Raw genomic sequence first — 43668 nt, 5'->3', positions numbered from 1 at the left:
TGAGCTGATGCGTGAACTTGCAGGAAATCTGAAGATGGTGTGATCGATCGATCCGATACGTGGGACACCCCGTATGTGCCAATGGCCCGATGTGGCCGTCACCTTGTTTGGAACCAACGTCGCGGAAACTATCTTGGCCAGCGTTCATGTGCGAGCGCACCAACAGGCCGGACATATGAACGCAAGCGATCCGATCAAAATCATCAACGAGTTCTTGCAGGGAGGGGGCCGTCCACATATGGCACATCGATGCCGCCGGAGGGCGGTTACATCATCAGAGCCGCGTCCACCCCATCGCTTACCTTACAGAGCAGGTCGAGTTATCCATAGAGCGTGCGCCCCAAAGCGTTAATCTCTGCAACCTCTTTCTCACTAAGTACATCTTTGTACTTGCTAAGGGATTGTGGGCTTGGCTGTTCAACCAGGGAGAATTTTCCTAGCCTGGTGATTTCCTTAGCCGAAAACACGCGCGAGAATTCCTCTAGCGGATTGTTGACTAAGCTCACGTAATCAATGGAACGGAGAGCCCCGTTCATCATAGCAACTGACCCTTCATACGCCTTTTGATGTGCTATTACTCGATGTGCGCACAGGAGGTGGGGAGGCAAAGATTGAACATCGGAAAACTGTTCCAACCCAAGAAAGCGATTTGGATAGGGTATCCTGTTAATGGTTCGCTGGCGCCACCCTTTCGCGTAGCGGTACCAAGACATCACTCCTCTGTGGCGAAGCATTGAAGCTACAGTCTGGTAAATTGGTCGTTGAGGGTAAAGGAAGACAACTCCTTCGAATAAGGTGCTCCAGTGGTTAACAAAAAAAAGATTTGGGTGGTGCTGGTCTAGAAAAACACCGTCTTCATGCATTATCCTATGCCGATATACTCTCTCGGAATTTCTTGAAGGTAGACGATGGTGGATTGCTGCGTTAGCGATGTCCATTAGAAGATTGGGGTCTTCTTTTCCTTTCATGGGGTCATTGGTATGCTCGAAACCATTCAAGAGACGCGTCGTAAAATGTGTTCCTGAGCGGCCCGTTCCAACAATAAATATAGCCCGCATTCTTTTCTCCTGAAGAGAGGTTTCATCCACCTAACGCTTCCTTCTTATGATTCTGATGTATGTTTGGAGAGATACGTCACACAATTGGTTTGAAGCGCCTGTCACGAGACGTAGCCTCCCCTCATCCAGCCAAAGCTACACCACTGACTGGATCGAGAACCTTAAGCCAAGCGCGTTCGTAACCTTCATCACGGTTGCCAGAGTTGGGTTCCCTTCACCGGACAGCACTTTATTCAGTTCCGCTCGGCTCATGCCAACTTCATTTGCCAAGGCTGCCATGTTGCAAGCACGGGCTACCGCTCCCAGCGCGCGGGCTATGTAGGTTGGGTTATCTCCACCCTCCTCCTTGACCGCCTTAAGGTAGACTGCGGTATCAGCCTCGATTTCGAGGTAGTCTGCCGTGTCGTATCCGGCAAAAGTCACGTCTTCCATCGCTCAATCCTTCCAATAATCAGCCAGCGCCTTAGCTTGCTTAATGTCGGCTGCTTGGGCGGATCGTTCGCCACCACATAAAAGAACAATCAGCACCTTTCCACGCGTCATGTAAACTCGGTAGCCAAGTTCTTAGTTAAAATGCAACTCTGATATGCCGCCGCCAACCGGCATTACGTCACCGGAGTTTCTTATGGCCAGACGGTCCAGCCTTGCGGCGATACGCACTTTCCCTGCACTTGGCCTTTCATCACATCGGGGTACATATCTACCTTTTTTAAGCCTGAGACCGGGGCAGTGAAGACGCCGCGCGGTTGGCGGTGATTGGTTATGGTGAGCAGGCTGAACGATTATAGAACTCCATCAGAGGTTAGCGGGTCGGGGACACTACACCGGCACATGATGTCACCTCAGGTCGTTTTGTGGCGCAGGTGCCAAGATCTCGGCGTAAAGCGCGCGATAATCCCGCGTACCCGCTTCGAGGGAAAAGACCGCCTCGGCTGCTGCACGGCATCGGGCAGGCAGATCAGCGTCCGCCAGCAGGTGATCAAGTTCGTCGAGCGTTTGCGTCATAGTCTCCGGTCCGGTGGCCAGCACGCCGACGCGGTGGTCCTGAACAATCCGCGCGACATCGCCGACACCGGCATTGGCCACGACCGGGATCGCAGTGCCCAGAACCTCGGCCATCCGGGTGGGGGAGCGCCCCAATTCGGAAACTTCGCCTCCTGCATAGAACATCACCGATACATCATGCCCCGCCACCGCCGCTGGCATATCGGCGGGCGCACGCGGCCCGATGGTAAGCCTTGCACCCAGGGCGCCGTCCGGGTCCAGCGCTGCCCTCACCTGGACCGCATCGTCGCGCGTCACGATGTCGAACTGCGCCGTACCATCCCGCTCTGCCGCAGCCGCGATGAATGCCGCCAGCCAGTCCAGCCGAAACCACCCGCTGAGAACGGTGCCGATGCAACCATAGACGCGCGGAGCAGGCGGCACGGGCGCACGTGGCAGGAACCGCTCAAGATCGGCACAGGTTGGAATGACGGTCACGCGCTGGCTTGCCATTTCTGCCGGGTAAACCTTGTGCAAATGGGCAACTGCCGCTTGCGTCAGCGACACCACACCGGCCGCATCCCGCAGGCAGGCCCGCTCCACCGCCACGATGCGCCGGTATAGCCAGGATCCCCGTTGCAATCGCCCGGCTGTGATCAGCTCCTCCGGCCAAAGGGCGCGCATGTCAAAAATGAACGGCACCCCGGTCATCCGCCAAACGACCCAAGCCACCGCCGCCGGAATATAGGACCGCGCATGTACCAGTTGCGCCCGTCCATCACGCGCCGCGCGCCAGACCTCATGGGTCATGCTGATCAGATCAAGCGCGGGGGCAATGAAGCGCGGGCGGGGCCGGAATGGGCGGGGCCGCCAGTCGATCCCCAGCGCCAGACACTCGGCCCGAACCCTCGCCACCGACTCTGCATCGGCCCAATCCTCGTCTTTTTCGCGGGTAATCAGGGTGATGCGATGATCCCGCGACAGCCCGCGCAGATAGGCCAGAACCTGACTTTGGCCCAATGGCTCCAACAGGCCATTGCGGGTGAGATAGAGGGTGGGGGTCATGGCATCTCCAGCAGATCAAGATATCGCCGCGCGGCAATGGCGGGTGAAAACTCTGCCGCCCGTCGCTGAAGTGCTGCCCGGTCCGGAGTCTCGGCCAGGGCGGCTTGCATCGCTGTTGCCAGCGCGGCGGGGTCGTTTACGGGAACCAGCCGCCCATAGCGCCCGTTCTCCAGAATTTCGGCAGGCCCCGAGGGGCAATCGGTTGAGACAACGGGCGTTCCGCAGGCCATTGCTTCGACGATGACATTGCCAAAACCCTCATAGTCCGACGATAGAGCGAACAGATCGGCGGACCTGTAAAACGGCGTCGGATCGGGGCGAAACCCCGCGAAAATAACGCGCTCTGCAATTCCGAGTTCGACAGCCAGAGCGCGCAAATCGGCCTCTCTTTGCCCGGTGCCAACCAGCATCAGTCGCGCCTTTGGGTCAGTAATCCGAGCAAAGGCCCGCAACAAAAGTGGGTGGTTCTTTTGCTGCTTGAGACTGCCGACATGAACGATACGTCCGCCCGGAGGCACGGCCCACAGCGCCTCGGCCAACCGCATATCTTCCTGCGATGGGATCGGCCGAGGCGGGACCGGATTATGGATCACCTCGAAGGCCGCAGAAGGCATCCCTGCCAGCACAGCCACATCCTGTGCGACACCCCGAGACACCCCGACCCGGGCATCCGCCATGCGATATCCGAAGGCCATCGATGATCGCAAGGCGAGACGATGCGCCCGCCCCCAAGAGGCATACTGAACGGACAGCGTGTTGTGCTCCGACACCAGAACCTTGCAGCGATGGCCCGACATCTTCCGCGCGATCGGGGCGATGGTGGTGAGCGGCCACATTGCGACAAGGAGAGCATCAGGGCGCGTGCGGCGGAGGTACCGGGACAATGCCATCGGCAGATCACGTGCCCTGGGACAGTTCAGGTCGACGACTTCGAAATGCTCACGGGCTTCTTCGAGTAGCTCGCCTCTGGCTTGCATAAGCGCGAACTCGATCTGATACCCGCGTCGCGCGAATTCATGTGAAAGGACGAGCCGAATACGTTCAACGCCACCGCCGCGAAGATCGGGGAGGAGGATAACCAGTTTCTTACTGCCATTCATTTGCGGCTTAGTTCTTTCAGAATTCAAATCAGAGAAGGGATGTAATATCATCTATCTTGACACGGATATCCCCGTGCAGACTACCATATTTCTTTAAGACCTCACTTGACGTAGAGGCAGGATTGAAATCACCGAGTACAAATAGATGCTCAAGCCCCATCGAAGATGCGATCGCTTTAAAGCAAGGGTTCAGCAGATGGGTTTTCCTCCGAGTACCATATGTAAGCTGTGGATCTGGTTTCTGAAGTAGTTCTATAACCTTCATGCCCGGTCTCATGAAAACAATGTTTGACAAACCTGCACCATGAACAGAAACGACCACACTAGCTTGACTAAATAGTGAAACTTGATCAGGAAAGCTCATATTTTCCAATTCAACCACTGTGAAGCCGACATTTTCGAGTGAGGAGATGATCTCTGGCTCATTAAATATTCTTCTATGAGTGGCCGCCCGACGCGTGATGTAAATTTTCTTACCGCTTTGGGGCATTGGGGCAATATCAAAATATCCGTAAAAGTATTCTGAAATTGCGCGCAAGTCCCTTGGAGCAAAGTCAGTTATTAAGCGCGGATTTCTCTGACAAAAAACTCCACTTGAGTAAGTCACCCCTCTTTTCAGCTCTTGAAAATTTCCTTCACTGATCTCCTCAAGCCAACCGCGAAACCACTCGTTAGGTAGTCGTGCGGGGAGAAGCAATGGAAGCTTGCCCCAGTGCGCCCGAAGTGCCAGCAAGCGCGGCATGCTCTCAATAAGCCAATGATAGTATCCGGCCGACCATTGATTATGGAAAAGAAGCTGAGCGTCCCCAAGGTTAATAGACGCCCCATACTTGAAGAAGTGTTTTGCAGCAGTCCTCCATATTTCGCGATCGAGTTCGGGATAGCCGTAGTGGTAGGTTTCTTTTAAAGCGCCACTAATTCCAATGCAACTTCCAGATCTAGTCACTAGACAAGGACCTATCGAGACGACCTCAAGGTCTGATTCACTTATTCTATAAGGTTCGAAGACATTAATCGTAGACACTGAGAGTGTAGCTCCAAATATTTGTTCTGTCCTAACGTAAGTTACTAAATCTGAGGGCGCCTACGTTAAGATGTCATTCGACAGAGTCTCCAATAGTAGATCTAGTTATAATCCGGATGGTAATTTGTATTTTCTCCACCCTGTCCGACCTATGACGAACGTAGCACAGCATAAGGATAACAGTCTAGATTATTTACAGGAGTGGTTTGCCACTTGTTGATCCTGCGGCGGACTTGGCTTCAGCTGGAAACGCACTTAATAATTTTGAAAGAGAATATTTGAACGATCTGATTCTAGTCTCATCCATTGCCCTGGCAATATCACTAAATGAGCTTGCGGATTTAAAATATATAGGCTTTTTATCCTGATTTTTTACAGTAGAGTAGTAATCAAGAAACTTGAAATCTCCACCAATAAGTTCGTCGCTCACCTTGATCCATCTGTTCGGTATGCCATAAGCATCCGCTAGTATAAGACCATGCAGCGATGAAGATAGAACCCTTTCACATGTTAACATCTGGCGAACGAAACTTTCTGGATCCTGCTGCACGGAGATCAAGCGCACTTCTTTCAACTTGGCTTCCGAGAGCCATTTTCTTACAGCCTTTTCGTCGGAGAAATGTGGAATAATTCCATACTTTACTTCTTTTATTGGGACGGGATCGAAATACAATGGCATGAGAAGAGCTGGGTCGCCCATTGGACGGTCGTCCAGGCTTACGCCGGTAGCGTCTTCGATCACTCGTCGCGTCTTCAAGCCGCGAACCGCACTAACTCTTCTGGCAGAGGTAAGTCTGGAGGGGAGCTGCCCATCAATCGATCCGCTGCCCCAAATAAAGCTTCTATTGCTTGCGGACCCTACTAGACTGCCGATTGCCCGAAGATGGTTGAACGCTGATGTTCTAACCTTCACTATCTCTCGACCTGCAATCTTCGGTATGAGGTATTCATTGAGAAGGTCGCCGACATTTGGTCGGTCGTTGAAGTATACGGTAGGTAGCCTCCCCTGTTTAGACGCGATGACAAGCAAATCACTTGCAACTCTCTTAAGCCGACGAACGTGTTCATTCATTCTTGTTTCCATTCCTTTACCTGTCCTTGTAGCTATAGAGCACTTACCTATTGCATCTCGGGATGTGACAGAGATCGGTGTATGTCAATTTGCGCGACTATTTCAGGAGCGATCGGCCTAGCGAAGAGGCAACTAGATGTTTAAAGTGTTAGTTTTGGCTATCTGTTCTTCACTAAGAAACATCTCTCAATTAATTAGGGGGCTGTGGATCCGGATATTCAACAAAGGATAATTCTTCTAGTTTAGCGATTTCCTCTGTCAGGTTTTGTTCGGGACAGAGCTGTTCATCGACAGAAGCGTCGAATCGAGTCCCAAATTGTTTCTGACTGAAGACCAGCACAGGAAGTTTAAAAGTGTCGTGGAGATCAGCGTCGCGATCCCGGCCCCCACCACACCGAACTGGGGTATTAGCATTAAATTCAAGACAATATTGATTCCGATTGATATGGCGGATGCAGCGAGGGTCCGCTGCTCAAGGCCGGCCATATTGAGTACATTCATGTTCATTCCGAAGAACGCACTCACCAGTTGCGCGACCGTCAGGACAATCAGAACCGGATAGGCGCCAGTATAGTTCACGCCGAATATTAGACCAATCATTGGCTTTCCCATCAGGAGAAACCCTGCCAAGATCAGTGCCGTTGCCACCGTGCAGGCGAGCGCTGCTGCCGAGAGTATGCGCTGTAAGCGTGCGCGGTCTTTTTGCGCCAATGAGTGTGCAATATGCCCGTTAAGAACCATCCCCATCGCCGTTAGCCCGATCGCAGCGATGGAGGCCGACGATACTGCAATCCTGTAGAGTCCTACCTCCGCATCTGTGCGAAAAATGCCAAGCATGATGAGATCAGCGCTTTGGTTAACAACTTGCACCGCTGCCAGTGCTGACAGCGGCAGCAATGCCCGCGCCCAGTCCCGATGTTTCATCCGGTGCGGCCCTAACACACGCATAGGTGCCGGTCGCGCTTTGGCTAGCAGCGCTACCCCGGTTGAAAATGCCAGCATAGCAGCAACCGAATGAAACATCATTGCACGACTCGGATCGACTGCAATCCCGAGACCAAGCGCCGCGAGTAAAAGTACTGACAGGGCCACTGGACGCAGCACCTGATCTGTGAGGTGAGACCGAACAGGAAGGCGCAAGCCAGACAGCGCGCTTGCCCGGGCTGCCGAAAGTGCCATCAAGGGGATCAACGGCAGTCCCCACAACAGCGTGTTTCGCTCAGCGGCCCCCATTTCGCGTCCGACCGCAGCGAGCCAGACGATCACACCGCAAACTGCCAGTACGGCTCCACCAGAGATGGCACAACCCGACCATCGCCAGATTCCACGCAGAAGCGACCAGTCCTTCGCCGCATTCGCGCGCGCAGTTTCGCGCAAGATGAGCGTCGGTAATCCCAAACGAACGGGGATCATTATGACAGCAATTATAGCGAATGCGTAAGAGTAGGTGCCATATCCGGAAGGATCCAGAACGCGTGCCAGAATAACTGTCGAGAGCAGGCCCGACAGAATTGCCGCAACCCTCGCCGCCAAGCCAGCGAGCGAACCACGAATCAAAGTTGCCCGTGTTCCACGCGCAGACAGAAGCGACCTTAGGCTAATACCGAGCATCACAACTTCACCTCCCCCTCATCACGGTTAATGACACTCTTCAGTTCGCTGAACAGATGCTCGGCCGTGCCAAAGCTACGCAGGAGCTTTGGATGGCATAATGGCAACGCGCTGCACCGCCATTCGCCGAGGCGAATACGGTAAGGCACTGATATTCGTAGTGGTTACAAAATAGCTCATCAGTAATTCGGCTGCGTACTAACATGGGAGGATACAACTTGAAAGCTTGGATAAGCATGGCCGATGAGAACACCTTCAAGCCATCGGTCCCATGTTTTGTCACGCGCCAGACGGCGGACGCAATGTGCACCCGGCGGCATCATGAGACACCCCCACGGGCTGTGACAGACTTTGAGGATATCTGGATTCCGTTCGGACGTGGTCGCCGGATCAGGCTTATCTCTTACGCCGATGTCCGGGACCTGCTGACCGAGCGAGGGCGCGTTGTAGGCCGTGCGGTGCTGTACGGCTTGGACGGGCCGCCTAAATGGTGACCTGGCAAAGGACAGCGCGACCGTGAATGGTCAACGCAACTGTGTCCTCAAGAGGCCTTCTTAGGTGTTATATAGAGGTGCCCTGTTACATCCTTGATCTGAGTATCCTTTTGTAACGAATTCCCTCGTCCCATGACGCCGTCCCCCGGGTGCGTAGTTTTTTGCGACGGAGAGATGGTGACCGGCCCAGTGCAGATTTCGCGCCCGCTCCGCCCATAGACTGGGCCGCTCAGATCTCCCCCAAACAACGCATAGTTGCGACAAACACCTCAAAGTGGTAACAATAATACTCTCTGTATGGTACGCTCTGATCATACCAATGAAATTTTTACTGCCAAACCGCTTAGTTAAATGATTTTAAACGCAAAAGGTCTGACTGATGGCGCTGTTCTCGAAGCAGATATTTGCATTGTTGGAGCAGGACCTGCCGGCATTACAGCGGCGCTCGAACTTGCGAAAGCGTCCGGGCTGAAAATCCTGCTTCTTGAAAGCGGCGGCACCTACCTCGAGGACGAAACCCAGGATCTCTATGCTGGCCCCAATCTGGGTCGTCCCTATGAACCCCTGGATCAGGCGCGGCTTCGGTTTCTTGGCGGGTCGAGCAATCACTGGGCTGGAAATTGCATGCGTCTGACACCGGTCGATTTCGAGGAAAGAGACTGGATGCCGGGCTCTGGCTGGCCAATTTCCTATGATGACATCGCACCTTATTACGACTTAGCGGCGCCCTATGTTCAGATACAGGAAGACCGACCTTTCGATTTTTCGTATTGGGCCAGGAAAATCGAAGGGCAACCGGTAGACTGGAATCCGGATATCTTTGAAAATACTGTCTCCTGCTCCAGTCCGCCAACCCCTTTCGGAATTGAATACGAACAGGACCTGGAACGTGCTGCCAATATTTCAGTCGTATTATATGCGAATGTATTGGAAATCGAGACCAATGAAACGGCCTCGGAAGTTACCGGTTTGCGTGTCGTCTGTATCGACGGCCCGCGGTTCCGCGTTCGGGCGAAAAGCTATGTTCTTGCGCAGGGTGGCATAGAGGTTGCGCGTCTCCTGCTGTTGTCGGATCGTGTCATTCCGCAAGGCTTGGGCAACGCGCAGGATCAGGTGGGGCGTTACTTTACCGACCATGTCGGCATCAGGCCGGCCTTGTGGATCTGGCCCGACCAGAAAGTTGATCGCTTCAAGCTCTATGAAGGGCCAACCTACCTGGACGTCGGTGGGTTCTGGGGAACCGTAGCGTCATCGAACGATCTGCGTCGCCGTGAATCCATCGGCGGTTTCACGTTCTATTTTATGCAAACGTCCAACAGCCCTGGGTACCGATCCGCCCAGACAATTGTCCGTTCGCTTAAAAAGGGTGATTTCCCGCCCTATCTATCCTCCCATGTCATGAATATTTTCAGTGATCTCGATGGGATGACGAATAAAGTCTACGATGTGGTTACCGATAAAGGCGCGCTTATCGATCGCTCCTGGCTCGCTCCCTGGCTTAATATCGAATGCGTTCCGAACCCTGACAGTCGGGTTCGCTTGGTCGATGAGCAGGACCGTTTGGGTCAACGCCGGATCGGTATGGACTGGAAATTGACCGAGCAGGATCTGAATACGGTGAAACGGGCGACAGAGCTTATGGCCCAGGAGATTGGCCGCATGGGTCTGGGCCGGGTCTGGACAGAGGCTCTTCGCGACGATTATGACTGGCCCGGAAGTTTTGGATTGGGCAAACATGCTTGCAGCACGACGCGCATGTCAGAAACCCCGAAGACCGGTGTCGTGGATCGCAATTGCCGTGTGCATGGTGTGGCGAACCTCTTTGTCGCAAGCAGCTCGGTCTTCAGGACAAGCAGCTTCGCCCAGCCGACCCTGTCAATCGTTGCATTTTCCATCCGGCTTGCCGATCATCTCAAGCAACTGCACAAAGCGGGCCAGCCATGAGCGGAACGAGCAAGATCAGCCGACGTGATCTCATGTCAGGACTGGCTGCGCTTTCATTCGGGGCTTTGGCTGCTCCGGGCCGGGCCGCCAGCCACACCCTGACCAGTGCCGAGGAAGTTGGCAAATGGCTCATTACCCACAATGCTTTGCCTGCTCATCGAGGGATGCTTTTGGCTGGATTAACTCAGCCGGACACGGTCACTGGCTGGCAAGCCATCGTGCGGGCGGATTTTGCATCCGGCAGGATGGTATCTGTTGACGGCTGGCTTATCAGCGATACCGAAGCTCGGCTTTGCACGCTGGCGGCGCTGGATGTCGAACCCTGGGTGGGTGCATGAACCGGTTGCTGCGCATTGTCGCGATCATTGCGTTGATTTCGCTTGCGACCCGCTTTCTGGTGCCGGCAAGTTTCTTTACCGTAACCGCTCTGTCTATCCTTATCGGCCTGGCCGTTGCGATTTCAGGGCGTGGTAAAGACCTGCGCTAGGCGACGTTTTTTACGCGAACCATGCCTTGGACGTGTGTGGACGCTGCCATGGATGCAAGCAATTCTTTGCCACGTTTGGGCATGTGATCAGGTGCGGTCGTGTGTCCGGCATCTTGATCCATGCAGGCGGAATCGGCCGGATAGTGTGACCAAGATCTACCTTGGCACAGTCGATGCCGCCCGGGAGGGCATCCATCCCATCGCTTACCCAATCCGGGGCAGTCAGTATCCAAAGGCGTCCATGTCTTTTCGGTAGAATTCCTCGATCAGACGGGTGGTGGCCGGGCTGGGCTGCAGATCCGCTGTTTTCGATTGCAAGCGGCGCACCGGGCTGTCCACCAGAGGTGTCTGCAGCACGTCGTTCATCGTCGCCACCCAGGCTGAATCAAACCCGTCTTCCTGTCGGAAGATCCGGGCGCCCTGAACCAGAAATTCGGCCTGCGGTCGAATATGGTTGTCGAGCAGATACGGATTGCCTGCATACCGTTCCAGCATGGTTTCGATCCAGGCGTCGGGCAAGGTGCCGTCGGGGTTGCGCATCTTATATTCGCTGGTGATCCGCGCCACGGGGTGGCGCACAGTAATAAAGGTCAGGTCGAATTTCTGCGGATTGAAACAGGCCTGTAAAAGTGCGGCGTGATAATGTTGCGGCGGGCATTTCATCGTTTTCGTCATGGCGGAAAATCTTGTATGCAGAAAATAGTGTTCAAAGCCGCTGGCGATGAATATGGCCTCGACAGAGGAGCCACCGGTTTTCGGCACGTGGATATACAACACCGCCTCCTGGTCCTTGAAGAATACCGGCATCTAGACCTCCGTTTGTCTGGCAAAATCATCCAGAATATTCTGACAGACAAGCGGCATGTCGCGAAATCTGTATCGCTTGTTGCGGGGCACATCCCTTGGCATGTCCTGTACGTCCAGATCATCGATATTCTCGGCTGCGGGCGTGGCGGGCGATTGCGTGTCGCCTACTTGCCGCGCGATCCAGCGCGTGGAAACTGGCTTGGTTTCATGTGTGTTGCCATGCATAAATCCCGGGCGATTGAACAGCCATGCGATCTTGTGTTGATGGGTGCCGGAATGAGTGACGTAATAATGACATCCGGCGATAACCTTTAAAGCCTCGACCAGCTTAAGACCGGTGATATCGGTGATGTCGTTATAGGGCGACGGCAGGGCGGCGATGATTGTTTGAACATTCTTTGCCACATCTGCGGCGCGCTTCTCAAAGGACCGGCGGTGGCTCTGGTAGAGCGGCCGATGAAAATCTTGCGGAAAACTGAAACCATCCAGAACGAACGTCACGCCCGGATACCGGCTGCGAAACTCTGTGATAAGCCGGATGAGAAACGCTTCCTGATGCTCCAGCGTTCGTCCCGACGGACGCAGGCTAAGGTATATCCGGGGGGGGCCGCTTGCCGGGTCGGGGCTGCAACCAATCAGATTCAGCAGGCGTGATCGGGCGGCGGCCGGGCAGAAATGCGATGTGCCCATGAAAACAGGCTGTGGGTGCCAGCCTCTCAACGCTTCGATCCGGTCTTCGCTTGTCCAGCCGGCAGGCGTATCTGCGCGCCCGGTAATGCCGAATGGGTCGAACAGCACAGTGACATCCACCGCCGCGCCGCTGTGCGACACCTCATCCAGGGTTGGGAATTCATTCCAAAGAAAATGTGCGAAATTCGGATCGCCCAGGATCAGTCTGGATCGGTCCCTGTCTGTCACCGGCCGGATGTCTGATGGCGGATCCGCCAGGATCTTCAGCGCAAGATCTTCCAGCGTCTTGTTGCGAAGATCCGGTTTCGCAAAGGGCAGCACCTTGCCTGCGATCACAGCGGCAGTGATCGGGTGTCCCTTGTGCAGACAGGACGACAGCAGGCAAAAGTCGGTCTCATCCCGAAAGTAATAGATCACCCCTGCGCGCGGCAGAACATAATTGGCGTGCAGCGGCACTGATCGCCCCGACACCGGGGACACAACGCTAAAGGTCCGGGTGTTGGCAATCTGCCTTTGGAACGACTTTGTGCCGATGTCGGAAACAATCGCATTGCAGTCTTGCACAAGGCTCAAAAACGCATGAACCTGTTGCTCTTCGTTCAGTGGGTTCATTCTTTGGCCGTTCTTTCGGTTTGGGTCTCACCTGCCATTATTGAAGCGTCTCGTTGCAGGTCAAGCGACTGGCTACAAGTCGCATTCGCCCATTTGCTCCATCCCGGATGATCCCACAGACCCTTAATCATCTGTGATTTTCATGGCGAGATCGGTTGTGGGAAACATTCGGAACAGGGTACAATCGTGGTGCTCCACCTTCACAAAAAGCATGGGCGCCACCCCGAGAACAATCACCAGTTTGCGGTGATATCCCCCGCGCAGACGCAATCACTGGCGTCCCGGCGTCGGTGCAAGGACGAAGTGCGCCCGGCACAAAAGTCGATACAGTGACGTCGAGGTAACTGAGTCGCGCGTGCGGTCGCAATTCTGTCCGGGCGCGGGTCCGCAGGATTTTCAGGGCGTTTGCAGGGTGCGCGGGTTCGGGAGCAGGAGTGGGAAGATGATGATCGGGGTTTACCGAATAGGGTTCCTGGCGCTGCTGATGGTGCTCTGGGTGGTTGCGGCCGATCAGTTCGGGCGAAATATCGTGCCGACACCGCTTGCCACATTCGAGGCCGCACAGCGGTTGATTGCCGAGGGTCGGCTCCAGAGCGCCTTTCGTGCTTCGCTTACCGTCTATCTTTCCGGCTATGCGCTGGCGGTGATCTGCGCCATCCCTCTCGGGGTGCTGATGGGCGGTTTCCGGGTGTTGGGCAAGACGCTTGAAGTCTATGTTTTCGCTTTGTCGGCGACACCGCGTGTCGCTTTCATTCCGCTGATAATCGTCATTCTGGGGTTGGGCGCCGACGCAAAGATCTTCATCATCTTTCTGGGCACGCTGCTGCCGATCCTGATCAACACCTATTCCGGCGTGATGGCTGTCGACGAAGAGCTTGTCGAAATGGCCCGCTCGGCCGGGGCCAGCCAGCGGCGGATCTTTCTCAGCATCGTGCTGCCGAACGCGGCGCCGTTCGTTGTGACCGGCATGCGCCTTGGGGCGGCGATCGGGCTCATTAACACGGTGGTCGCTGAACTCTATACTGCGGTAAGCGGGCTGGGAGGGCTGCTTGCCATTTACGGCAACAGTTTCCGCATGGCCGAGTATTTTGTCGTCGTGATCTGTCTGGCGATCATCGGCGTGGTGGTCACCGAAGCACTGCGCCACGTCGAAGCGCGCCTTGTCCGCTGGCGCGGCGCAACTTGAACCATATGGCCGACTTGCCGACCGGGCCCGGCCAACCAATCAGAAGGAGGACTGAGGAATGAAGCGAACCAAGCGATTGACAGTGCTGCTGTCAGCGATCTCGGGTGCGATGCTGGTCTCGGCCAACATGGCGGCGGCAGAGCCCTTCCGCCTCATACTGACCCATCTGGAACCGCCTCTGGTTCCCAACTCGGTGATGGATCTCGCTCTCGAGCTTGGCTATTTCGAGCGTGAGGGCGTGGACGTCGAGCTGGTCCGGGTGCAGCAGACCCCTTCGGCGCTGGCCGCGCTTCTGGCGGGCGAGGGCGAGATGGCCAATGCCTCGGTCGACGGGGTTCTGCAACTGGTGGCCCGTGGCACCGATACGCTGCGCGCCGTGACCTCTCCCAACAAGTCGCTGCCGTTCCTGATTGCCGCCAGATCCGACATCGCCAGCCCTGCGGATCTCGTCGGCCACAGCTTTGGCATCGGGCGCATCGGCAGTCTCGATCATTCGCTGAGCGCGAAGGTGCTGGCCAGCGAAGGCGTCGATATAGAAACGCTGGACGTGGTCACGCTGGGCCAGCCCGCGGTGCGGGCACAGGCGCTGGCCGCAGGTCAGGTTGACGCGACCACGATGTCGATCGGCGTGTGGCTGTCGATCCCGGACAAATCCGGCCCCGACCAGATCGGATTGTCTGTGCTGATCCCGCAGAGCGCCTATTACGCAGCCGCGCCGGTCGTGAACAAGGTCAACGTGGTGCCTGCCGAGGTGCTGGCCAACCGGCGCGACGAGGTGGTGGCCGTGGTCCGCGCGCTGGTGAATATCTCCCGTGACTTCGCCGCGGATTCCGACGCCTGGGCGGATGCCATGGCATCCTATCGCGGAAACCTGACGCCCGAAGAGATGCAGATGCTGGCCAAGAGCTTTGATGGCGGCTGGAGCATCAACGGCGGCATCAACCGCGAGGAGCTGCAATACACTCAGGACTGGATCTATCAGACCGAGGATTTCAAGGATCTCACCCCGGTGGCGCTTGACGACTGGGTCGACTTTTCGGTGATCGACGAGGTGTTGACCGATCTCGGCACCGCTCCGGGAGTGGACCAGCCCTCCAGATGACGGGACCGCGCGGCAACAGCACCGGCGGGGCGTCAGACGCTTCGCCGGCCATCCTGTTCGACAACGTTAGCAGGACATTCACCACCGCTGGCAGGCGGGCCGCGGTCCCGGCGATCCGGGATCTTTCGTTCACCGTCGAACCGGCGACATTCGTGGCGCTTCTGGGGCCGTCTGGCTGCGGCAAGACCACGATCCTGAGGATCGTCGACGGCCTGCTCCAGGGTGATACCGGGCGCGTCGAGGTGTTTGGCGCCCCGCCGAAACCCGGCCCCGATATCGGCTTCGTGTTCCAGAATTTCCGGTTGATCCCCTGGGCCAATGTTCAGGATAACGTCGAATTCGGGCTGAAAAGCATGCCGCTCACACGGGCTGAACGGCGCGAACGCGCGGACCACCACCTTGAGCTTGTCGGGCTGAGTACGTTCCGCCACGCCTATCCGGGCGAGCTTTCGGGGGGTATGAAACAGCGCGTCGCGCTGGCCCGGGCGCTGGCAACCGAGCCGGGTATCCTTTTGATGGATGAACCTTTCGCAAGCATCGATGCGCACACCCGCGAGTTGATGCAGATCGAACTGATGCGAATCTGGACGGTCCGCCGGCCGGTGGTTCTGTTCGTCACCCACAGCGTCGACGAGGCGATCATTCTGGCCGACCGCATCATGCTGCTGAGCCCGCGTCCGGCGCGGGTGATCGAATCTTTCGATGTCGAACTCGAGCGGCCGAGATGGACCTATGATGCCCGCGCCGAACCCCGGTATGTCGAGTTGCGCAGCTATTTGTCGGATCGGATGCGCGAACTGGTGGTGTCAGACCCAGCCTCGGAATTCTTTGGCCGTGACCTCGTGCCACCGCGGGGACGGTAAGCGGGTTCGTCACGGGTTCAGCGGGTGCCATGGAAGACCGGCAGCCGACAATGAAAATGGTCCTTGCAATCGACTTCCTTGTCGGCTTCGCTGCAAGGCATACGTGTTTTCGCTGCGACCGCAGGCGCCAGACCGCTTGGCCCCGGTGGCGCGCAGCCTGTAATGGGAGAAATCCAATGTACCCCACCATTCACCGCCCCGCAGCGCGCCGCGCGCTGGCCCTGGGGCTTGTCGCCGGCGCCTGGCTGATCCCCTCGGCCTCGATGGCTGGCGCCGAAACCTACCTGCCGACAGGGGCCGCTGCCGTGACTGCCGAAACCAGCCATATCCAGCTTGTCCAAGCCGAAGTGGTTCCCGACGAGATGCCGGTTTCCTACACAGCCGAGCAGGCTGATCGCGGCCAGAAACAGTATGACAAAGAGTGTGTGGATTGCCACGGAAAGGATCTTGGCGGCGGGCTGAACGGGGGACCGCCCCTGCGCGGTCTCGCTTTCGAAGAAAAGTTCGGCGACGGAAATACCGCTTCGACGATGTTTTTGTTCATGTCCTCATTGATGCCGCCCAATTCACCGGGGCGTTATTCCGAGAGCACCTATGCCGACCTGATGGCCTATATCCTCAAGCGGAACGGCTATCAGCCGGGGGCGCCACTGCCTTCGGACGCCGAGGCGCTCGATTATCTGATCATGGAGAAGTGATCCTGAACCGGCAGGCGGGCGGCGGCAGGCATCTTGCCGGATCAGGCCCCTGATGCTGCCGGATATCACCCTGCAGATGCTTGGCTTTCGCGCCCTGGCGCTTTTGATCATTGCCGGGATCCATGGTGGCATCATCGCAGGGGTGGCGGTCTTGCTGGGCGACAAGGGGCCGAAATACGATGGCCGCCTGACCCTTCTGCCGGGCGGTCACATCGATCTGCTCGGCGCGATCGGCCTGATCATCTTTGGTCTGGGCTGGACCAAGCCGGTCCCTGTCGAGATCCGGAAGTTGCGCATCGGTCGGATCGGCATTGTGCTGGTCATTCTGGCGGGGTTTGTCGGCTTGCTGGTCACTGCGGCACTGTTCACGGCGCTGATCAAACCGGCCCTGACCACGCTGCCGCACACCGCTGCGCTGACGACAGCGGCCTTTCTCAGGACGGCTGGCAGCCTGTCGATCTGGGTGGCGCTGCTTGGTCTTGTCCCGATTCCGCCGCTTGCGGGCGGGATGTTTCTCAAGGCGTTCGGCCTGCGTGTTTCATCGCAGGTTCAGGGAATTCTTGCCCTGGGGCTGCTGTTGGCGATCGCGGCTGGCGTGGTGCGCCCGCTTCTTGCTCCGGCCTACGCGGTTCTGGCGCCGCTTATCCTTGGCGCGTGAAGACCATCACAGGGCAGGGATCGGGGCGCCCTGCCCCATCGGCACCACCCCGTAACGTTCGAGGATCGCCGCCAGCGTGCCATCGGATTCAAACTGGTGAAACGCCTGAACGATCTTGCGTTTCAACGTGATGTCACCCTTCCAGAGACCAAACACCACGTTATAGCGGCCAAGCTCATCAGGCATGGTGGCGACCCACCAGTCATGTTCCGCGGCCAGCTTGCCAGCCAGCAGCGCCTCGGTGACACCACCGGCAAGCGCACCCCCCGCGATCCCATCGACGAAATCCTGACTGTTGCGCACCACGCGGATCGTGACGTCCTGACCGCGCAGGAAGCTTGAGAGGCCGATGCGGTCGAGACCGGAGATCATGGTCAGCGCGCCAAGGGTAAGACCCTGGATATCCTCCAGCGGGGCCGGTGCCACGATCATCCAGCCGGTTTCGGCATAGGCCGGGCCGGTATCGAGAAACGACCGGGTGAGCGGTGAATCCACGACCCCCCCGGCAAGCACCTGACACTTGGCCCGGTTGATCGCCCAGTTGCGCGGGTTAAAGTCGCGGCCCATGGCATCGATGGGGCTGAGCAACAGATCGACGCCGATATATCCGGCCACGGCGCGCAGAAGCTCGATATCGATCCCCGGCTGGTCGGGGTCGCCGGTGACCAGCAGCGGATAGCTTGTCGGAACACAGGCGCGGAGGGCGCGGTTCGCCTCGACCTCACGCAGCGAGGTATCGGGCGGCAGGAACGTGATCAGCAGCATCAGGACCACGACAACGACAAGGCCACCAAGGTCGCGCGTCAGTCGCCGCAGCGTGAACATATCGACCCCCTCACGCCTTGCGGAAATCGAACAGCGCGATCGTGAACAGCACCACCCCGGCAATCGCCATGATCGCGATGCCGAGACGTGGATCGAACTGGTTGTAGTTGATCAGCACACCCCGCAGCGAATCCACCGCATAGGTCAACGGATTGTATTCAACGATCGTGACCAGCCATTCGGGATAGACGACGCGGGTCTGTGACCGGGACAGGGCCGGGTCGAGCGGAAAGATCGAACTGGAGGTGAAATACAGCGGCAGGATGACAGCGTTGGAAAAGACACCGAACCCCTCAAAGCTGCGGATGCGGTTGGCGATCACCACACCGAGCGAGGTCAGCGCGAAGGCCAGCATGGCCATCAGGCCAAGGGCCTTCAACACCGCAAGCCAGGTCAACGGCACATCGGCAAAGCGGGCCAGCAAAAGCACAAGGCAGCCATGCGCCATCGCCACCGTAGCCCCGCCCAGCACCTTGCCCAGCAGCACCATGCCCCGTGACATGGGCGAGACGAGAACCTCGCGCAGAAAGCCGAACTCGCGGTCCCAGATGACCGATATTGCCGACTGAACCGAGGTATACATCACGTTGAGCGCCACGACGGCGGGAAAGATGAACTGCAGATAGGTGAACGGCACGACAAAGGTCACCTCGCCGTAAACCTCGCCGCGAAAATAGGGATTAAGGCCGATGCCAAGGATCAGCACCCACAGAATGGGACGGCTGATGCCGCCGACAAGTTGCCCACGGTCACGGATGGCGCGTTTCACCTCGCGCAGCCAGATGCCATAAAGACCGCCGAGCTGGATAAAGAACGGTGAGCGGCGGGTCGCGGGCGCTCTGGAGGTGGGGCCAGTATCGGGGCCAATATCGCAGTCGGGGTCGGTCATCGGGTGTGTTCTCCTCCGCGCTTGCCGAAGGCGAGTGTGCGTTCGCGCGCGCCAGCGTCATGGTCGCGGATCTCCCGGCCGGTCAGCGTCAGGAACACTGTCTCAAGGCTCGGGACTTCGACGGCAAGCGAGCGGATGCGGTTGCCGAAATCAGCGAGCATCAGCTCGACGAAAGCATCGTCCGAGGTGAGCAGGATGGTGTCGCCCGCCTTCCCCGGATCCCCCGCCAGACGATCCCCAAAGCGCGTCAGGATGTCCTGACGGACCTCAGCGTCTTTGGGGACGATGCGCAGCAGTTGTTGGCCGTGATCGCGTTTCAGGGCCTCGGGCGTGTCGAGCGCCAGAACCTTGCCCTGATCGACGATGCACACCCGGTCACAGCCCTCAACCTCTTCGATGTAATGGGTGGTCACCAGCACGGTGATCTGCCGCTCGCGCTGGAGGCGGCGAATATAGGTCCAGATACGCTCGCGGGTCTGGGCGTCCAGCCCGACCGTGGGCTCGTCCAGCAGCATGATCTCGGAATCATGGATCATGGCGCGGGCGATTTCCAACCGGCGTTTCATGCCCGACGAAAGCGTTCGCGCCGTCTTGTCGGCCCAGTCGGTCAGCTCCACCAGATCCAGCATTTCCTCGATGCGCTGGCGTCGCAGCTTGCGCGGCACCCCGAAGACCAACCCATGCAGATTGAGATTCTCGCGGACGGTCAGCCGGTCATCAAGGCTCGGCTCCTGAAAGACGATGCCAAGCAGGCGGCGGGCGGCAAGCGGTTGTTTGACCACGTCAAAGCCGCGGATCTGCGCAACGCCGCTGTCAGGGCGCAGGAGGGTACACAGGATATGCAGCAGCGTCGTCTTGCCAGCGCCATTCGGGCCCAGCAGCGCGAACAGCTCCTTGTTGCGGATATCAAAGCTGATGCCGTCCAGCGCCAGGGTCCGCCCATAGCGTTTGGATATGTTGTCGATCCGGATCGCCGGTTCAGAATTCAAAGCGTTTGGCATCAAGGTCTGGCCTCGGCCGGGAAGCCGTATTTTGCAAGGATTTCGGCAATGGTCCCGTCCTGAATCAGCGCGGCGATCGCCTCGTCGATGGCGGTGCGCAAGAAGGTTTCGTTGGAAAGCATCAGCGCGCCCACACCAAGGGTGGTCGGCGGCAGGGGCGTCGGGTCGATCACGTGCAGGTCGGCAAAGGCCGGATCTGCACGCTGTTTCGCCCAAAGGCTTGGGGCCCAGACAAGGGCGACATCGACCGTGCCGTTGAGAAGCGACTCAAGAGCGATGTCGTTGGTGCCCATGGGAAAGGTCGGCCAGCGCTTTTCCGCGGGCAACGCCATGAGATAGGAGATCAGCCGGAGATGCGCCGAAGTCCCGCTCGTCGCGCCAATCGGACCCGGGGGCGCCAGATCGGCAAGCGAGTGGATATCGGGATCTGCCGAGACGAAGACATATTGCGTCTCGTAATAGGGGCGCGTCAGCGAGGCCCAGGCGGCATAACCACTGGGGATCAGCTTGAAGCCCATGTGAACGTCACAATGCTCCAGCAGGATCCCATAAACTTTCGTAATGTCCTCGATGATGATCCCGCTTTCGACCACATATCGCTGCGGTTCAAGCAGCAAAGCCTCGGCGATGGCGTCGGCGATGGCTGCGTCCGCCTCCCAGGCGGGGTCACGGCGATCAACGCAATAACGCAGCTGCGATTCATCCAACCGCCGACCAAAGGTCCATTGACCATAGGCATAGGGGATATCGAAGAATTCCGGCTCCTGAGCCGATGCCGGCGCGGGCAACAGCGGGGCCAGCAGAGCGGTCAGCGCCAAAGCCAGAAGCGGACCAGCCAGACGCCGCAGCGCGAAAGAAAAGGGCAAGATCCAACCTCCCAAACGCACCGGGTGGACTGGAAATCTCCAGTTCCACCCGGGCAAGGTTTCGGGATGTGCTCAGCCGATCAATCGGGAAGCGCGAAAACGTACAGAGCCGCCGGGTTGTTCGGCGGAAGTTTCACTTCCGGCGTCAGGGATTGCAGACGGCCAAGGCCAGAGGCCCAGTTCGCCACAATCGCAACGTATTGCTTGCCGTTGGCAGTATAGGTGACCGGGAAGGATTCGAGCGAATTGCTCAGCTTGCCACTGGTCCACAGCACGTCGCCGGTTTCGTCGTCGAAGGCCATGAATTTGCGGTCAAGAGTGCCGACAAACACAACGCCGCCAGCGGTCGGCAAGGTCGAACTGGTGATCGGCGCACGCTGCCGGTACATCCACATATCCGACTGGTCTTCCATGCTGACTGCACGGACCTGGCCGATGTTGCCGTCGCTGTCCGCAACCGGAACCCGATCAAAGGTCGCCCGGCCACCACCGGTATAGATCGTTCCCGGATCAAGCGGGTTCACCGAGGTGTTCGAGCAGAACTCCACCGTCGGCAAATAGAGCGCCTTGGTGCGCGGGCTATAGGCCGTGGCCTGCCAGGCGCGCCCGCCCGGGTCGGCAGGGCAGTTGAAGGTGGTCTTGCCGATTTCCGGGATCGTCTCGGGATTGATCGTCTTTTCGCCGGTCACCGGATCAATCGAAAGCACCACGTTCTGCGGCACTGTCTCTTTCGACCAGAGCCAATCGCCGTTGACCCGGTCGATTGCCTCGATGATGCCGATCTTGCCGGTCGTCACCACCATCTTGCGCTCTTCACCGTTGACCGGCAGGTCGATGAGCATCCGCTCATAGACATAGTCCAGATCAAGCGTGTCGGTCGCGAGGTACTGGTGATACCACTTCAGTTCGCCGCTCTTCGGCTCGATGGCGAGGGTGGAGTTGGTATAAAGCGCCTCGTTGGTAACGTCGGGGTCCGAACTTTTGGGAAGCAGGCCGTTCATCACGGCGGGCCAGGGATAGGGCTGACCAACGCCGGTGAAGATCAGGTTCTGATCGGGATCGTAAGAGCCGCTGAGCCAGGCCGACCCACCGTGCCGGCTCTCCAGCGGGATGCCGTTCCAGCTGTTGCCCTCAGGCGTATCGCCTCGGGCGATGGTATGTACCCGCCACAATTCCTCGCCGGTATTCGCGTCATGGCCGGTGATGAAGCAGCCGCCGGGCTGACCGTTGCCGCAGCTGGTCATGCCCTGGATGATGACGCCATTGGCCACAATCGGTCCGCTGGTATAGCCCCAGCCCTTCTGGAAATCGGCGACCTGCTGATCCCAGACCAGTTTGCCGGTCTTGGTGTCGAGCGCGATGATATGCGCGTCACGGGTCGCGAGGATCAGGGTGTCCCCATAGATCGCCTTGTTGCGCTCTCCGTTCGGGCTTACCTCATCGGGCAGAGCATATTGATACTCCCAGATCAGATCGCCGGTCGCGCCGTCGAGTGCCTGAATCAGGTGGGTGGAGTTCTGGATATATATGATCCCGTCATGTACCAGCGGGGTTTCCTGTGTGCGCCCCCCCGGTGTCATTGCCCAAGCCCAGGCCAGCTTGAGATCGCCGACGTTCTCCTTGTTGATCTGGTCAAGCGGGCTGTAGCCCCAACCGTTATAGGTGCGACGCCACATCAACCAGTCGCCGTCCGGCGGGTTCAACAGCATCTCGTCGGTGACCGTCGAAACCTTGTCGATTGGGTTGTCTTGGGCGACGGCGGCTTGCATCGCCAACAGCGATACCGATGATGCGGCAATCGCAAAAATCGCCGGAAGCTTCAGAATACTCATGGTAAATCTCCTGCCCAGTTCCAGAGGTAACTAGCGCTTGGGCCTGACGGAAGATAAGCTAGAGGATTCGTGCGGGCCGCGGAATCTTACGCTAGTAAGATTGAACCTAGGCCAGTGCAGCGCGAGCCGTCAACACCCACCATCGAATCTGGCACCCTGCGGGGACAATCTCGGTTCAGCGCCTTTGGTTGCCGTTCACGCCGCTGCCCTTTCATGCTGAAAAGCAGGTCGATCTGCCCTGCGCGCCCCGCCGACAATGGATAAAGATACGCGCCTTGCCGGGATGTGACGAGGAAGCAAACATAGCAGACACGGCGCAAGACCCGGCGTTCACCCTGCGGCGTCAGAGGGATCGGTTTGCAGTTCTGGCAGATCACGCAAGGACTCCAAACCAAAAACCGCCAGAAAATCTGCTGTCGTCACAAACGTATGCGGTGCGCCGGGGCGCGGGCTTTTCGGTCCGTTGGCGATCAAATTCTTATGGCGCAGCCGCGCGAGCAGATCACGGTTGGTCTCTTTGCCAAAGATATCGGCAAGCCCTGCCCTGTCGATCGGTTGATGATAGGCGACGGCACACAGCACAGCCATTTCCTCTTTCGAGAAATTATGTTGCTGCGCGCCGATGTCCGCGGCGGCCCTGATGACCGGCGCGTATTGCGGCCGCGACCGGAACATCCAGCCGCCCGCGACGGACACAACCGCATAGGGTTTGTCTTTCAGATCGGCCTGAATGTCTTCGATCAGCAAGTCGATATTGGCCTTTTGCCCGACCACCCGAAGAAGAATGTCACGATTCACCGGTGTGCCACTTGCGAATAGAACGGCTTCGATGCGGTTCATCCATTCCCGCCAGCGCAGTTCGTTCGGCATGTCGTCAAGCTCAAGATCCAGCGCTTCCGCTTTTGCTTTCTCTTGCTTGCCCAGCGATCCCATCATGCCACCCCATAGAGGCGAAACATTTTGCGTCCGGTCAGCTCGCGCACCGCACCGAGTTCGACCAGGCGGTCACAAAGCCGCCGTGCCGACCGGCCGGTCATCGACGTGTCAGAGCCGTGAATTTTTGGCGACAACATCACGGATGGCAACACCGCGTCCTCCGTCAGAAACAGTCGGATCGCATCGTCCGAGCCTTTGGAGCGAAGCTTGGTCGCGACAGCCTTCAGATGACCGGCCCGCCGCGCCAGATCATAGGAGAGGCGAACGATGTCTTGCGCCGCATGCGCCGCCGCCAGATGAACGGCGATGCGGGCGTCTTCTCCTGCCGCGATCTGGCGCATGTCGGATCGTTTGAGATGGAGCGCGAGCAAAGGCATCGGACGGCTCCAGCCAAGCGCATGGCTCAGCACCGCGTCGGCGCAGAGCAGGGCGACCGCCTCGTGACGTGGGGCCACCGCGAGGATCCGGGTCAAAACCCCATAGGATTTGGCAACCGGCCCGCCTGCCCCGCTCACCGACAGATCAAGAGCCTCGCCGATGATCTCGTGAAGATTCTCGGGCACCAGCGTCGTAATCCGGGTCTGCCAGTCGCGGTTTCCCAGTCTGACACGGATACCGGCGCGCCAAAATGCCAACATGTCGCCATCCGGACCCATGGCATCCCCCGGCACAGTCAGCAGACAGGCATCGCGCAGCTCGGCCTCTGTCCGGCTCCTGCCCTCAATCTTGCAACAATTCATTGCCGCACGCAGGGTCAGCCGCGAACGCAGCAGATCCGCAGGAACGGCCAAGTCAGGATCGTGCAGGGCGACATGCAGCAAAGCCAGGGCTGATCCAGATGAGAAACACGCATTGTCAATATCTTGCGCAGCGGCCCCCTGCATGATCCACTTGGGTAAAATAGGTCCGGGAAGATCTGGTTTGGGGGATGGCGACCGGTGATTCATGCGCAGAACCATAGATCCGAACGGCGCTTATGGCCATGCAATATCACCCGAGCCGCCGCATCCCGAGAAACTTTTTCACGTCCCATAATCTTGCCTTATCGGACGTGAAAAGATATGATGCGTGACATGGCTCAAAGTTCATATTTCAACCTCGGACTCGCCCGAAATCGGCCCTCTCGTCGCGCAAGTTCTTGTTTAATTCATGGACAAGGCTTTAGCTCAATCTCTGGACTCGTCCTGACGCGGTCACGGGCCACGAAACGGACCGGTTCTGAGTCGCGGTTTATGAGACTGGGGCCGTCAGCCGAGGAGATCGACGTCATAGGCCCCGAGCTTCGTATCGGAACTCGCAAGGCGCAACCCCTCGCACCGGGCCTGCGCGACCAGCATCCGGTCGAATGGATCGGTGTGGTGCAACGGCAACGCTGCCGCAGCTTCCGCATGGGTCCACGAGATTGGCAAGGGCCGACAGCCCGCATCGGCCGCGATCTCGAACAGATCGTCCGGCACGTCGAGCTTGCCGATGGCGCGCTTGATCCCGATCTCCCAGACGCTCGCCGACGACAGGTAAACTTCACCTTCGGAGATTGCCTGCGCCTGCGCTGCCGTGAGGCGCGGATCGTTCAGGACCGCCCAGAGCAGCACATGGGTGTCGAGCAGAACCCGCACTTAATGCCCGGCGCTCTGCTCGAACATCTCGGCGATTTCCTCGTCGCCTTCAAACATGTCATCCGGCAGCGCGAACTTGCCCTCCAGGGCGCCGATCAACGGCCGCCCGACGGGGCGGCTCGCAGCCACAATCCGCGCGACGGGACGCCCGTACCGGGTCAGCTCAATCGCCTCCCCCGCCTCTGCCCGACGGATCAACTCGGCAAACTGGGCCTTGGCTTCTGCGATGGCGATCTGCATGGGCGTCTTCCTTTTAGCTCTGACCAACATGTAGGTCACCATCATGAATGACACAAGAGATCAGATCACCCTTCCCACCTCCGTTGCCGGTTCTGGCACGCTTGATCGGCTGATCGAGACAGCCCGAGACTACGCCGAACAATCGGCATCCGAGAACACGCTGAAGGCCTACGCCACAGACTGGGCGCATTTTACGCGCTGGTGCCGACTGCAGGGTGCAGACCCACTGCCCCCCTCGTCCGAGATGATCGGGCTTTACCTGGCAGACCTGGCTGCACCGGGAGGCAAGGCCCCGTCGCAGTCGGCGTCCCGACCCCTGTCGGTATCTTCCATAGATCGCCGCCTGTCAGGTCTTGCCTGGAACTACACGCAGCGGGGCTTCGCGCTTGATCGCAAGAACCGTCACATCGCCACGGTGCTGGCCGGGATCAAACGCAAACACGCGCGGCCGCCGGTACAAAAGGAGGCAATCCTGCGCGATGACATCCTGGCGATGGCGGCCACCTTGGGTTTCGATCTGCGCGGGTTGCGCGACCGTGCGATCCTGCTGCTTGGATATGCAGGCGGGTTACGCCGTTCGGAGATTGTCAGCCTGGATGTTCACAAGGACGACACGCCCGACTCCGGCGGCTGGATCGATATCCTCGACGAGGGTGCGCTCCTCACCCTTAACGCCAAGACCGGCTGGCGCGAGGTCGAGATCGGTCGGGGCTCGTCTGATCTAACTTGCCCCGTTCACGCGCTGGAGCAATGGCTGCATTTTGCCAGAATCGACTTTGGTCCCGTGTTCACGCGCACCTCGCGTGATGGCAAAGAGGCGCTCGAGACCCGCCTCAGCGACAAACATGTCGCGCGGCTGATCAAACAGACCGTGCTGGCCGCCGGCATCCGTTCGGAGCTACCGGAAAAGGACCGCCTCGCCCTGTTCTCAGGCCATAGCTTGCGCGCGGGTCTCGCCAGCAGCGCTGAGGTCGACGAACGCTACATCCAAAAGCACCTCGGCCACGCCAGCGCCGAAATGACCCGTCGCTATCAACGCCGCCGCGACAGATTCCGCGTGAACCTGACCAAGGCCGCAGGGTTATAATCGTCTCGGTCCGATCGAGGTATCGGTCCACTTGCCGCGCCCCATTTGTTGGGCGGGCCATGCGACATCAACTGCTCCCGCAGGATGGACTACCCCATTTTCTCGGGACAAGATTTTCTCTCCCGAACGGCAATCTCTTCGCGGATACGTTGCCAGGAGGCTGACGCCGCGTCCCCGTCAGCCAGAGCCCGGTACTCTTCGCCTGCCTCGCGTGTCCCGTGGCCAAGATGGCTTTGAATCGTAGCCGCAGCAATTTCTGGATCGTGCAGACGCAAATAATCCGCTGCAAGCGTTCGCAAATCGTGCGCCGATACATCGATTGCTTTTCGGACAAGATTACTCACCCATTTAGAAGAAGGCACCTCCACGGATCCTGTCAAAAAGTTCAGGCCGACAAGCTTGTAGTATTCGATGCCTACGAGCCGCTTTGGGCGGCCACGCAGGACCAACTCATCAAGAAGAACACATGTTTCACGCCACAGAAGGCCTGCTCCGGTGTCGATTTCCGTTTTTTTTGGCACCAGTCGAGTGTCCACTCACCGCTCGGGAGCCGAGACAATTCATGACCAAGCCGCCATCGGGCGATATCGCCAATCCGCGCTGGCTTATTCACCAGAAGCATTAATACTGCGTTCGTTTGTCGAAGTTTTTCCGTCCGCGCGGCATGGCCAGCAAGATCGTCAATTTCGCTTCGAAGTTGGCATATTGTCTGAATGATACACTCAAAACCACCCCGCTCCCTGAGACGTCGGATCCTGCCCGTCTTCAGCTTTGCCTGTCGGCGCCCAACGGACTTGAAATGCTCCCGCGCGGCGCGCAGTCCATCCAGCGTCTGTTTTTCTGCATCGCCCGCGCGCATCAGCGCAACGAGCCCGTCAAGGTATCCGGAGGCTGTTATTGGCCGCACGCCGGTCTCGATAAATGCATCGCCAAGCATGATCGCCACGAAATATCCGGGAACATCCCCCGAAACTCCGGGCGGAAGATCAAGCAAGCGAAGCATGTTGGCACACCGTGTGATTGATGCAAGATACCTCATTTTTGAGCTATCCCGGATCGCTGAAGATCGCAGGTTCCGCCACATTTCACGCCAAGATGATGGCCAATTATCCGGCGCGTTGAGGGGCACCGCTGGCGTTCGGCTTTGGCGTGCTACACCCCCTGCCCCGCTCCGCCGGCGGTAGTAGGATTTGCGCAAATCCCGTCCCGCCGCAGTTGAAACATTGGGTGCATATCTGTGGAGCGCACGCAACAACGTCGCAAGCGTTGATTCAGACTGCGCAGCGGCACTGAAAGCCCCCGGGCCTGGCGCATCCAAAGGCTCCCGCCGCCGCCGGACTTCCGTGAAAAACCGGCCAACAACAGCCGCCGCTCCAGGCGCTAGGTTCGACGCATCTGCCAGCATAGCGCTCTGAACTGCAGGCGATGCCGGGTTTAAATACTCAATAATCCGGCTGTCATTCATGAGACGCGCCGCTTCATCTTTGCGAAAATCCCCGGGTGTTGAGATTTTAACGCAGCTCGGACCTGCTTCGCGGCTTCAGCACCGCTGTCTCGACCATAATGTCTGCGGACAGTTTCTTCGGTATCACCGAGCACCGCCGCCGCTTTTGCAAAATTTCCCGGTTCGATGGCAAGGATCAGCGTCGCGACGGCATGTCGGGATTGATGCGGCGTCAGGTCGAGTCCGATGATATCTGCTCCGTCCCGCCAGATTTCAGCGATGGTCGACGGAGCAAGACATCCTTGGGGCAGTGTCATCCCGGACTTGACGAGGCGCGGATGGGCCTCCCCGGGTATCACATATGGCGTGTCGCTCAGGCCGCGCAGTTCGAGATACCGTGGCCGGAAATCATGAAGCCAGGTCCAGAGAATTCTTGCTTCATCGGACAGGAGATGCACGGTTACCTCCCGGTCGTTCTTGATCTCTCCTGGGAAGAATCGCAATTCGGCGTGTGTTCGTTTCCGAACCCAGGTGATGTGACCCGGCGCTTCTCGGGTGGATCGATATCTCAATCTGATTAAATTCGATGTTCGTAGTGGCCGTGACACTTGCACGGCAAACAGGACCGCAGCCGCGTAAAGCCGCAAGCCAGACAATTCCTGGGTTAGATTCTTCTCAGACCGCCCGGTTTCGATTCCCTCGGTTGCGCGCCGCGCGATCGTTCCGGGAGCATTTACAAAAGCGGCTGCGATCTGCGGACGGCGGATCAGCACATCGCAGAGGCGCTTGGCATCATCTGTCATGGATTTTCCGGCGGCGCGTACATATTGAACATGAAACCGCCGCTGCAACTGGACAATTGCAACCAGAGGAGCCAGTTTCAGGCCGTGCCGGGAAAGCGTCTCGAGCGCTGCCAGACGCGATGTCAACGTCTGGGTTTTATCTGGGTCCTTGAGGTGCCTAGACGCCTTCGATCGGGCGATCTGATCTGTACAAGCGGTTTCAATGATTTCACTCGTGAAGAGTTCCTCGAGACCTTCCAGTTGATCTCGCTGCAGCCCGTGGCGCTCTGCCGCGAGCACAAGCCAAGTGATTGCCGTCCGCCAACCGGCGATGGCTGCTTTGCGGTTTAGCAGCACTCTTCGACGCCCGGCGGCTTCCGCATCAAGCTCCCGCAGAACGCGCTCCGCATCTTCGCCAGCCGCGATGGCGGCTCGCGCCGCGGCAAGCCGGTCTTCCGGGCGCGCAAGCGCAGACTGCATTGCTGCCTCAGCATCCTGTCTGAACGGCTCGGGCAGGCTCTGCCAAGAGATCCGCTCCCGGGCCGAGACGGGTCCGGGCATTGCGAGCGGTGCCGACAGCAGAAACGCACTTATCTCCGGAGTGCTTCGAGACTCCTCAATCAATCGGTTCAGTGTTCTTAGCGCACGACCGAAAGACTTGCGCTTCTCGGAGCTGAGTTCTGCTGCAACACGGTTGACGTCATCGGCCGCTACGGTGCCGGGTCCGACATGAAATCGGGCTCTCAGCATCATCAGACCTCTCGACGTCCCGGTCGTGAACCTTGCCCCCCGTTCTTTGAAACCTTCGTGAACGCGCACGAAAGCGATCAGTTCGTCCCAGTCGGCCCAGTCGTGATGCCTTTCCAGGTCCGGCTCCATTGAAGCCCGGAACCGTTTGAGCAACGCACGGACGCGCGCGTTGCCGCGGAGGCGCGCTGATTTCAGATCTCTGGCTTTTGAAACGACGGCGTAGCCCGACGCGGCAATATGTTCCTCGAAGTACGCTATATCCGCGGGGATAAGTCCAATATCATCGTCAATCATGCCCAAGCGTGCCGGCACTTTGCGCAACTCGCAAATTGTTGCGTAGGGTTCTCCGACTTGTTCAGCCCAGACAACAACATCGCCCAGTGAACTCTCGGGGTTCTGCTGGATATCAAGATCAATGTGTTGGTGGGTCATGGATGCGCCCTCCAAATCTCGGGTGCCCCGTGCCGGCCTCGATGTCGGTGAAACACACACCCTGACGCGACAACGGTAAGTTTTACACTTAGGACCCCGAACATGACGCCGATTAGTGTTTGGTGACGTTTGTGGAAATGTCCTGCTGACATATGCTCTGTCGCGCAAACCGCTGCAGTGACGAAGAAACGCATCAGATGGTCTCGTCGGTCAGGTATGGATAGAGCGGTGCAAGAAGACCGAACTCGCTTTTCAACCAATGTTGTGAATCTCGCGGATTCAGGCGGACATTATTGCCGACGTTGCGGGTGGGCATCCCGGACGCTATCCACCGGTCGACCGTGCGCAGACTGATCGCCATGCTCGCAGCGATATCAGTTTTTGTAATGAGCGGTAGCTTATATCGCTCTTGCTGCTGCGTTCCCCGTGGTTGCGGCCCGTCTTCAATTGCCCAAACATTGGCCCAGCTGAATCTGTATTCCCGACCGACAAGATGGCCAGAGACCTGACCATCACGAACATACTTTCGTACCGTTGCGGGACGGAGCCTGAAGTGCTCCGAAACATCGGCGATCGTCAGCAGGCATTCGATCGAATCGATCCGGTTCGAGGTCTCGGAAACGTAATTTCTGTCGCAAAAAATAGTCATTTAATTCTTCCATAATGAATAAGAAGAACGTATCGGCAGATGTTTAAAATGAGATTTAAGAGAAGTACATTCACACCCTTTGGTCAGGTAGGTAAAAACTCCGTCATTAGGCTGTCAATAAGGCTGCTATTGAACCGCCAAGGCCTTAACCGTTTATCGAAATCTAAATCCAAGCTGGTTTCGGACCTTCGGCGCATTTAAATACCTTGTTGATACTATTTTAGTTTAAGAGCACAAGAAATGTGTGCGGGGCGTTCGGACTACTTGAGTAGTGGTGTTTTCATGTGGTGCCAGCAGCAACAAGGACTGTGCGAAGCGCGGAGCAGAGTAATTTTTACAGTTTACCCTGATCGTTATTGGAGGTAACCGTGAGAAAGCACCGCCTCAGCATATCCGACAAGACAGCATATCTCATCGAGATCGTACTAGTTCGGGCGCAACTGAATGAACGAACACACTGAGTATAACAGTTACAGCCCCTGACAATGGTTGAGCCGTGCCTTTGAGGTATAGTAATATGCAAGACACGCCCCTGCACTGACGATGCAGTGAATACTGGAATCTGTAGCGATTACCCGCTTAGGTGCTGCCGCGTGTCGATTTTCGATCACTCTATCATTCATCGATCGAGGGTAAATTTCCTCAGGCATCTTTGTAAATTACCTGTAGACAACCTGTGCCGTATTGAGCATCAGCGATATCGCCTACCAGAACTGAATGGGTTTAAATCTATGAAAAAGAAAAGCGCGCTGGCTCTCATTGAATGTGAAAAAATTGATTCAATGTCTTCTTCTACTGATAAGGGGGCAGATCAAAGTGATCGCTTCCATCACGCCCCCGACTTGGGAGATGTGCCGAGCGATGGTCTGATCGGTAACACGCCACTCCTTATGGCGTTCCAGTACTTCGCTTCCGGAGGTGAAGATAATGTGGATGTCTACACCTCCTGGGGTGACAAGCACATCCACATTCGGATCGAGTCGCGCAGCACAAGGATGCATTCATGTCAAAAATCCGCATTGGCTAAGAGGTGGTCGCAGGATTTCGGACCAGTTGCTAAGCTTTAGCGACTGATGAAGGACCGACCCGACATGACGAAACGCAAGCGCTATACATCGGAGTTCAAGGCGAAGGTGGCTTTGGAAGCCATCCGCGAGGAACTGACGACGGCCGAGCTGGCCAAGAAATACGACATTCATCCGACGATGATCACCGGCTGGAAGAAAGCGGCGATCGAGAACATGGCCGCCGCGTTTGATGGCAAGATGACAGCTGCGCCGTCGGTTTCTGATCGAGAGCTGGAAAAACTTCACGCCAAAATCGGACAGCTTGTCGTGGAACGAGATTTTTTGGCCAGTGCCTCCAGTCTTATCCTCGGGACTGGAGGCAAAAAGCGGTGAAGCAGGATCATCCTGATATAAGCGTACGCCTCCAATGCGTGCTGCTCTACCTGTCGCGCTCGGCGCTGTACTATCAACCGTGGGGCGAAAGCGCCGAGAATTTGCGCTTCATGGAAATCATTGACAAGCAATTCCTTGAAACGCCGTGGTACGGGTCACGGCAAATGGCCCGCCACATGCAACGAGAAGGCCACAAATGCGGGCGACACCGGGTGCGGCGGCTGATGAAGCCGATGCGGTTGGTCCCGATCTACCAAGAGCCCAAGACCAGCAAAAAGCATCCCACGCACAAGATATATCCATATCTGCTCGGAGACTTGCCTATAACCCGGCCAAATCAGGTCTGGTGCACCGACATCACCTATATCCCGATGCGGCGAGGGTTCCTCTACTTGGTGGCCATCATAGACTGGCACAGTCGCAAGGTCCTGAGTTGGCGGCTCTCGAACACCATGGATGTGGGGGTCTGCGTCGAGGCATTCAAAGACGCCTTGGCCCGATACTGTTCACCGGCGATCTTCAACTCAGATCAAGGGTCGCAATTCACCAGCACCGATTTCACCGCCGTGCTGCGCGACCCCAAGATGAAAATTTCCATGGATGAGCGTGGTCGCTGGATCGACAACCGATTGATCAAACGCCTCTGGCGGTCGCTGAAATCCGAGTGCGTCTACCTGAACGCCTTCGAGACCGGTTCAGAGGCGCGCGGCGGGATCGGCGCCTGGATCAGCTATTACAATGAGAAACGTCCGCACTCATCGCATGGCCTGCTGACCCCGGCAGAGGCCTATGATACTCAAGACCTAAACCTGAAAGCTGCCGCCTGACATGAAACCAATGCTATAGCTTATCGCGGCAGAAAGCTGGTCGAAAAAGCAGGACCACCTCTCGGTGCCACTGCTTTAATAGGGTTGATGTAGCTGCGTAGTTTGTCGGTGACGAAAAACCTCGGTTGGCCAAACTTTGCAATCAGCCTTTTGAAAAACCGCTTTGCTGCCTTAGCGTTGCGGCGTGTTTGCGCGAGGATATCGAGGACGTTGCCATTTGCGTCGATTGCGCGCCAGAGCCAGTGCTTCTTGCCACGGATCGTGAGTACTACCTCGTCAAGGTGCCACTTGTCGTTCGGCCCTGGTCGGTCACGCTGGACTCAATCCGCGAAGTGCCTCCAGAAGGGGTTAACCCAAAGACGGATCGCTTCCAATCGACCGTCGCCAACATGATTCTGCGCGATGTGGTTGAGGCTCTGAATTAGGCTTTTTTTCGCTGCGCTATGTACCTTTGAGATCAGACATGTAGTCCTTCAAGGGATATTTGGTGTCGTGCCCCCAGCGGTCAGCGCACGCAGGATTTACCTGTCCGACGCTATATAACCGATTGACAATGCCTAATTATCTGGATTTTTCGTGGATTATGCTATGCGAGTTCACCATGTCTGGTTTCAGCGCTCTAGCACTCGTCAGTCGGAAAAGATTGCCAAGTTCAATACTTGTCGTCTATAGAACGCTAAAGAGTGCGCTATCGCAAAAAAGCGTTACTTGAAGAACGAAACAGACCGGCAGTTAAGCCGGCGGGCGAGGACTAATAGGTGAGCGACACATTCCACATCAGCACCCGCATCCGCGAGAATGCAGAGCAGCTGTCAGCGGCGTTGCAGGATCATATGGAAAAGGTCTTTGCACCGAACGCAACCAAGGATCTGCGCCGCTTTTCCGCGTCCGAAGCGGCGGAGCTCCTCAATATCTCGGCCAGCTTCTTGCGCAAGCTGCATTTCGAAGGGCGCGCGCCAGAAGTCGACACCTCGGCCGGCGGACGGCGGCACTATTCGGCGCAGGACCTGCTGAAGATCCGAACCGCGCTCGAAACCGGTGCCAAGAAACCCGGCACCTATGCCAAGGGCAGACGTGACGGCGACAAGGTGCAGGTCCTGTCGTTCCTGAACTTCAAGGGCGGCTCTGGCAAGACGACCAGCACGATCCATACCGCGCAGCGCCTGTCCCTTAAAGGCTACCGCGTGCTTTGCGTCGACATCGACCCACAAGCATCCCTCACGACCCTGTTCGGCTTCCGTCCGGAAGTCGATTTCCTTGAAACAGGGACAGTTTACGATGCGATTCGCTACGAAGACCCCCTGCCCTTTCGCAGCATCATTCAGCCTACGTTCTTCACCGGCATCGACCTCGCCCCGGCGGGTCTTTTGTTGCAGGAATTTGAACACGAGACCCCCCGCGCCCTAATGGCCAACGCACAGCCACCGTTCTTTTCGCGGCTGGCGACCGTCCTGCAGGACGTCGAGTCGGATTACGATGTAATCGTCTTCGACTGTCCGCCGCAACTGGGCTACCTGACGCTGTCGGCGCTTTGCGCATCGACGGGTCTGGTTATCACGATCGTTCCCAACATGCTTGACGTGGCGTCGATGTCACAATTCCTGCAAATGAGTGCGGACCTGCTCGACGTCGTGTCAAACGCGGGCGCCAAGATGGAATTCGACTTCCTGCGCTTTCTGATCAACCGCTACGAGCCGAACGACGGCCCCCAGCAGCAGGTCGTGGCTTTCCTGCGGCAGTTGTTCGGAGACGAAGTCATGGTCGCCCCGATGTTGAAATCGACCGCCATTTCCGACGCGGGGCTAACGCACCAGACCGTTTACGAGGTCGACCGCACCCAGTTTCACCGCAACACCTACGACCGCGCGGTTGATTCACTCAATTTAGTGAACGATGAGATCGAAATGCTAATTCAGAAAGCCTGGGGTAGATAATGGCACGCAAGGGCATCCTGATGGGCGGCTCAACCGCCCGGGCCGAGACACCACCACCGCGCCGGGCGCCGCAAGGGGCTGTTGGTGCCTTGCAATCATCCCTGACGAAATTGCAGGAAAGCGCCGTGCAGGACATAGACCCGTCGCTAATCGATGATGCAGGGCTGGAAGACCGGCTGACATTGCAGGACGCGGCGCAGGACGCCCTGAAGGACAGTCTAGCCGCCTACGGCCAACAGGTCCCGGTTCTGTTGCGGCCCCATGCGATGAAGCCGGGACGGTTCGAGATCGTCTACGGACGCCGTCGCCTGCGGGCACTCAAGGCCCTGAACATGACCGTGAAGGCAATGGTGCGGCAGCTGGACGATCACGCGCTCGTTCTGGCACAGGGTCAGGAAAACACCGCGCGCAAGGATCTGAGTTTCATCGAGAAAGCCAGCTTTGCCGCCCAGATGCAAGCGGCGCAGTATGACCGGCAGACCATTGCGGCGGCCCTGTCGATGGATTTGCCCATGGTTAGCCGCATGTTGAAGGTGGGCACCGCCTTCGAACTGCCCTTCCTGCGGGTGATCGGCGCAGCGCCGGGTATCGGCCGGGATCGTTGGATGGCGCTGGTTGCGCTTTTCGATGACCCAACTGCGAAGTCGCGCGCGGTAACAGTCACCCGGCGGCCCGATTTTACCGGTCTGGACTCGGATGCCCGGTTTGAGGAGGTCTTCCGTCGGGCGGAACAGAAGCCAGAGACCAACGGACCCAACCGCCCTGCCCCGCGCAGCATCGCTACGTCTGACGGCGCGGTTATTGCGCAGCTTCGCAAGACGAATAAGGGCTTGACCTTGACCGTGCCCGCGACCGGTTTTGACGACTGGCTGGCGGCCCACGCAGAGACCCTGCTGAACGAGCTTCACGACCGTTGGACCAGCAATCGGACGGAAGGCAACGCAACTGAAACGGAGGCACGAGACCGGACCTAAAAAGAAAAGCCCCCCAAGCATATCACCCGGAAGGCCCTTCTCAATACTCGCACTATCGAGATAGCCAGCACTTCCCGATCTGTCAACTCTGCCTGCCGGGCGGGGCGTGAATCTTTGTGTCCATCGTGAACATAAAATGACTTCAACTACACTTTCCCAAGGGAGTGGACTGGCGCAGCCATGCCGGTCTGCAGCGACAGTCGACAAATGGGACATCCTGTCGGCCCTGACGCAGGCTGCGACAGATTTCGGCCTGTCTCATCGCACACTCGGCGTCCTCAAGGCGTTGATGACCTTTCACCCGAGCCGGGAAATCTCGGCTCGGCCGCACGAGGCCATCGTCTTTCCTGCCAATCGCACGCTGTCGGAACGGCTGAACGGTATGCCCGAGAGCACGCTGCGCCGGCATTTGGCCCAGTTGGTCAAACTCGGTGTCGTTGACCGTCGTGACAGCCCAAACCAAAAGCGCTTTGCCCGCCGGATCGGACAGAAGGTCGCCCTCGCCTTCGGATTCGACCTCTCTCCCCTTGCCCGCGCGGCTGAACAGATCGTGCAAGCCGCAGCCGAACGCCGATTGCGTGCCGAAGAGATCAGCGTCATGCGGCAGACCGTTATTGAATTGCGGCAAACCATCATCGATCAACATGGTCCGGATTCGCTGACGGAAACCACGCGTCTAATGTTGCGGCGCAAGACCAGTCTGACGGACCTGAAGAACATCGCTAACACCCTACGCGGCCAGCTGGCAACCGCCACGGCACCCGTGGCTTTAGATGGAATGAGCGGCAGCGACGACCAAAATGAGCGGCACATACATATTGACTCAAAATATAACTCTGACTCTGAAGTTCACAGCCGAAGGATTTCGCTTCATGATGTTACCGTCACAATCGCAGAATATAGGTCTTACTTTCCCCAACCCGTGCGGAAATGGGAAGACCTGCACGACATTGCTAGCCGCGTCGCCCCTATGATTGGGATCGACCAACCTGTGATGATCTCTGCACAGCGCGCGCTTGGGCACGATGCCGCCAGTGTTGCCATTCTTTGCATACTGGAGCGTTTGGGCGAGATCGGCTGTCCTGGGGCATATCTGCGCCACCTGACACGTCAGGGCAAGGACGGGGGCTTCGACGCAAGGCCAATGCTTGCCGCAATCAATGTTAGGCGCAGAGGGAAGTTGTCAGCTGACAATCGAGGGCAGGGCAGCTTTGTCGCCTACTAGCGGGTTTTCTTCGACACATCGCAAGAATTGTCAGCTGACAATTCGCCGGTTATGAATGGCGCAAGGGTCCAGAGTCCAACGGTGTTTGCGCAGATAAACACCGTTGGAGCAAAGAAGTGGACTCTGCGATCGAATCTGGTGCTTTCGGCAGCCAATTCGCGAAGAAATTGCTGTCGAAATGTTGAGCACCGGCTCGGTTGAGAACCGTCACTATGCCCATTCCGGCAAAGATATTCCTCCTATTTGTCTACAGTATCAATTCGAACATCCTGTTCGCGTCGGGTATCTTTCCCAGGCTCGATGCCTGCCTGTGACGCCAACTGGGCAATGAGAGCGCGCGTCGTGCATGCTTTGGTAAAATCATCCATCCTGTGCTGCACCAAAACGTTTGCCAAGAGCGCCGACTTGGCCTGATCCGGTCACTATGCCGACGATTGGCACCGATCCGTTTGTAGATCGCATATAGCTCGGAGCGCGGGATCTGAACCAAGATGCCCTAGCGATACAGGGTATGCGCCGTCTCCGCCCCATTGATTTCTGCGGTTTCCGGGCGCTGACCCAGCGGCGAGTCTCGTTCTGAGCATTCAGGAGGAGACGACGAATGGCGGACGGCGGGAATGGGTTTAATGGCTGCATCGAAGTTGTGCAGCGGACACGTGGCAACCGGCGTTGGCCGGAAGAGGTGAAGGCCCGGATAGTGGCCGTGAGCTTTCAGTCGGGCGCGCGGGTGGCGGATGTCGCGCGGCGGCATGCTCTGGCAGCCCATCAGCTTTCAAATTGGCGCCGTCAGGCGCGCGAGGGCCGTTTGGTCCTGCCCGCCGATGCCATGGCCAGAATTACGTCAGACGCTCTGCCAGCCTTTGTGCCTGTCTTGGTGAAACCTGAGAACGTCGGTCCCAGCGGAGGCCGGTCGGACATGTGGGGTGATCACGATCGAGATCGGTGGCGACCTCGTGCTTCGGGTGCCGGGCGATGTTCCGGAAGAGCGGGAAGCAGCGGTGGCGCGTGCGTTGCGAGGATTGGCATGATCGTCGCGTGACAGCGCCAGCCGATCCTGATTGCGACGCGTCCGGTGGACTTCCGCTGCAGGCATCGGGCGCTGGCGCTGATTGTGCAGACCGAGCTGAAGCTGGATCCGCATTCCGGGGTGATGATCGTGTTCCGTTCGAAACGCGGCGACAGGCTGAAGATTTTGGTCTGGGACGGGACCGGTCTCGTGCTTGTCTATAAGGTCCTTGAACAGAGCAGCTTTGCCTGGCCGAAGGTTCAGGACGGGACAATGCGGCTGTCGCGGGCCCAGCACGAAGCTCTGTTCGAAGGTCTGGACTGGCGCCGGATTGTTGTGCAACGGGTCGCCCCACCCATTGCGGCGGGATGATTTACTCAACTGCTTTAACGTTGTTTTATGGGCCTTTTCTGTCCGGAATGGCTATGAATCCGCATGTCCCATTCCTTCGATCTCAGCCAGTTTCCGGACCTCCCGCCCGAGGTTGTGAAGGCTTTCGAGGCCGCGCAGTTCGAGTTGTCGGTCGAGCGTGCGGCCCGCCAGCATGAACAGGCGGTGGGGGCCGAAAAAGACGCCTTCATCACCGAACTGAAGGCACTGGTCGAAAAGCTGGAAGGCCAGGTCGGACAATACCGACATGCGAAGTTCGGGCCGAGATCGGAAAAGCTGGACCCCGCGCAGCTGGAACTGGCGCTGGAGGATCTCGAAGCCGCCATCGCCGAGACCCGGGAACAGATTGCTGCGGTCGAGGAGAAGATCGCGACCAGCGCGGCCGATCCCGACAAAGCTGCCCCGCGCAAAGCGCTCGCTCTGCCCGAGCACCTGCCGCGTATCGAGCGGGTGATCGAGCCGGACAGCATCGCCTGTCCCTGCGGCCGCGGTGACATGGTCCGGATCGGAGAGGACAAGGCCGAGCGGCTGGATTACATTCCTGCGCGCAATCAGTTGATCGTCACGATCCACCCGAAATACGCCTGTCTCAAGGGGCGCACAGGCGTGGTGCAGGCCAAAGCCCCGGCGCATCACTGGCGATCACGGCCATTGAAGGCGGTGAGGAGCGGATCATGCACCGCCATGTTTCCGGTACTGGTATGCTGCGGGCGCTTGTGGGGGGAACCTGTGTGATCGGGCAGGGGCGCCTGCCGGTTAGTATTCCCTCAAAAAACTGAAGAACGCCTATCGTCTTGGGCCGCGCGTTTGGCCCTGTTCTTTGCCATGACAGCCACGGAGTTCCTTGCCGAGTTGGACTTGGCCGGGCGCGATATCTTTGTTTTGGAGTGGCACCTGTCGGAAGGGAAGGGGGCATTGATTGCAGCGCGCACAGGCCTCTCGGATGTATCGCTTCAGACGATGACCTACTGCGACTTCGTACCGTGCGCACGGATCATGGTTGGGCGAACGAACCGGCATCGCTGCGCAGAATGCCCGGCTATGTTCACCTTTAGGCTTTGGCCCTTCCCTAGACGTTTAGCTGCCCCATATACGGTGCAGATCTGTACGAGGTCGGCGATGCGACGCTACCGGAACTGTTGGGTCCTGAGCGGTTCGCGGCGTTGCAAGCGCACGTCAAAGCCGGTGCTGCTGTCTTGGATACTCGGGTGCGGGGAGAAGGGCAGGGGTCTATGAGGCCGGTCGAGTTGCTCGCCTTTCTGACAGCGAGACACCACCGGGCATCGCCAACGAATGAGCGGTTATCCCTGCGGCCCGGATCGACTATCACGCGTTCCTGACCACGCCGATCAACCGGCAGGCGGATAGTCTTCGTGAAGAAATACGACCGTGTGGTCCCGGTTCTGACCAAGCCGGTTCGTCCCGGCCTGCACATCCTGGCCTAGGGATCGCTGCTGCAGACCTTCGCGTTGACTGTCGGCATCGGCCGACTTGCCGAAGATGCGGTCGGTCAAGCGATTGCAGTCCTGTTGGCGAGTGACGCTGAAGGCAAGAGTCGGGTGCGCGATGCGCTCAGAGCATGGCCTCTGTCGTGGAGGCGACGTATCTCTGCTCGGCTCAGTCCGACCAGAGCGCGCGTCAGATCGCCGAACAGACCAGGAAGCGGCGTCGGTCTCATAAATAACCGACTCGTCCAGTCTCAAAAATACGGGCGGTGTGTCTAATGAACCCCGGTCGGGCTCTCGAGGAAGCACTTGAATCTCATGAATTTCGGAATCCAACCGTCGCTGTCATCGAGTATTTTGACCTGTCGTTCTTATTCCATTTCTGGACTCTAACTCATTGATTTAATTGTATTCATATTTCTGTTTCATGCCCGGATTATAGTTTCATTATCGGACATAAGATACCTTTTTGTAGGTTTTGGCCATGGTGGATCGCTCAGACATCAAAGCCATAGATGATGCGGCATGGGAACAGGCGGTAGCGCGGGAGGCGGTGATCCGACGGTTGGCGCGCATGGCCAACCCAGATCGCGGCGAATTTCTCGTCGCTTGTCGGCAACTCGGGCTCAAGCGATCCCGCCTTTACGATCTGATCAAGGCATATAAGGCGCGCCCAATCACCAGTTCTCTCCTGGCAGGCACGGCCGGAACCCAAACGGGCAGCCGGCGACTGCCGGAAGTGATCGAAGTGGTGATTGCCGATGCGATCGAGGACTTCTTCAAGTCCCGTCAGAAACCGAGCATCAATGCGTTGCACAAGGAGGTGCGCAGGCGTTGCGGTCAACGGGGGTTGCGCGCCCCGTGCTGGACCTCGGTACGCGACCGTGTAGTGGCGATAGACGCTGCCGAGTTAGTGGCGGCCCGCGAGCGGGCCAAGGCAGCCCGTAGCCGCTATCATCCTGTCCCCGGAACCTATCGGATCGAGCGGGCTTTCGAGGTTGTCCAGATAGACCACACACTGGTGGATGTCATCGTTGTAGATCGGGCGCATCGCCAGCCATTGCAGAGGCCTTGGGTGACGCTGGCCATCGACGTTGCCAGCCGTATGGTTGCAGGGTTCTATCTGACGCTGGAATCGCCATCCGCCTTATCGGTTTCCCTGGCCATTCAGCATCTGGTGCAGCCGAAACTGGACTGGCTGGACGGTTTCGGTATCGATGCGGATTGGCCGACGTCGGGGCTGCCTGAGACGATTCACGTCGATAACGCCAAGGAGTTCCGCTCAAAAGCAATGCTGCGTCGGGCCGAAGAACATGGGATTTCCCTGCAGTATCGACCCATTGGCGCGCCACATTATAGAGGCAACATCGAACGGCTGATCGGCACGATGATGGGGGCGGCGCATCTGCTGCCCGGGTCGACCTTCAGCAACATCAAAGACCGCGGTGACTATGACTCTGTGGCCAATGCGACGATGACGCTGGATGAGCTTGAGCTGCTGCGCGACAATCAGGATGAGATTCGTATTGCCTCACCCAAGAATGTTCCTGAGCAATCGTGTCATTGCCTCAGTCGAATGTTCCCGTCGCGTCTGACCTGCAGATAATCTGTTTCAAACGGTTGCTCATGACCGTCTGACGCGCGGAGGTTCGATATTGCGCAGCGCGTCAGACGGTCATCGGGGTGTGTGCGTCTCCGCCGACGCCAAACACCAATGATCTTGCCACTTCTGCCCTCCAGATTTTGACACGACGCTGAACGGTTCGCAGTAACATGTCGGGATAGGTATCGGGGTGATTTGCCTGCAGCCTGCACAAAAGCTCGTGCCCAGTTTGGGACGGGTCCTCATAGAACCATATCCTGAGGTCTTCGGTGACCCTGGCGAGCGGATCGGGGCGCCGCCGCCCTCGGGGAATTGATGCCTTTTTCCGTGACGTAGGTCTGATTTTGGCCTCTTTCCAAGCATGGCGCAAACCATCGAGGAAAGCATCGACGTCAGCTTTGGGGTTGCCGACGTTGTCAGCGAATGGCGTTGCGTGAGCCAGTGCCGCCAATCGTCCCTGACCGAGGCGAATGTCGTGAAGCAGAACGACTGGGTCAAGTTGCGCGAACTGCGCCACAAGCGCCTCCTTAGCGACCTGGGCAACGGCGGGATGGGCCAGCACGCGCTGGAACGGCGTCAGCGGCGGGTGATAGCGCTTGGTTACACAGGCACCGTCCCGGGTCTTGTCCATCAGCTTGAACGAGGGCTGGGAGAAGTTCACGTAGAGCCGCATGCTATGATAAAGCCGGGCCAGTTCGGCGGCCGCGGCAATGCCAGTCTATCTGCGATAGCCAACCATCCGACGCACGATGGCACCGTTCTTCTGCTCCACATGAGCCTGATCGTTCTTGCGATAGGACCGCGAGCGCGTGAACTCGACCTGCGCTGCTTCGCACCAGCCCTTGATGGTTTCGTTCATGAAGACGCTGTCATTGTCGGTGTCGAAGCCCAACAGCGGAAATGGCAGCGCCGGGCACAGCGCGGTCATCACCTCGCTGAGCAGCCGCTGTTCACGGAACAGAAGAGGTGCGCATTCCGTCCACCCTGTCGCCACATCGGTAAGGGTCAACGTTTGCACGAAACTGCCACTTGCCGACGGACCACTGTGTGCCACGAGGTCTGCTTCCATGTATCCAGGAACTGGATCATTCCAGTCTGCATAGGTCCGGATCGGCACGCTACGCCGCACGGCTGAGGAATGGGCATTCCGCCGTCGTTTACTGCCAGAAGCGCCTGCGCGGACAGGGGCGAGAACTCGGTCGATTGTGGCTGGGCTGATCTCGCACAGCCGGACACGCACCTCTGGGTCCAGCTCAAGATGGCCATGTCGCTCCATGGCTGTGATCAAAAGAGGGATGAGCGGCTTGAGCCGCTTGCCGCAGATCCGGTCGCCCGCTTCCCAGAGAACCACTAACGCTTCTCGAACCGCTTCATCATATACGCGACGTCCGGGACGGGGTTGCGACCGGTCCACGGCGTGCTCACGACGCAGGAGCCGTTCAGCATGCTTGCGGTGATACCCGGAAATCTCCGCGAACTCTGTCAGGATGCGGCTTTTCTCGGAGCGCTTTGCAGCACTGTAACGTGCCGCCACTGCCATCAAAAGTTCGTCTCTTGTTCCCATGCTGATCCGCCTCACGCCTGTCTCCCGAACCAATCTGCTTCGGGAACATTTCTAATGATGCAACGACTCAATCTTCAGGAACAATTCAGGCGCGGCAATGCGCGCCAAAATACTTTGGACGTTGCCATACCGTATCGCGGATCGAAGGGCGCGCTGCATCTGCTCGTGGACAGCACCGGTATCAAGGTCGAGGGCGAAGGCGAGTAGCACAGGCGCAAGCAGGGCGGCTCCAAACGGCGCGTCTGGCGCAAGATTCACCTTGGGATCGACGCGAAGATGTGCCGCCTGGCCTCTGAAACAGCCGTCCAAATCCCATTCAGAAAAGAACAACATTGTTGTTGTTAAGTATTTAAAAACAACATTAAAGACTCTTACGCGCCGGGAAGCCTTTGATTTTAAAGGTGGAATAGGCCCAGAGGTGGCCGTTTGTGGGATGAAAGGTGGCCGTTTGTGGGACGGCCCGGTTCCAGAGGTGGCCGTTTATGGGATGAAAGGT

At 57.9% G+C, this 43668-nt stretch carries 40 protein-coding genes and 4 pseudogenes (1 of these 44 running past the window's edge); 20 read left to right on the top strand and 24 right to left on the bottom strand.

The annotated features are described in order from the left end of the window. Positions 1 to 320: 320 nt before the first annotated feature. The 7 genes from FQ320_RS20110 to FQ320_RS20075 form a co-directional block, all read right to left on the bottom strand. On the bottom strand, positions 321 to 1088 hold the full coding sequence (locus tag FQ320_RS20110; protein ID WP_148475114.1) for a hypothetical protein: 768 nt from the start codon (positions 1086 to 1088) through the stop codon (positions 321 to 323). 105 nt (positions 1089 to 1193) lie between these two features. Continuing rightward, the gene (locus FQ320_RS20105; RefSeq protein WP_148475113.1) at positions 1194 to 1490 is read right to left on the bottom strand and encodes an addiction module antidote protein; all 297 of its coding nucleotides are present in this window, start codon (positions 1488 to 1490) and stop codon (positions 1194 to 1196) included. Between the two features lie 405 nt (positions 1491 to 1895). Continuing rightward, positions 1896 to 3107 carry a glycosyltransferase gene (locus FQ320_RS20095; RefSeq protein WP_148475112.1) on the bottom strand — a complete coding sequence of 404 codons (1212 nt, stop codon included), beginning with the start codon at positions 3105 to 3107 and terminating at the stop codon, positions 1896 to 1898. Next, complete coding sequence (locus FQ320_RS20090) at positions 3104 to 4207, bottom strand: glycosyltransferase (RefSeq protein ID WP_148475111.1); 1104 nt, start codon at positions 4205 to 4207, stop codon at positions 3104 to 3106. Before FQ320_RS20090 ends, FQ320_RS20095 begins: the two co-directional genes overlap by 4 nt. 28 nt (positions 4208 to 4235) lie before the next feature. Then, positions 4236 to 5153, bottom strand: a complete 918-nt coding sequence (locus FQ320_RS20085; RefSeq protein ID WP_148475110.1) for a DUF563 domain-containing protein — start codon at positions 5151 to 5153, stop codon at positions 4236 to 4238. A 271-nt stretch (positions 5154 to 5424) separates the two neighbouring features. Continuing rightward, positions 5425 to 6303 carry a polysaccharide pyruvyl transferase family protein gene (locus FQ320_RS20080; RefSeq protein ID WP_187393995.1) on the bottom strand — a complete coding sequence of 293 codons (879 nt, stop codon included), beginning with the start codon at positions 6301 to 6303 and terminating at the stop codon, positions 5425 to 5427. 258 nt (positions 6304 to 6561) lie between these two features. Next, a complete protein-coding gene (locus FQ320_RS20075) occupies positions 6562 to 7914 on the bottom strand; it encodes a lipopolysaccharide biosynthesis protein (RefSeq protein ID WP_148475108.1) in 1353 nt (450 codons plus the stop codon). A gap of 845 nt (positions 7915 to 8759) precedes the next feature. Between FQ320_RS20075 and FQ320_RS20070 the strand changes: the two genes are divergently transcribed. The 3 genes from FQ320_RS20070 to FQ320_RS25825 are packed head-to-tail and all read left to right on the top strand — an operon-like array spanning position 8760 to position 10839. Then, on the top strand, positions 8760 to 10352 hold the full coding sequence (locus FQ320_RS20070) for a GMC oxidoreductase (protein ID WP_148475107.1): 1593 nt from the start codon (positions 8760 to 8762) through the stop codon (positions 10350 to 10352). Continuing rightward, the gene (locus tag FQ320_RS20065; RefSeq protein ID WP_148475106.1) at positions 10349 to 10690 is read left to right on the top strand and encodes a hypothetical protein; all 342 of its coding nucleotides are present in this window, start codon (positions 10349 to 10351) and stop codon (positions 10688 to 10690) included. Before FQ320_RS20070 ends, FQ320_RS20065 begins: the two co-directional genes overlap by 4 nt. Further along, a complete protein-coding gene (locus tag FQ320_RS25825) occupies positions 10687 to 10839 on the top strand; it encodes a hypothetical protein (RefSeq protein WP_187393994.1) in 153 nt (50 codons plus the stop codon). Before FQ320_RS20065 ends, FQ320_RS25825 begins: the two co-directional genes overlap by 4 nt. Before the next feature lie 222 nt (positions 10840 to 11061). Here the strand turns inward: FQ320_RS25825 and FQ320_RS20060 are convergent, their stop codons facing one another. Both FQ320_RS20060 and FQ320_RS20055 read right to left on the bottom strand, forming a co-directional pair. Next, a complete protein-coding gene (locus FQ320_RS20060; protein ID WP_148475105.1) occupies positions 11062 to 11646 on the bottom strand; it encodes a sulfotransferase family 2 domain-containing protein in 585 nt (194 codons plus the stop codon). After that, positions 11647 to 12948 (bottom strand): hypothetical protein, encoded by a 1302-nt coding sequence (locus FQ320_RS20055; RefSeq protein ID WP_148475104.1) that lies wholly within the window; start codon positions 12946 to 12948, stop codon positions 11647 to 11649. It lies immediately after the preceding gene. Positions 12949 to 13390: 442 nt separating this feature from the next. Here FQ320_RS20055 and FQ320_RS20050 point away from each other — a divergent pair, with 442 nt between their 5' ends. The 5 genes from FQ320_RS20050 (at position 13391) to FQ320_RS20030 (ending at position 17455) form a co-directional block, all read left to right on the top strand. Continuing rightward, entirely contained in the window at positions 13391 to 14134 is a 744-nt protein-coding gene (locus tag FQ320_RS20050) for an ABC transporter permease (RefSeq protein ID WP_222861668.1), read from the top strand. Positions 14135 to 14192: 58 nt separating this feature from the next. Continuing rightward, positions 14193 to 15236, top strand: coding sequence for an ABC transporter substrate-binding protein (locus tag FQ320_RS20045; protein WP_148475103.1), 1044 nt, complete (start codon positions 14193 to 14195; stop codon positions 15234 to 15236). Further along, complete coding sequence (locus tag FQ320_RS20040) at positions 15233 to 16099, top strand: ABC transporter ATP-binding protein (RefSeq protein ID WP_148475102.1); 867 nt, start codon at positions 15233 to 15235, stop codon at positions 16097 to 16099. Before FQ320_RS20045 ends, FQ320_RS20040 begins: the two co-directional genes overlap by 4 nt. 176 nt (positions 16100 to 16275) lie before the next feature. Then, the gene (locus tag FQ320_RS20035) at positions 16276 to 16797 is read left to right on the top strand and encodes a c-type cytochrome (RefSeq protein ID WP_187393993.1); all 522 of its coding nucleotides are present in this window, start codon (positions 16276 to 16278) and stop codon (positions 16795 to 16797) included. A 52-nt stretch (positions 16798 to 16849) separates the two neighbouring features. Continuing rightward, complete coding sequence (locus FQ320_RS20030) at positions 16850 to 17455, top strand: hypothetical protein (RefSeq protein WP_148475100.1); 606 nt, start codon at positions 16850 to 16852, stop codon at positions 17453 to 17455. 6 nt (positions 17456 to 17461) lie between these two features. Here the strand turns inward: FQ320_RS20030 and FQ320_RS20025 are convergent, their stop codons facing one another. The 9 genes from FQ320_RS20025 to FQ320_RS19985 form a co-directional block, all read right to left on the bottom strand. Further along, positions 17462 to 18280 carry an ABC transporter substrate-binding protein gene (locus FQ320_RS20025; RefSeq protein ID WP_148475099.1) on the bottom strand — a complete coding sequence of 273 codons (819 nt, stop codon included), beginning with the start codon at positions 18278 to 18280 and terminating at the stop codon, positions 17462 to 17464. A 10-nt stretch (positions 18281 to 18290) separates the two neighbouring features. After that, positions 18291 to 19169 carry an ABC transporter permease gene (locus tag FQ320_RS20020; protein ID WP_148475098.1) on the bottom strand — a complete coding sequence of 293 codons (879 nt, stop codon included), beginning with the start codon at positions 19167 to 19169 and terminating at the stop codon, positions 18291 to 18293. Next, positions 19166 to 20170 (bottom strand): ABC transporter ATP-binding protein, encoded by a 1005-nt coding sequence (locus FQ320_RS20015; RefSeq protein WP_148475097.1) that lies wholly within the window; start codon positions 20168 to 20170, stop codon positions 19166 to 19168. The genes FQ320_RS20020 and FQ320_RS20015 overlap by 4 nt, the downstream gene beginning before the upstream one ends. After that, positions 20170 to 21036: an ABC transporter substrate-binding protein gene (locus FQ320_RS20010; RefSeq protein WP_148475096.1), complete on the bottom strand. Its 867-nt coding sequence runs from the start codon at positions 21034 to 21036 to the stop codon at positions 20170 to 20172. Before FQ320_RS20010 ends, FQ320_RS20015 begins: the two co-directional genes overlap by 1 nt. Before the next feature lie 80 nt (positions 21037 to 21116). Continuing rightward, positions 21117 to 22868, bottom strand: a complete 1752-nt coding sequence (locus FQ320_RS20005) for a PQQ-binding-like beta-propeller repeat protein (protein ID WP_148475095.1) — start codon at positions 22866 to 22868, stop codon at positions 21117 to 21119. 330 nt (positions 22869 to 23198) lie between these two features. Next, positions 23199 to 23804 (bottom strand): SMC-Scp complex subunit ScpB, encoded by a 606-nt coding sequence (locus FQ320_RS20000; RefSeq protein ID WP_255509634.1) that lies wholly within the window; start codon positions 23802 to 23804, stop codon positions 23199 to 23201. Further along, a complete protein-coding gene (locus tag FQ320_RS19995) occupies positions 23801 to 24751 on the bottom strand; it encodes a DUF1403 family protein (RefSeq protein WP_255509633.1) in 951 nt (316 codons plus the stop codon). The genes FQ320_RS20000 and FQ320_RS19995 overlap by 4 nt, the downstream gene beginning before the upstream one ends. Positions 24752 to 25051: 300 nt before the next feature. Then, the gene (locus FQ320_RS19990) at positions 25052 to 25420 is read right to left on the bottom strand and encodes a type II toxin-antitoxin system VapC family toxin (RefSeq protein WP_148475093.1); all 369 of its coding nucleotides are present in this window, start codon (positions 25418 to 25420) and stop codon (positions 25052 to 25054) included. Then, positions 25421 to 25660 carry a type II toxin-antitoxin system Phd/YefM family antitoxin gene (locus tag FQ320_RS19985; protein ID WP_148475092.1) on the bottom strand — a complete coding sequence of 80 codons (240 nt, stop codon included), beginning with the start codon at positions 25658 to 25660 and terminating at the stop codon, positions 25421 to 25423. A gap of 43 nt (positions 25661 to 25703) precedes the next feature. On the opposite strand from FQ320_RS19985, the gene FQ320_RS19980 reads away from it, so the two are divergent. Continuing rightward, positions 25704 to 26747: a tyrosine-type recombinase/integrase gene (locus FQ320_RS19980; protein WP_148475091.1), complete on the top strand. Its 1044-nt coding sequence runs from the start codon at positions 25704 to 25706 to the stop codon at positions 26745 to 26747. 415 nt (positions 26748 to 27162) lie between these two features. Here the strand turns inward: FQ320_RS19980 and FQ320_RS19975 are convergent, their stop codons facing one another. From FQ320_RS19975 to FQ320_RS19965, 3 genes are all read right to left on the bottom strand, one after another. Next, positions 27163 to 27750 (bottom strand): hypothetical protein, encoded by a 588-nt coding sequence (locus tag FQ320_RS19975; RefSeq protein ID WP_148475090.1) that lies wholly within the window; start codon positions 27748 to 27750, stop codon positions 27163 to 27165. Between the two features lie 458 nt (positions 27751 to 28208). Continuing rightward, positions 28209 to 30155: a hypothetical protein gene (locus tag FQ320_RS19970; protein WP_148475089.1), complete on the bottom strand. Its 1947-nt coding sequence runs from the start codon at positions 30153 to 30155 to the stop codon at positions 28209 to 28211. A gap of 193 nt (positions 30156 to 30348) precedes the next feature. Then, positions 30349 to 30804 carry a helix-turn-helix domain-containing protein gene (locus FQ320_RS19965; protein WP_148475088.1) on the bottom strand — a complete coding sequence of 152 codons (456 nt, stop codon included), beginning with the start codon at positions 30802 to 30804 and terminating at the stop codon, positions 30349 to 30351. Positions 30805 to 31535: 731 nt separating this feature from the next. On the opposite strand from FQ320_RS19965, the gene FQ320_RS19960 reads away from it, so the two are divergent. Together FQ320_RS19960 and FQ320_RS19955 are read left to right on the top strand one after the other, a co-directional pair. Then, the gene (locus tag FQ320_RS19960) at positions 31536 to 31871 is read left to right on the top strand and encodes a hypothetical protein (RefSeq protein ID WP_187393991.1); all 336 of its coding nucleotides are present in this window, start codon (positions 31536 to 31538) and stop codon (positions 31869 to 31871) included. A 24-nt stretch (positions 31872 to 31895) separates the two neighbouring features. Next, positions 31896 to 33031, top strand: a protein-coding gene (locus FQ320_RS19955; protein ID WP_148475086.1) for an IS3 family transposase whose coding sequence is annotated in 2 segments (ribosomal slippage) — positions 31896 to 32163 and positions 32163 to 33031 — 1137 coding nt in all. Because the reading frame shifts where the segments join, the coding sequence is not laid out codon by codon here. A 62-nt stretch (positions 33032 to 33093) separates the two neighbouring features. Here FQ320_RS19955 and FQ320_RS26565 read toward each other — a convergent pair. Then, positions 33094 to 33402 (bottom strand): annotated as a pseudogene (locus FQ320_RS26565) (DDE-type integrase/transposase/recombinase); the annotation flags it as partial. A 387-nt stretch (positions 33403 to 33789) separates the two neighbouring features. Between FQ320_RS26565 and repA the strand changes: the two are divergent. The 6 genes and pseudogenes from repA to FQ320_RS19920 form a co-directional block, all read left to right on the top strand. Next, positions 33790 to 34965 carry a plasmid partitioning protein RepA gene (repA, locus tag FQ320_RS19945; protein WP_148475085.1) on the top strand — a complete coding sequence of 392 codons (1176 nt, stop codon included), beginning with the start codon at positions 33790 to 33792 and terminating at the stop codon, positions 34963 to 34965. Beyond that, positions 34965 to 35939: a plasmid partitioning protein RepB gene (gene repB, locus FQ320_RS19940; RefSeq protein WP_148475084.1), complete on the top strand. Its 975-nt coding sequence runs from the start codon at positions 34965 to 34967 to the stop codon at positions 35937 to 35939. Before repA ends, repB begins: the two co-directional genes overlap by 1 nt. 136 nt (positions 35940 to 36075) lie before the next feature. Then, entirely contained in the window at positions 36076 to 37164 is a 1089-nt protein-coding gene (gene repC / locus FQ320_RS19935; RefSeq protein WP_148475083.1) for a plasmid replication protein RepC, read from the top strand. 601 nt (positions 37165 to 37765) lie between these two features. Then, positions 37766 to 38203 carry a transposase gene (locus tag FQ320_RS19930; RefSeq protein ID WP_255509632.1) on the top strand — a complete coding sequence of 146 codons (438 nt, stop codon included), beginning with the start codon at positions 37766 to 37768 and terminating at the stop codon, positions 38201 to 38203. 12 nt (positions 38204 to 38215) lie between these two features. Beyond that, complete coding sequence (gene tnpB, locus FQ320_RS19925; RefSeq protein ID WP_148475082.1) at positions 38216 to 38542, top strand: IS66 family insertion sequence element accessory protein TnpB; 327 nt, start codon at positions 38216 to 38218, stop codon at positions 38540 to 38542. Positions 38543 to 38605: 63 nt separating this feature from the next. Further along, a pseudogene (locus FQ320_RS19920) lies at positions 38606 to 39193 on the top strand (IS66 family transposase zinc-finger binding domain-containing protein); the annotation flags it as partial. Positions 39194 to 39909: 716 nt separating this feature from the next. On the opposite strand, the gene FQ320_RS25820 reads toward FQ320_RS19920, so the two are convergent. After that, positions 39910 to 40074, bottom strand: a complete 165-nt coding sequence (locus FQ320_RS25820) for a hypothetical protein (RefSeq protein ID WP_187393989.1) — start codon at positions 40072 to 40074, stop codon at positions 39910 to 39912. A 418-nt stretch (positions 40075 to 40492) separates the two neighbouring features. On the opposite strand from FQ320_RS25820, the gene FQ320_RS19915 reads away from it, so the two are divergent. Continuing rightward, positions 40493 to 41611: a transposase family protein gene (locus FQ320_RS19915; protein ID WP_255509631.1), complete on the top strand. Its 1119-nt coding sequence runs from the start codon at positions 40493 to 40495 to the stop codon at positions 41609 to 41611. A 61-nt stretch (positions 41612 to 41672) separates the two neighbouring features. On the opposite strand, the pseudogene FQ320_RS19910 reads toward FQ320_RS19915, so the two are convergent. Beyond that, a pseudogene (locus FQ320_RS19910) lies at positions 41673 to 43172 on the bottom strand (ISNCY family transposase). A gap of 102 nt (positions 43173 to 43274) precedes the next feature. Between FQ320_RS19910 and FQ320_RS19905 the strand changes: the two are divergent. Together FQ320_RS19905 and FQ320_RS25815 are read left to right on the top strand one after the other, a co-directional pair. Beyond that, positions 43275 to 43442 (top strand): annotated as a pseudogene (locus tag FQ320_RS19905) (transposase); the annotation flags it as partial. Continuing rightward, positions 43432 to 43668, top strand: the 5' portion of a protein-coding gene (locus FQ320_RS25815) for a hypothetical protein (RefSeq protein ID WP_187393997.1). The gene runs 144 nt beyond the window's last position; 237 of the gene's 381 nt are visible here — the first part of the coding sequence; the start codon lies at positions 43432 to 43434; the stop codon falls past the right edge of the window. The pseudogene FQ320_RS19905 and the gene FQ320_RS25815, both read left to right, overlap by 11 nt.

This window comes from Oceaniovalibus sp. ACAM 378 (genome assembly GCF_008085915.1).
Classification (GTDB): Bacteria; Pseudomonadota; Alphaproteobacteria; order Rhodobacterales; family Rhodobacteraceae; genus Oceaniglobus.
The sequence above is the reverse complement of the archived record's forward strand: the minus strand, read 5'-3'. Positions and strand labels throughout refer to the sequence as shown.

Bases quoted from the DNA above. Each gene is read 5' to 3' on its own strand.
- FQ320_RS20045 (WP_148475103.1), top strand. From the start codon at position 14,193: ATGAAGCGAACCAAGCGATTGACAGTGCTGCTGTCAGCGATCTCGGGT.
- FQ320_RS25825 (WP_187393994.1), top strand. From the start codon at position 10,687: ATGAACCGGTTGCTGCGCATTGTCGCGATCATTGCGTTGATTTCGCTT.
- FQ320_RS20050 (WP_222861668.1), top strand. From the start codon at position 13,391: ATGATGATCGGGGTTTACCGAATAGGGTTCCTGGCGCTGCTGATGGTG.
- FQ320_RS20105 (WP_148475113.1), bottom strand. From the start codon at position 1,490: ATGGAAGACGTGACTTTTGCCGGATACGACACGGCAGACTACCTCGAA.
- FQ320_RS20060 (WP_148475105.1), bottom strand. From the start codon at position 11,646: ATGCCGGTATTCTTCAAGGACCAGGAGGCGGTGTTGTATATCCACGTG.
- FQ320_RS20080 (WP_187393995.1), bottom strand. From the start codon at position 6,303: ATGAATGAACACGTTCGTCGGCTTAAGAGAGTTGCAAGTGATTTGCTT.
- FQ320_RS20020 (WP_148475098.1), bottom strand. From the start codon at position 19,169: ATGACCGACCCCGACTGCGATATTGGCCCCGATACTGGCCCCACCTCC.
- FQ320_RS19930 (WP_255509632.1), top strand. From the start codon at position 37,766: ATGGCGGACGGCGGGAATGGGTTTAATGGCTGCATCGAAGTTGTGCAG.
- FQ320_RS20025 (WP_148475099.1), bottom strand. From the start codon at position 18,280: ATGTTCACGCTGCGGCGACTGACGCGCGACCTTGGTGGCCTTGTCGTT.
- FQ320_RS20015 (WP_148475097.1), bottom strand. From the start codon at position 20,170: ATGCCAAACGCTTTGAATTCTGAACCGGCGATCCGGATCGACAACATA.
- repC (WP_148475083.1), top strand. From the start codon at position 36,076: ATGACTTCAACTACACTTTCCCAAGGGAGTGGACTGGCGCAGCCATGC.
- FQ320_RS20040 (WP_148475102.1), top strand. From the start codon at position 15,233: ATGACGGGACCGCGCGGCAACAGCACCGGCGGGGCGTCAGACGCTTCG.
- FQ320_RS19975 (WP_148475090.1), bottom strand. From the start codon at position 27,750: ATGCTTCGCTTGCTTGATCTTCCGCCCGGAGTTTCGGGGGATGTTCCC.
- FQ320_RS20065 (WP_148475106.1), top strand. From the start codon at position 10,349: ATGAGCGGAACGAGCAAGATCAGCCGACGTGATCTCATGTCAGGACTG.
- FQ320_RS19960 (WP_187393991.1), top strand. From the start codon at position 31,536: ATGAAAAAGAAAAGCGCGCTGGCTCTCATTGAATGTGAAAAAATTGAT.
- FQ320_RS19985 (WP_148475092.1), bottom strand. From the start codon at position 25,660: ATGCAGATCGCCATCGCAGAAGCCAAGGCCCAGTTTGCCGAGTTGATC.
- FQ320_RS20000 (WP_255509634.1), bottom strand. From the start codon at position 23,804: ATGATGGGATCGCTGGGCAAGCAAGAGAAAGCAAAAGCGGAAGCGCTG.
- FQ320_RS20075 (WP_148475108.1), bottom strand. From the start codon at position 7,914: ATGCTCGGTATTAGCCTAAGGTCGCTTCTGTCTGCGCGTGGAACACGG.
- FQ320_RS20095 (WP_148475112.1), bottom strand. From the start codon at position 3,107: ATGACCCCCACCCTCTATCTCACCCGCAATGGCCTGTTGGAGCCATTG.
- FQ320_RS20055 (WP_148475104.1), bottom strand. From the start codon at position 12,948: ATGAACCCACTGAACGAAGAGCAACAGGTTCATGCGTTTTTGAGCCTT.
- FQ320_RS20005 (WP_148475095.1), bottom strand. From the start codon at position 22,868: ATGAGTATTCTGAAGCTTCCGGCGATTTTTGCGATTGCCGCATCATCG.
- FQ320_RS19995 (WP_255509633.1), bottom strand. From the start codon at position 24,751: ATGAATCACCGGTCGCCATCCCCCAAACCAGATCTTCCCGGACCTATT.
- FQ320_RS20090 (WP_148475111.1), bottom strand. From the start codon at position 4,207: ATGAATGGCAGTAAGAAACTGGTTATCCTCCTCCCCGATCTTCGCGGC.
- FQ320_RS19980 (WP_148475091.1), top strand. From the start codon at position 25,704: ATGAATGACACAAGAGATCAGATCACCCTTCCCACCTCCGTTGCCGGT.
- FQ320_RS20070 (WP_148475107.1), top strand. From the start codon at position 8,760: ATGATTTTAAACGCAAAAGGTCTGACTGATGGCGCTGTTCTCGAAGCA.
- FQ320_RS20035 (WP_187393993.1), top strand. From the start codon at position 16,276: ATGTACCCCACCATTCACCGCCCCGCAGCGCGCCGCGCGCTGGCCCTG.
- FQ320_RS19970 (WP_148475089.1), bottom strand. From the start codon at position 30,155: ATGACCCACCAACACATTGATCTTGATATCCAGCAGAACCCCGAGAGT.
- FQ320_RS20030 (WP_148475100.1), top strand. From the start codon at position 16,850: ATGCTGCCGGATATCACCCTGCAGATGCTTGGCTTTCGCGCCCTGGCG.
- FQ320_RS19965 (WP_148475088.1), bottom strand. From the start codon at position 30,804: ATGACTATTTTTTGCGACAGAAATTACGTTTCCGAGACCTCGAACCGG.
- repB (WP_148475084.1), top strand. From the start codon at position 34,965: ATGGCACGCAAGGGCATCCTGATGGGCGGCTCAACCGCCCGGGCCGAG.